This window comes from Caulobacter sp. FV2ye17ST (assembly GCF_058680955.1).
In genome coordinates this window covers 4,138,478-4,193,132 of the sequence record NZ_CM178727.1, presented here as the reverse complement: position 1 = coordinate 4,193,132, position 54,655 = coordinate 4,138,478, and the positions used below count along the sequence as shown (strand labels likewise).

The 54,655-nt window shown below is 67.4% G+C and carries 54 protein-coding genes and 1 pseudogene (1 of these 55 only partly in view); 31 read left to right on the top strand and 24 right to left on the bottom strand.

The window, feature by feature from the left end; all coding sequences use genetic code 11:
• Both ffh and ACW17V_RS20235 read right to left on the bottom strand, forming a co-directional pair.
• A protein-coding gene (ffh, locus tag ACW17V_RS20240) for a signal recognition particle protein (RefSeq protein WP_492106814.1) crosses the window boundary here: on the bottom strand, positions 1 to 1,329 show its 5' portion. It extends 195 nt beyond the left edge of the window; only the first 1,329 of its 1,524 coding nucleotides appear in the window; it begins with the start codon at positions 1,327 to 1,329; its stop codon lies beyond the left edge, outside the window.
• A gap of 418 nt (positions 1,330 to 1,747) precedes the next feature.
• Complete coding sequence (locus ACW17V_RS20235; RefSeq protein WP_492106813.1) at positions 1,748 to 2,254, bottom strand: DUF1993 domain-containing protein; 507 nt, start codon at positions 2,252 to 2,254, stop codon at positions 1,748 to 1,750.
• 120 nt (positions 2,255 to 2,374) lie between these two features.
• On the opposite strand from ACW17V_RS20235, the gene ACW17V_RS20230 reads away from it, so the two are divergent.
• Entirely contained in the window at positions 2,375 to 2,809 is a 435-nt protein-coding gene (locus tag ACW17V_RS20230) for a CBS domain-containing protein (protein WP_492106812.1), read from the top strand.
• Positions 2,810 to 2,880: 71 nt separating this feature from the next.
• On the opposite strand, the gene mdh is transcribed toward ACW17V_RS20230, so the two are convergent.
• Positions 2,881 to 3,843: a malate dehydrogenase gene (gene mdh, locus ACW17V_RS20225; protein WP_492106811.1), complete on the bottom strand. Its 963-nt coding sequence runs from the start codon at positions 3,841 to 3,843 to the stop codon at positions 2,881 to 2,883.
• A gap of 132 nt (positions 3,844 to 3,975) precedes the next feature.
• On the opposite strand from mdh, the gene ACW17V_RS20220 reads away from it, so the two are divergent.
• Together ACW17V_RS20220 and ACW17V_RS20215 are read left to right on the top strand one after the other, a co-directional pair.
• Positions 3,976 to 5,025, top strand: a complete 1,050-nt coding sequence (locus ACW17V_RS20220) for a MaoC family dehydratase (RefSeq protein ID WP_492106810.1) — start codon at positions 3,976 to 3,978, stop codon at positions 5,023 to 5,025.
• Positions 5,018 to 5,443 carry an HIT family protein gene (locus tag ACW17V_RS20215; protein WP_492106809.1) on the top strand — a complete coding sequence of 142 codons (426 nt, stop codon included), beginning with the start codon at positions 5,018 to 5,020 and terminating at the stop codon, positions 5,441 to 5,443. The genes ACW17V_RS20220 and ACW17V_RS20215 overlap by 8 nt, the downstream gene beginning before the upstream one ends.
• Here ACW17V_RS20215 and ACW17V_RS20210 read toward each other — a convergent pair.
• Positions 5,440 to 6,483: a hypothetical protein gene (locus ACW17V_RS20210; RefSeq protein WP_492106808.1), complete on the bottom strand. Its 1,044-nt coding sequence runs from the start codon at positions 6,481 to 6,483 to the stop codon at positions 5,440 to 5,442. The genes ACW17V_RS20215 and ACW17V_RS20210 overlap by 4 nt on opposite strands.
• An 11-nt stretch (positions 6,484 to 6,494) precedes the next feature.
• Positions 6,495 to 7,370, bottom strand: a complete 876-nt coding sequence (locus tag ACW17V_RS20205) for an HpcH/HpaI aldolase/citrate lyase family protein (protein WP_492106807.1) — start codon at positions 7,368 to 7,370, stop codon at positions 6,495 to 6,497.
• A gap of 126 nt (positions 7,371 to 7,496) precedes the next feature.
• Here ACW17V_RS20205 and ACW17V_RS20200 point away from each other — a divergent pair, with 126 nt between their 5' ends.
• Both ACW17V_RS20200 and ACW17V_RS20195 read left to right on the top strand, forming a co-directional pair.
• The gene (locus ACW17V_RS20200) at positions 7,497 to 7,877 is read left to right on the top strand and encodes a DUF2237 family protein (RefSeq protein WP_492106806.1); all 381 of its coding nucleotides are present in this window, start codon (positions 7,497 to 7,499) and stop codon (positions 7,875 to 7,877) included.
• Positions 7,878 to 8,402: 525 nt separating this feature from the next.
• Positions 8,403 to 8,539: pseudogene (locus ACW17V_RS20195) on the top strand (hypothetical protein); the annotation flags it as partial.
• Positions 8,540 to 9,350: 811 nt separating this feature from the next.
• On the opposite strand, the gene thpR reads toward ACW17V_RS20195, so the two are convergent.
• Both thpR and ACW17V_RS20185 read right to left on the bottom strand, forming a co-directional pair.
• Positions 9,351 to 9,887 carry an RNA 2',3'-cyclic phosphodiesterase gene (gene thpR / locus ACW17V_RS20190; RefSeq protein ID WP_492106805.1) on the bottom strand — a complete coding sequence of 179 codons (537 nt, stop codon included), beginning with the start codon at positions 9,885 to 9,887 and terminating at the stop codon, positions 9,351 to 9,353.
• A gap of 5 nt (positions 9,888 to 9,892) precedes the next feature.
• Positions 9,893 to 10,945, bottom strand: a complete 1,053-nt coding sequence (locus tag ACW17V_RS20185; RefSeq protein WP_492106804.1) for an aldo/keto reductase — start codon at positions 10,943 to 10,945, stop codon at positions 9,893 to 9,895.
• 148 nt (positions 10,946 to 11,093) lie between these two features.
• On the opposite strand from ACW17V_RS20185, the gene ACW17V_RS20180 reads away from it, so the two are divergent.
• Both ACW17V_RS20180 and ACW17V_RS20175 read left to right on the top strand, forming a co-directional pair.
• Positions 11,094 to 11,846 (top strand): Bax inhibitor-1/YccA family protein, encoded by a 753-nt coding sequence (locus ACW17V_RS20180; protein WP_492106803.1) that lies wholly within the window; start codon positions 11,094 to 11,096, stop codon positions 11,844 to 11,846.
• 127 nt (positions 11,847 to 11,973) lie between these two features.
• The gene (locus tag ACW17V_RS20175; RefSeq protein WP_492106802.1) at positions 11,974 to 12,351 is read left to right on the top strand and encodes a hypothetical protein; all 378 of its coding nucleotides are present in this window, start codon (positions 11,974 to 11,976) and stop codon (positions 12,349 to 12,351) included.
• A 3-nt stretch (positions 12,352 to 12,354) separates the two neighbouring features.
• Here the strand turns inward: ACW17V_RS20175 and ACW17V_RS20170 are convergent, their stop codons facing one another.
• The 3 genes from ACW17V_RS20170 to acnA all read right to left on the bottom strand — a co-directional run bounded on the left by ACW17V_RS20170 (position 12,355) and on the right by acnA (position 16,816).
• Complete coding sequence (locus ACW17V_RS20170) at positions 12,355 to 12,696, bottom strand: DUF2794 domain-containing protein (RefSeq protein WP_492106801.1); 342 nt, start codon at positions 12,694 to 12,696, stop codon at positions 12,355 to 12,357.
• Positions 12,697 to 13,259: 563 nt separating this feature from the next.
• Positions 13,260 to 13,985, bottom strand: a complete 726-nt coding sequence (locus tag ACW17V_RS20165; protein ID WP_492106800.1) for a DUF1223 domain-containing protein — start codon at positions 13,983 to 13,985, stop codon at positions 13,260 to 13,262.
• Positions 13,986 to 14,128: 143 nt separating this feature from the next.
• Entirely contained in the window at positions 14,129 to 16,816 is a 2,688-nt protein-coding gene (gene acnA / locus ACW17V_RS20160; RefSeq protein ID WP_492106799.1) for an aconitate hydratase AcnA, read from the bottom strand.
• 177 nt (positions 16,817 to 16,993) lie between these two features.
• On the opposite strand from acnA, the gene ccmA reads away from it, so the two are divergent.
• From ccmA to ACW17V_RS20125, 7 genes are all read left to right on the top strand, one after another.
• Positions 16,994 to 17,596 (top strand): heme ABC exporter ATP-binding protein CcmA, encoded by a 603-nt coding sequence (ccmA, locus tag ACW17V_RS20155; protein ID WP_492106798.1) that lies wholly within the window; start codon positions 16,994 to 16,996, stop codon positions 17,594 to 17,596.
• Complete coding sequence (gene ccmB / locus ACW17V_RS20150; RefSeq protein ID WP_492106797.1) at positions 17,593 to 18,258, top strand: heme exporter protein CcmB; 666 nt, start codon at positions 17,593 to 17,595, stop codon at positions 18,256 to 18,258. Before ccmA ends, ccmB begins: the two co-directional genes overlap by 4 nt.
• 254 nt (positions 18,259 to 18,512) lie before the next feature.
• Positions 18,513 to 19,145: a Spy/CpxP family protein refolding chaperone gene (locus ACW17V_RS20145; protein ID WP_492106796.1), complete on the top strand. Its 633-nt coding sequence runs from the start codon at positions 18,513 to 18,515 to the stop codon at positions 19,143 to 19,145.
• 52 nt (positions 19,146 to 19,197) lie between these two features.
• Entirely contained in the window at positions 19,198 to 19,935 is a 738-nt protein-coding gene (gene ccmC, locus ACW17V_RS20140; protein ID WP_492106795.1) for a heme ABC transporter permease CcmC, read from the top strand.
• Positions 19,936 to 19,950: 15 nt separating this feature from the next.
• A complete protein-coding gene (ccmD, locus tag ACW17V_RS20135) occupies positions 19,951 to 20,115 on the top strand; it encodes a heme exporter protein CcmD (protein WP_492106794.1) in 165 nt (54 codons plus the stop codon).
• Positions 20,112 to 20,627 carry a DsbE family thiol:disulfide interchange protein gene (locus tag ACW17V_RS20130; protein ID WP_492106793.1) on the top strand — a complete coding sequence of 172 codons (516 nt, stop codon included), beginning with the start codon at positions 20,112 to 20,114 and terminating at the stop codon, positions 20,625 to 20,627. The genes ccmD and ACW17V_RS20130 overlap by 4 nt, the downstream gene beginning before the upstream one ends.
• Positions 20,628 to 21,169: 542 nt before the next feature.
• Positions 21,170 to 21,445 carry a hypothetical protein gene (locus ACW17V_RS20125; protein ID WP_492106792.1) on the top strand — a complete coding sequence of 92 codons (276 nt, stop codon included), beginning with the start codon at positions 21,170 to 21,172 and terminating at the stop codon, positions 21,443 to 21,445.
• A 7-nt stretch (positions 21,446 to 21,452) separates the two neighbouring features.
• Here ACW17V_RS20125 and ACW17V_RS20120 read toward each other — a convergent pair whose 3' ends face one another.
• The 3 genes from ACW17V_RS20120 to ftsY form a co-directional block, all read right to left on the bottom strand.
• Complete coding sequence (locus tag ACW17V_RS20120) at positions 21,453 to 22,004, bottom strand: MarR family winged helix-turn-helix transcriptional regulator (RefSeq protein WP_492106791.1); 552 nt, start codon at positions 22,002 to 22,004, stop codon at positions 21,453 to 21,455.
• A gap of 91 nt (positions 22,005 to 22,095) precedes the next feature.
• Positions 22,096 to 22,701, bottom strand: coding sequence for an inner membrane-spanning protein YciB (locus tag ACW17V_RS20115; protein ID WP_492106790.1), 606 nt, complete (start codon positions 22,699 to 22,701; stop codon positions 22,096 to 22,098).
• Between the two features lie 3 nt (positions 22,702 to 22,704).
• The gene (gene ftsY / locus ACW17V_RS20110; protein ID WP_492106789.1) at positions 22,705 to 23,646 is read right to left on the bottom strand and encodes a signal recognition particle-docking protein FtsY; all 942 of its coding nucleotides are present in this window, start codon (positions 23,644 to 23,646) and stop codon (positions 22,705 to 22,707) included.
• Between the two features lie 91 nt (positions 23,647 to 23,737).
• On the opposite strand from ftsY, the gene ACW17V_RS20105 reads away from it, so the two are divergent.
• From ACW17V_RS20105 to ACW17V_RS20090, 4 genes are all read left to right on the top strand, one after another.
• Positions 23,738 to 24,394 carry a trimeric intracellular cation channel family protein gene (locus ACW17V_RS20105; protein ID WP_492106788.1) on the top strand — a complete coding sequence of 219 codons (657 nt, stop codon included), beginning with the start codon at positions 23,738 to 23,740 and terminating at the stop codon, positions 24,392 to 24,394.
• Positions 24,395 to 24,672: 278 nt separating this feature from the next.
• Entirely contained in the window at positions 24,673 to 25,131 is a 459-nt protein-coding gene (locus ACW17V_RS20100) for a tellurite resistance TerB family protein (protein ID WP_492106787.1), read from the top strand.
• Positions 25,128 to 25,313, top strand: coding sequence for a hypothetical protein (locus ACW17V_RS20095; RefSeq protein ID WP_492106786.1), 186 nt, complete (start codon positions 25,128 to 25,130; stop codon positions 25,311 to 25,313). The genes ACW17V_RS20100 and ACW17V_RS20095 overlap by 4 nt, the downstream gene beginning before the upstream one ends.
• A gap of 150 nt (positions 25,314 to 25,463) precedes the next feature.
• A complete protein-coding gene (locus tag ACW17V_RS20090) occupies positions 25,464 to 26,474 on the top strand; it encodes a TerC family protein (protein ID WP_492108842.1) in 1,011 nt (336 codons plus the stop codon).
• Between the two features lie 175 nt (positions 26,475 to 26,649).
• Here ACW17V_RS20090 and ACW17V_RS20085 read toward each other — a convergent pair whose 3' ends face one another.
• From ACW17V_RS20085 to dapF, 4 genes are read right to left on the bottom strand one after another with little or no spacing between them, the layout of a single operon-like run.
• A complete protein-coding gene (locus ACW17V_RS20085) occupies positions 26,650 to 27,096 on the bottom strand; it encodes a GFA family protein (RefSeq protein ID WP_492106785.1) in 447 nt (148 codons plus the stop codon).
• Complete coding sequence (gene mtaB, locus ACW17V_RS20080; protein WP_492106784.1) at positions 27,093 to 28,424, bottom strand: tRNA (N(6)-L-threonylcarbamoyladenosine(37)-C(2))-methylthiotransferase MtaB; 1,332 nt, start codon at positions 28,422 to 28,424, stop codon at positions 27,093 to 27,095. The genes ACW17V_RS20085 and mtaB overlap by 4 nt, the downstream gene beginning before the upstream one ends.
• A complete protein-coding gene (locus ACW17V_RS20075) occupies positions 28,421 to 29,332 on the bottom strand; it encodes an SDR family NAD(P)-dependent oxidoreductase (protein ID WP_492106783.1) in 912 nt (303 codons plus the stop codon). Before ACW17V_RS20075 ends, mtaB begins: the two co-directional genes overlap by 4 nt.
• Entirely contained in the window at positions 29,245 to 30,099 is an 855-nt protein-coding gene (dapF, locus tag ACW17V_RS20070) for a diaminopimelate epimerase (RefSeq protein WP_492106782.1), read from the bottom strand. Before dapF ends, ACW17V_RS20075 begins: the two co-directional genes overlap by 88 nt.
• 95 nt (positions 30,100 to 30,194) lie before the next feature.
• Between dapF and ACW17V_RS20065 the strand changes: the two genes are divergently transcribed.
• From ACW17V_RS20065 to ACW17V_RS20050, 4 genes are all read left to right on the top strand, one after another.
• Positions 30,195 to 30,983 carry a potassium channel family protein gene (locus ACW17V_RS20065; protein ID WP_492106781.1) on the top strand — a complete coding sequence of 263 codons (789 nt, stop codon included), beginning with the start codon at positions 30,195 to 30,197 and terminating at the stop codon, positions 30,981 to 30,983.
• Positions 30,984 to 31,036: 53 nt separating this feature from the next.
• Positions 31,037 to 33,178, top strand: coding sequence for a prolyl oligopeptidase family serine peptidase (locus ACW17V_RS20060; protein WP_492106780.1), 2,142 nt, complete (start codon positions 31,037 to 31,039; stop codon positions 33,176 to 33,178).
• Complete coding sequence (locus ACW17V_RS20055; RefSeq protein ID WP_492106779.1) at positions 33,179 to 35,320, top strand: prolyl oligopeptidase family serine peptidase; 2,142 nt, start codon at positions 33,179 to 33,181, stop codon at positions 35,318 to 35,320.
• 112 nt (positions 35,321 to 35,432) lie between these two features.
• Positions 35,433 to 36,527, top strand: a complete 1,095-nt coding sequence (locus ACW17V_RS20050) for a GNAT family N-acetyltransferase (protein WP_492106778.1) — start codon at positions 35,433 to 35,435, stop codon at positions 36,525 to 36,527.
• A gap of 181 nt (positions 36,528 to 36,708) precedes the next feature.
• Here the strand turns inward: ACW17V_RS20050 and ACW17V_RS20045 are convergent, their stop codons facing one another.
• The 3 genes from ACW17V_RS20045 to ACW17V_RS20035 all read right to left on the bottom strand — a co-directional run bounded on the left by ACW17V_RS20045 (position 36,709) and on the right by ACW17V_RS20035 (position 38,631).
• Positions 36,709 to 37,047 (bottom strand): DUF2218 domain-containing protein, encoded by a 339-nt coding sequence (locus ACW17V_RS20045; RefSeq protein ID WP_492106777.1) that lies wholly within the window; start codon positions 37,045 to 37,047, stop codon positions 36,709 to 36,711.
• Between the two features lie 11 nt (positions 37,048 to 37,058).
• Positions 37,059 to 37,631 carry a PadR family transcriptional regulator gene (locus ACW17V_RS20040; protein WP_492106776.1) on the bottom strand — a complete coding sequence of 191 codons (573 nt, stop codon included), beginning with the start codon at positions 37,629 to 37,631 and terminating at the stop codon, positions 37,059 to 37,061.
• Between the two features lie 103 nt (positions 37,632 to 37,734).
• Entirely contained in the window at positions 37,735 to 38,631 is an 897-nt protein-coding gene (locus ACW17V_RS20035) for a hydrogen peroxide-inducible genes activator (protein WP_492106775.1), read from the bottom strand.
• Between the two features lie 124 nt (positions 38,632 to 38,755).
• Here ACW17V_RS20035 and ahpC point away from each other — a divergent pair, with 124 nt between their 5' ends.
• The 3 genes from ahpC to creS all read left to right on the top strand — a co-directional run bounded on the left by ahpC (position 38,756) and on the right by creS (position 42,680).
• Entirely contained in the window at positions 38,756 to 39,319 is a 564-nt protein-coding gene (gene ahpC / locus ACW17V_RS20030) for an alkyl hydroperoxide reductase subunit C (RefSeq protein WP_492106774.1), read from the top strand.
• Between the two features lie 154 nt (positions 39,320 to 39,473).
• Entirely contained in the window at positions 39,474 to 41,063 is a 1,590-nt protein-coding gene (gene ahpF / locus ACW17V_RS20025) for an alkyl hydroperoxide reductase subunit F (RefSeq protein ID WP_492106773.1), read from the top strand.
• A gap of 240 nt (positions 41,064 to 41,303) precedes the next feature.
• Positions 41,304 to 42,680 (top strand): crescentin, encoded by a 1,377-nt coding sequence (gene creS / locus ACW17V_RS20020; RefSeq protein WP_492106772.1) that lies wholly within the window; start codon positions 41,304 to 41,306, stop codon positions 42,678 to 42,680.
• 76 nt (positions 42,681 to 42,756) lie between these two features.
• On the opposite strand, the gene ACW17V_RS20015 is transcribed toward creS, so the two are convergent.
• Positions 42,757 to 43,284, bottom strand: a complete 528-nt coding sequence (locus ACW17V_RS20015; RefSeq protein ID WP_492106771.1) for an SRPBCC family protein — start codon at positions 43,282 to 43,284, stop codon at positions 42,757 to 42,759.
• Between the two features lie 257 nt (positions 43,285 to 43,541).
• Here ACW17V_RS20015 and ACW17V_RS20010 point away from each other — a divergent pair, with 257 nt between their 5' ends.
• Positions 43,542 to 44,762, top strand: a complete 1,221-nt coding sequence (locus ACW17V_RS20010; protein ID WP_492106770.1) for an aminotransferase-like domain-containing protein — start codon at positions 43,542 to 43,544, stop codon at positions 44,760 to 44,762.
• On the opposite strand, the gene ACW17V_RS20005 is transcribed toward ACW17V_RS20010, so the two are convergent.
• On the bottom strand, positions 44,759 to 45,739 hold the full coding sequence (locus ACW17V_RS20005; RefSeq protein ID WP_492106769.1) for a TraB/GumN family protein: 981 nt from the start codon (positions 45,737 to 45,739) through the stop codon (positions 44,759 to 44,761). The two genes, ACW17V_RS20010 and ACW17V_RS20005, sit on opposite strands and share 4 nt — an antisense overlap.
• A 154-nt stretch (positions 45,740 to 45,893) precedes the next feature.
• Positions 45,894 to 48,020, bottom strand: a complete 2,127-nt coding sequence (locus ACW17V_RS20000; RefSeq protein ID WP_492106768.1) for a M3 family metallopeptidase — start codon at positions 48,018 to 48,020, stop codon at positions 45,894 to 45,896.
• Positions 48,021 to 48,156: 136 nt separating this feature from the next.
• Here ACW17V_RS20000 and ACW17V_RS19995 point away from each other — a divergent pair, with 136 nt between their 5' ends.
• From ACW17V_RS19995 to ACW17V_RS19980, 4 genes are all read left to right on the top strand, one after another.
• Positions 48,157 to 49,008 carry a glutamate racemase gene (locus ACW17V_RS19995; RefSeq protein WP_492106767.1) on the top strand — a complete coding sequence of 284 codons (852 nt, stop codon included), beginning with the start codon at positions 48,157 to 48,159 and terminating at the stop codon, positions 49,006 to 49,008.
• 106 nt (positions 49,009 to 49,114) lie between these two features.
• Complete coding sequence (locus tag ACW17V_RS19990) at positions 49,115 to 49,525, top strand: hypothetical protein (protein ID WP_492106766.1); 411 nt, start codon at positions 49,115 to 49,117, stop codon at positions 49,523 to 49,525.
• Between the two features lie 125 nt (positions 49,526 to 49,650).
• Positions 49,651 to 52,071 (top strand): FtsK/SpoIIIE family DNA translocase, encoded by a 2,421-nt coding sequence (locus ACW17V_RS19985; protein ID WP_492106765.1) that lies wholly within the window; start codon positions 49,651 to 49,653, stop codon positions 52,069 to 52,071.
• A gap of 67 nt (positions 52,072 to 52,138) precedes the next feature.
• The gene (locus ACW17V_RS19980; protein ID WP_492106764.1) at positions 52,139 to 52,372 is read left to right on the top strand and encodes a hypothetical protein; all 234 of its coding nucleotides are present in this window, start codon (positions 52,139 to 52,141) and stop codon (positions 52,370 to 52,372) included.
• 9 nt (positions 52,373 to 52,381) lie between these two features.
• On the opposite strand, the gene ACW17V_RS19975 is transcribed toward ACW17V_RS19980, so the two are convergent.
• A complete protein-coding gene (locus ACW17V_RS19975; RefSeq protein ID WP_492106763.1) occupies positions 52,382 to 52,978 on the bottom strand; it encodes an HAD-IA family hydrolase in 597 nt (198 codons plus the stop codon).
• 838 nt (positions 52,979 to 53,816) lie between these two features.
• On the opposite strand from ACW17V_RS19975, the gene ACW17V_RS19970 reads away from it, so the two are divergent.
• Positions 53,817 to 54,488: an outer-membrane lipoprotein carrier protein LolA gene (locus ACW17V_RS19970; RefSeq protein ID WP_492106762.1), complete on the top strand. Its 672-nt coding sequence runs from the start codon at positions 53,817 to 53,819 to the stop codon at positions 54,486 to 54,488.
• Positions 54,489 to 54,655 lie beyond the last annotated feature (167 nt).

The window sequence follows — 54,655 nt, the reverse complement described above, 5'->3', positions numbered from 1 at the left end:
GGCCATGCGAGCCAGGCTCTTGCCGCCGTCCTTGGACATGGCCTTGAACATGTCGGCCATCTGGCGGTGCTGCTTCAGCAGACGGTTGACCTCGGCCACGTCCACCCCGGCGCCGGCCGCGATGCGGCGCTTTCGCGAGGCGGCCAGGATGTCGGGCTTCTTGCGCTCCAGCTTGGTCATCGAGCTGATGATCGCCTGCTGGCGGCGGAAGATGCTGTCGTCGATGCCGCTCTCGGCGATCTGCTTCTTGACCTTCTGGACGCCCGGCAGCAAGCCCATGATGCCTTCCATGCCGCCCATCTTCTGCATCTGCGACAGCTGGGAAGACAGGTCGTTCAGGTCGAACTGGCCCTTGGCCAGTTTCTTGGCCATGCGCTCGGCTTCGGCATGGTCCAGATCGGCGGCGGCGCGCTCGACCAGGGCGACAACGTCGCCCTGACCCAGGATGCGGCCAGCCACGCGGCGGGCGTCGAACACGTCCAGCGCGTCGATCTTCTCGCCGGCGCCGAGGAACTTGATCGGCAGGCCCGTGACATGGCGCATCGACAGCGCCGCGCCGCCCCGGCCGTCGCCGTCGGCGCGGGTCAGGATCAGGCCGGTCAGGGGCAGGCGTTCGTGGAAGGCCTTGGCGGTGCGGACCGCGTCCTGGCCGGTCAGGCTGTCGGCGACCAGCAGGGTCTCGGTCGGCTGGGCGATGCGGGCGATTTCCGCCGCTTCGCTCATCATCGCCTCGTCCAGCGTGGTGCGGCCGGCGGTGTCAAGGATCAGAACGTCATAGCCGCCCAGCCTGGCCGCGCTCATCGCCCGTTTGGCGATATCGACGGCGCTCTGGCCGGCGATGATCGGCAGGCTCTCGACCTCGACCTGCTTGGCCAGCATGGCCAGCTGTTCCATGGCGGCCGGACGGCGGGTGTCGAGCGAGGCGACCAGCACCTTCTTGCGCTCGGTCTTGGACAGGCGCAGGGCCAGCTTGCCGGTCGTGGTGGTCTTGCCCGAGCCCTGCAGGCCGGTCATCAGGATCACCGACGGCGGGTTCAGGGCCAGGTTCAGGCCGGTGGGCTCTTCGCCGCCCAGCATGTCGACCAGACCGTCATAGACGATCTTGACCACCTGATCGGCCGGCTTGACCGAGCGGATGACCGCCTCGCCCGAGGCCAGTTCCTTGGCCTTGCTGATGAAGTCCTTGACCACCGGCAGGGCGACGTCGGCTTCCAGCAGGGCGACGCGGACCTCGCGCAGCGCCTCGTCGACGTCCTTTTCGGACAGCACGCCGCGACCGCCGAGGCGGTCGAATACGCCGGAGAGCCGCTCTGTAAGGCCGTCGAACATGGGTAGCCCTGGTTAAATACGGACCAAACGCAATCAGCCCCCGTGGACGATAACGTCGACGGGGGTCCTCACCGGCCTCGTCCAGATGGATCCCGCGCTAGCGGGCTGGGGTCGTGACGGTAGAGGCGCTGCTGATGAAGCGCCGGAAGGCGGGTCTTATGCTTGGACCCTGTGGAAAATGCAAGGAATTCGAGTCGATGCGCGCGCCGCACGCCACGGTACGTCCGGACTCGTCGCTCCTCGGAGTCATTCTGCGGTCTTGGAGCAAACCTTGGATGAGACAGTGAGTGGGAGATGGATCCGCAGTTATTGAGCGCCCTTGCGGTGCTTTTGACAGCGGCGGGCGGGGTCGTGACGGCTCTGGCCGCCTTGGTATGGGCGTTTCGGCGGCGGCCTTGAGGGCCGCCGCCGACCAGCTTCAGGCCGTCCCGAGATAGTCGCGCTTGCCGACCTCGACGCCGTTCTTGCGAAGGATCGCGTAGGCGGTGGTCAGGTGGAAGAAGAAGTTCGGCTGGGCCTGGGTCTGCAGATAAGCCAGGCCCTTGACCACGCTGGTCTCGCCGCGACGGGTCAGGGTGATGTCGCGGTCTTCGGCGCCCTCGAACTTGCCGGCGTCCAGGCCTTCGACATAGGCGATGGCGCGGTCGACGCGTGCGATCAGGTCGTCGAAGCCGGTCTCCACGTCGTCCCAGGCCGGAACCTCCTCGCCGGCCAGGCGCGCGGCGCAGCCCTTGGCGAAGTCGGTGGCGATCTGCACCTGGCGGATCAGCGGGAACATGTCCGGATACAGGCGGGCCTTCAGCAGGGCCTCAGGATCAAGCTTCTTGGCCTCGACATGGGCGGAGGCCTTGGTCAGTACGACCTTCAGACCCTTCAGGCCCTGGACGAAGACGGGGACGCTGGCCTGGTGGATGGAAAGGGACATGGAAGCTCCGCTTGAAGATGTGGCGCACAGATAGGGCGGACGCCTCCGAAGCGAAAGCGGGGAACGCGAGGTGATCGGCAAGGGTTTAGGGAGCTTGAGTTCAAACCACGAGGTTTCCCCATGAAAGTCAGCGACGCCATGACCGGTCAGGTCTCGACCGTCGCCCCCACCGATACGGTCCGCAAGGTGGCCCAGATGATGGCCCACGTCGAAACCGGCGCCGTGCCGATCGTTGATGACGGCAAGGTGGTGGGCTTGGTCACCGATCGCGATATCGTTCTGCGGGTGGTCGCCGAAGGCCGCAGCTTCGACTCGCCGATCTCCGAAGCCATGACCGAGGGCGAGGTCCACAGCGTCAAGGAAGACGACGTCCTGGCCGACGCCACCGCCAAGATGGCCAGTAACCAGATCCGCCGCCTGGTGGTGCTCAACGACGCCGGCGCCCTGACCGGCATTCTCTCGTTGGGCGACGTGGCCAAGGACTATGGCGCCAAGCAAGTGGGCAAGACGCTGGAAGATATCTCGGCCGAGCCGGCCGACGCCGCAGCGCACTAGACGTCAAGCGACCAAGAAAAAGGGCGGCCCCGCGAGGAGCCGCCCTTCGTCGTTTGGGATGTCTGTAAGGCCTAGACCAGCGACGGGTCGATGGCCTTGCAGGCTTCCATCAGGCCCTTCACCGAAGCGACCGAGGCGGCGAACATCGCCTTCTCTTCGTCATTGGTTTCGAACTCGACGATCTTTTCCGCGCCGCCGGCGCCGATGACGACCGGCACGCCGACATAGAGGCCGTCCAGGCCGTACTGGCCGGTCAGGAAGGTCGCGCACGGCAGGACGCGCTTCTTGTCCTTCAGATAGCTGGTGGCCATGGCGATGGCCGATTCAGCCGGAGCGTAGAAGGCCGAGCCGGTCTTCAGCAGGGCGACGATCTCGCCGCCGCCGCCGCGGGTGCGCTTGACGATGCCGTCGAGCTCTTCCTGGGTCATCCAGCCCTGCTTGACCAGTTCCGGCAGGGGCAGGCCGCCGACCGTCGAGTGACGGACCATCGGCACCATGTCGTCGCCGTGGCCGCCCAGGGTCCAGGCGTGGATGTCTTCGACCGACACGCCGGTCTTTTCGGCCAGGAAGTAGGCGAAGCGCGCGCTATCCAGGACGCCGGCCATGCCGATGACCTTTTCCTTGGGCAGGCCCGAGAACTGCTGCAGGGCCCAGACCATCGCGTCGAGCGGGTTGGTGATGCAGATGACGAAAGCGTTGGGGGCGTGCTGCTTGATGCCTTCGCCGACGGCCTTCATGACCTTCAGGTTGATGCCCAGCAGGTCGTCGCGGCTCATGCCCGGCTTGCGGGGCACGCCGGCGGTCACGATGCAGACGTCGGCGCCGGCGATGTCGGCATAGTCATTGGCGCCCTTCAGGACGATGTCCTTGCCGAACACGGCCGAGGCTTCGGCGATGTCCAGGGCCTTGCCCTGCGGCGTGCCTTCGCTGATGTCGAACAGGACGATGTCGCCAAGCTCTTCGCGAGCCGCGATGTGAGCCAGGGTGCCGCCGATCATGCCGGCGCCGATAAGGGCGATCTTCGCGCGAGCCATAGGGTCTCCGTCAGGACTGTGGATGGAAATTCTCGCGGCGGTCTACGCCCGGAGCGGCCAAGCCTCAAGCCCCCTTTCCCGTTTCGCTGCACTGCGGCAAGACTGTCTGAACAACGATAAGGATGCGCAGGGATGAGCAAGACCGACCCCGGGAACTATTTCGAGGACTTCAGGCTGGGCCAGGTGCTGGTCCACGCCACGCCGCGCACGGTGACGGCGGGCGATGTGGCGCTTTACACCGCCTTCTACGGTCCGCGCTTTTCGCTGTTTTCGTCGGACGAGGTGGCGCGGGCCAGCGGCCTGCCCGCCGCCCCGGTGGATCCGCTGATCGCCTTCCACATCGTGTTCGGCAAGACGGTGCCCGACATCAGCCTGAACGCCGTGGCTAATCTGGGCTATGCCGAGGGCCTGTTCCTGGCGCCGGTCTATCCGGGCGACACCCTGATGGCCGAGTCCGAGGTCATCGGGCTGAAGGAAAACTCCAACCGCAAGACCGGCGTCGTCTATGTGCGAACCACCGGGACCAACCAGCGCGGCGAGGCGGTTCTGAGCTATGTGCGCTGGGTGATGGTGCGCAAGCGCTCGGCCGAGGCAGAGGTCCCCGAGCAGGCGACGCCGAAGCTGGCCGAGGCGGTGGCGGCCAGGGACCTGATCATCCCCGCCACCCTGGACTTCTCGAAATACGACTACGCCCTGGGCGGCGCGCCGCACGCTTTCGAGGACTACGCGATCGGCGAGCGGATCGACCATGTCGACGGCATGGCCATCGAGGAGGCCGAGCACGCCATGGCCACCCGCCTGTGGCAGAACACCGCCAAGGTCCACTTCAACCAGTTCGAGCGCGCCAAGGACCCGTCGGGCCGGCGCCTCGTTTATGGCGGCGTGGTGATCTCGACGGCCAAGGCCCTGTCGTTCAATGGCCTGCAGAACGCCGGCCTGATCCTGGCGATCAATGGCGGCCGCCATGTCAGCCCCTATTTCGCCGGGGCCACGGTGTTCGCCTGGAGCGAGGTGCTGGACAAGGCCGACCTGGGCGGCGGCGTCGGGGCGCTGCGGCTGCGGCTGGTGGCGACCCGCGACCGGCCCTGCGATGACTTCCCGGGCAAGGACGAGGCGGGGGTCTATAACGAGCACGTCATCCTCGACTTCGACTATTGGGCGGCGGTTCCCAAACGTGGCTGAGTTCGCTCTGGACCCGGCCTTTGTCGCCACCTCGGAGGCGCTGGGCGACCTGCGTCTCTGCGAGGCCCGGCTGCAACTGGACGCCCGCTATCCGTGGATCGTGCTGATCCCGCGCCAGCCGGGTCTGCGCGAGATCGAGGACCTGTCGCCGGCCGACCGCATCGCCCTGATGGACGAGATCGTCCTGGCCGGCGACGCGGTTCGGGCCGTCGGCGCGGCGCTGGGCCTGACGGTCGACAAGCTGAACGTCGGCGCCCTGGGCAATGTCACGCCGCAACTCCACGTCCATGTCATCGGCCGCCGGATCGGCGATCCGGCCTGGCCGGGGCCGGTCTGGGGCCACAGTCCCGCCGAGGCCTTCGCGCCGACCGCCCTTGACGCGGCGGTCGCGGCGGCCCGCTCGGCGCTGAGCCTCTAACGCAGGTTCGGCTTCTTCTTGGCCGGGGCCTTCTTCTTGCTCGCCGCCGCCTTGCCCTTGCGGGCCGGGGTCGCCTTGGCCTTGGAGCCCTTCTTGCCCTTGGCCACGGCCTTGCCTTTCGCGCCGCTCTTCTTGGCCAGGGCGGCGCAGCGGGCCTTGGCGGCCTTGAGCGCCTTGCCGGTCTTGCCCTTGGTCGAGCAGGCCGGCGCCCTGGCCGGAGCCGCGCGCGCCGGAGCGGCGCGCGGCGCGCCCCAGATCACCGGGCCACGACCCTGGATCACATAGCCCGGCGGCAGGCTGGGCGGGGCCTCGCGCTCGGCGACCACCGGCTGGTTGGCGCCGGCGTCATAGAGGTTGCCGCTCCAGCGGGTCGAGCCCGTCGGGCTGAGGGTCAGCACCGCGGACTGGCCGCCCCGGGGACTGAACCGCACGACGAGTTCGGAGCCCGACCGCTCGACGCTCTCGATCAGTCCGGTCGAGCCGACGGCCCCGGCCCGGCGCACGTCGCGCCAGGCGCCTTCGACAGGCCCATAGCCCCCGGCCGGATCGACGATCTGCAGGGCGTAGAGGATCGATCCGTCGGGACCCGAAACCTTCCAGCCGCCGTCCAGCGGACCCTGCAGGCCCTGGGCGGCGACGATCGAGCCCTTGACCCGCAGTTCATAGATCCGCTCGGCCGGCACATAGCTGCCCTGCGGTACGGCATGGTCGCCGTCCGGCGGGAAGGACACCGACGGCGGTTCCGGCGTCGGGATCGGCAGGATAGTGGGCTTGTGATACGGCGCCGGCGCGGCCGGCTGGGCGTCTTCCTCGTCGGTGTTGCCGGTCTGGGTGATCAGGTCGCCCAGCGGATCAAGGACGACCGGAGCCTGCGGGTCCGCGGCCGGGTCCGGCGGCGTCTGCAGGGGATCCGTCGAGGCCACGGGGGCTGCGGGCGCCCCGGCCTGGGGCGCGGTGCCCTGGGGCGCGGTGGCGACCGGCGACTCCTGAGCCAGGACCGGACCGGCGACCAGAGCGACACACAGGAAGAGAGCCCGCATCAACAGAGATCCTAACCGGCCTTGGCGGCGATGGCGGCGGCGACCTGGACCAGACGCTCGGCCTGGGCCAGATGCAGGCGCTCGGCCATCTTGCCGTCGACCCGCAGGGCTCCCCTGCCCGCATTTTCGGGCGCCTTGAAGGCGGCGATCACCGCCTGGCTCCAGGCGATCTCGTCGGCGGAGGGCGAAAACACCCGGTTGCAGATCTCCAGATGCTTGGGGTGGATCAGGGTCTTGCCGTCGAAGCCGAAATCGACGCCCTGGACGCAGACCGCCTCCAGCGCGTCCAGATCCTCGATGTCGTTGTGCACCCCGTCCAGGATGGTCAGGCCGTGGGCCCGGGCGGCCGCGACCGACAGGGTCAGCAGCGGCAGGAACGGCGCGCGATCCGGCGTCTGGCGGGCCCGCATCTCCTTGGCGAAGTCGTTGACCCCCATCACGAAGGTCGACAGCCGGGTCGAGTGGCTGGCGGCGGCGATCTCCCACAGGTGGAAGGCAGCCTTGCCGGTCTCGATCATGGTCCACAGCCGTGTTGCTGGCGGCGCAGCATGCAGGGCGGCGTTGTAAACCCGCACATCGCCGGCATCGTTGATCTTGGGCACCAGCACCGCGTCGGGGCCGGCCTCGGCGGCGGCCGCGAGATCTTCGGCCCCCCAGGGGGTGTCCAGGCCATTGGTGCGGATCACCACCTCGCGAGCCCCAAAGCCGCCGGCCTTGACGGCCGCCACGGCCGCGTCGCGGGCGGCTTCCTTCATCTCGGGCGCCACGGCGTCCTCGAGATCGAGGATGATCACGTCCGCGTCCAGGGTGCGCGCCTTCTCGACCGCCTTGGCGTTCGAGGCGGGCATATAGAGAGCGCTGCGGCGCGGCCTGGCGACGGTGGACATGCAAAATTCCCTGCGGTCTTTTCTTATACAGCCTTCTTAATCACGCGCGGGCCACGGCAAAAGCAAAGACGTTCGACGCGCGCTAATCTTGGTCACGGATCGCGCGAAGCGGGATAGGATCGCCGCATGACCACGCGTTATGACGAGAACGCCCGCAATGTGCTGGGCGAGGAGCTGATCCCCTGTTCCGTGAACCCGGTGACGGGCTTTTACCGCAACGGCTGCTGCGAGACGGGTCCGCACGATCTGGGCCTCCATACGGTCTGCGCGGTGATGACCGACGAGTTCCTGGTGTTCTCCAAGGCCGCCGGCAACGACCTCTCCACCCCCCGACCGGAATTTGCCTTCCACGGCCTGAAGGCCGGCGACCGCTGGTGCCTGTGCGCCGGCCGCTGGAAGGATGCCCTCGACGCGGGCCTGGCCCCGCCGGTGGTGCTGGAGGCGTCGCACGAGGAGATGCTGGCGATTGTGCCGCTGGGTGTGCTGAAGGATCACGCGGCGGCTTAACGGACACGGCGTCTCGACCTCGCGCGGAAACCGCCGAGTTGATGGAAAGGGTCGCGGAGCGTCCGGACGACGTCCGGATGAGAGATAGAGATTACCGTTTCGACGAAGCCGTCCGCTCCGCGTCATCGTTGTCCGTCAGCGTCCCGTCAGGTGGCCCTGTTCAGGCCTTACCGGGAGCCGAGCCGCTCCGTTTCCGGAACCGCTCGGCGGTCGAGGCGGGCGAGCCAATCTAATGACTAATGAACACACCCGCTTGCCCTCATCCACGCCAACGGCGGGCGGGTCCGGCCAGCAACCAGATCCCCGGACGCGCTTCAGTATCCCCCTGAAGCCCAGCCCCGCTCGATCACCCCCCGCCGCCGCAATGGTCGCTGGCCTTGCGCCCTTCCCTCGCGACGAGGTGGGATGATTATGCGGGAGGTTTCAGCGCGTCTGATTGGCGCGATCAAGTTTCTTACAAGGCGTTGATTTCGTTGAGATCGACTTTCGAAAAAACGGGGATGCAGCACAGTCTATCCCCATACCCTCCCGTCATTCCCGCCCTTGTGGCGGGAACCCCTCTGTCCGCCGCAGGTGCGGGAGGGGCGAAGTGCGCGCGCACTTCGCTGGCGTCTCACGTGTCAGCTGAAGCAGGCGTTCCCGCCACAAGGGCGGGAATGACGGTGATCTATGGGGGTAGCCGCCCGCCCCCCTTCGCGCCGAAGGGAGCCATCCCTAGATCTCACGGCGAGACGATCGCTGGTCTGGAAAGGTCACTCCGCCGACACCGCCCTCCGGGCGGCCGCTCCGCGGCGGCGAAGCCGTCCTTGACTGACCTTTCCAGACCAGCACGCTGCAGCCTCCAGGAGATTTAAGGATGAGCGGGACGCGGGGCGTCCGCTTGTTGGCAATGAGCCAAAGACTGTTTTCGACCCGTTGCGGACATGCGACGCAAGAATGTTAGACTCCAACAATGAAGCTCTACCTAGTCTCACCAGCGATCCCTGCACACTCGGATAAAGCGTTCATTGATGCCCGCCTCAAGGCCTGTATCGAGCCAATCGCGGATCTCATCCTCAGCCACGTAGCAGCCGATCCCGCGCTCTTCGGCATGCGACACGCGAACGAGGTATCGAAATTTCCGCTGCCGGCTAACGAGCCTTACGGATACGCGGAGGTCGCTCGGATTCCAAACCAAGACGCTCTGCGCCGAGCTCTAATCGCGTGCGGTGATCCAGATAGTGGCGAGTGGATGCTGATACGGTCTTTGGTGACCTGCCGCGCCATTTTCTATGGCTACGATGGCCAGGCGTTCGTGTGTCTTCCGAGTGAATCGGAACCTATCGTTTCGTCTGACCAAGCGCTGATTAGCGTGGAAGAGTGCTCTCATCTGCTTACGGAAGCCGATTGGATGGATGGTCTCTCGGGCGACTGAAACGTCGTGAAACCACCCCGAACAGACAATCACCCTGTCCGCTTCTGGCCTCGCCCGGCTCAGCCCAGCGGATATTCCCGCTCCAGCCGATAGACCGAGCCCTCGCCGCCCAGCCAGCTGGAATAGAGCCCGAAGCGATCCACCCGGAACGGCGGCGAATGCAGCAGGTTGTTGGCCTGGACCCAGGCGCCGACCTCGGGCACGGCGGGGCGCTTGAGATAGGCCAGGGTGACATGCGGCGTGTAGAGCCGCGCTTCGGGCTTGAGGCCCACTTCGCGCGCCGCCCGCTCGTTGGCCTTGGCCAGTCCGCGCAGGTCGCGGCTTTCCGCGACCCCGGCCCAGACGGCGTGGATCTCGACGCCTTCGCCGAAATGGCCGACCCCGGCCAGCTCCAAATCAAAGGCCGGGGCCTCGATCGCCGCCAGGGCCTCGTCCAGTTCGGCGGCCACCGGCTCCTGCACATCGCCGATGAACTTCAGCGTGATGTGGAAGGCGTCCTGGGGCCGCCAGCGCGCGTGCTCGATGCCGTGCTGACGGGTCAGCAGGCCCTGGCCGATTTCGGGCGGCACGGCGATGGCGGTGAACAGGCGCAGCATGGGCGTCAGGGGCAGGGATTGGGCTGGGCGGCGTGGATGGCGTTGACGGCCTTTTCCAGCTCGTCGGTCCAGGTCAGGTCGAAGGCGTCGATGCCGATCTTCAGCTGGTCCATCGAGGTGGCGCCGATGATGGTCGAGGTGACGAACTGGCGCGTGTCGCAGAACTTCAGGGCCAGGGTCGCGGGATCAATGCCGAACTTACCGGCCAGATCAACATAGGCGCGGATCGCGGCTTCGGCCCCGGGGCCTTCATAGCGCTGCATGCGGTTATAGAGCGCCTTGCGCGAGCCCTCGGGCAGGGCCCCGTCCAGATATTTGCCGGTCAGGGCGCCCTGAGCCAGCGGCGAATAGGCCAGCAGGCCGACCTGCTCGCGCATCGCGATTTCGGCCAGGCCATATTCGAAGGTGCGGTTGGCCAGGTGATAGGCGTTCTGGATCGAGGCGATGCGCGGAAGGCCTCGACCTTCGCTTTCGGCCAGGAAGCGCATCACGCCCCACGGAAACTCGTTGGAGACGCCGATCGCGCGGATCGTCCCCTTCTTCACGTGGGCGTCCAGCGCCTCGAGGATGTCGCCGAAGGTCTCGTAGTCCTGCTCGTAGTCCTTGAAGGTCTGGCCGCCGAACACCCGCACCGGCCGGTCGGGCCAGTGCAGCTGGTAGAGATCCAGATAGTCGGTGTTGAGGCGCTTGAGGGAGTTCTCGACGGCCTCGTCAATCTGGGCCCGGGTGTGGCGGGTGGGGGCGCCGTCGGCCCGCATCCAGGTCAGGCCGCCGAAGGCGCTGCCGCGACCGGCGACCTTGGAGGCCAGGACGATCTCGTCGCGCTTGCCGGTCTTGGCCAGCCACGAGCCGATGTGGCGCTCGGTATTGCCCTGGGTCTTGGGATCAGGCGGGCTGGAATACATCTCGGCCGTGTCCCAGAAATTGACGCCGCGCTCTAGCGCGTAGTCCATCTGGGCGTGGGCCTCCTCTTCGCTGTTCTGCGAGCCCCAGGTCATGGTGCCCAGGCAGCAGCGCGACACCATCACGCCGGTCCGTCCCAGTTCCGAATAATCCATTCCGCCCCGTCCCTGCTCTTCTTGCGTTGGGACTATTTAAGCGGTCCGCCGCCGCTCACAACAGCCATCCCTTGCGCGAAGGCTCCAGGATGCCGATATTCGTCAGGCGTCCAAATTGGGCGTGATGCAATCAAAGGGTTTTCCCTCGATGAACGACCTCAACCGCGGCTATGCGCGCTCGATCCCGGCGGATCGCGCCGACATGTCGGTTGACGCCGGCCTGCGCAGCTTCATGCTCGGCGTCTACAACAAGGTGGCCCTGGGTCTCCTGCTGTCCGCCGGACTCGCCTATCTGACCAGCGCCTACCAGCCGGTGGCCAGCCTTCTGTATGTGCTGACCCCCGATGGCCGTCTGGCCGGGTTCACCATGGCCGGCACGATCATCCGCTTCGCCCCGCTGGCCATGATGCTGGTGGCGATGTTCGCCATGAAGAACCCCACCGCCAAGTCGTCCGGCGCGCTGTACTGGGCGCTGGTCGCCACGATCGGCGCGGGCGCGGGCGTGTGGCTGCTGGCCTATACCGGCGCCTCGGTGGCCTCGACCTTCCTGATCACCGCCATCGCCTTCGGCGGTCTCAGCCTGTTCGGCTACACCACCAAGAAGGACCTGACGGGTTTCGGCAGCTTCCTGATCATGGGCCTGATCGGCCTGGTTCTGGCGTCGCTGGCCCAGATGTTCCTGCGCCTGCCGGGCCTGAGCTTCATCATCAGCATCCTGGGCGTGTTCATCTTCGCGGGCCTGATCGCCTATGACACCCAGCGTCTGAAAACCGCTTATTACGAAATGGGCGGCGACCAGAACTCGATGGCGGTGGCCACCAACTACGGCGCGCTGAACCTCTATCTGAACTTCATCAACCTGTTCCAGTTCCTGCTCAGCATCTTCGGCTCGCGCCGCTAGATCCCGACCAGATCGGAATGATGAGCCCCGGCGGGAAACCGCCGGGGCTTTTTCGTGGGCTCTCGACGGCAACGGAGCAAAGGCCCATCCTGGGGGTGGGGACGACGAAGACCGCGTTGAGGATTTCATGACCCGCACCCTGACCTTTCTGGCCGGCCTTGTTCTGGGCGCCGCCGCGGGCGCCGCACACGCCGAGCCGATCAGCCTCAAGCCCTATGCGATCCCGGCCAAGGCCCCGATGATGTCGCTGGCGCGGGATGCGGCGATGCAAAGCTCCAGGCCGGATCTGTCCGTGCCGGTGCGCTACGCCAACGCCCCGGTGCGACTGCCGCGCGGGATCGCCAGGACCTCTGTGGAAAGCCGGATCGCCGGCGACGGCCCCGTGGCCTCGGCCGGGGTGCTGTGCGGTCTCAAGCCCAGCGCAGATTACAGCGGCATCGGCACGGCGCGGGGCTATGACAATGACGGCCGGTTCGTGGGCGCCAAGCTGGCCTTTTCGTTCTAGGCCTTAGTCCACCACCGAGAACTTGCCCTTCTCGAACACCTTCAGCACCTGGGCCAGTTCGTGGCCACGCTTGAGGATCATGCCGCCCTGGCCGATTACCGCCCAGGCGCCCTGCTTGCGGGCCAGGGCCGGGCGCTTCTCCACGCGATAGAGCGGGGCCTCGGCGGCGTGGCGGAAGATCGAGAACACCGCGCAGTCGGACAGGCCGGCGATGCCGTAGTCGCGCCATTCGCCGGCGGCGACCATGCGGCCATACAGGCGCATGAGCGTATCGAGCTCGCGCCGCTCGAAGAAGGTCACGCCACCGGGCGAGGGGGCGGACGGAAACTGCGGATCCAACGCCATCGGACGAATCCTAAACCCAGTCCGCCCGGTTTGGCGAGCGTGGCGTCGCGGTCACGCCCTGGGGAATTGCAACACGACGGTCACGCGACGCCGCGAAAGGACCTTATTTTGGACCTTCGGCCGCCTGTTTGGACCGCCAATTTATCAGTGTCGGCTGATCGGACATCTCACGGTCCTGGATCCTGAACAGCCCCCCAGCCCCCCTCGATCGCGGGCCGGTCGGCCGACAGAACGAACCATCCCCCTCCCCATGAGCCCGCGCGGTCCTTCCCCCACCGCGCGGGCTTTTTGCTGTCCGCGGGCCGCCGGGTCGGGAGGCTGTTGCGGGGGCCTAGGCCAAGCTTGACCACTGGCCATGAAACGACCTTGGTTTGGTCGTGGTCGCGCCCGCTTCGGACCGGATAAAGCAAGGGTCAGCCGACCGGCTTCGGGATCGGGGCCCTGAACAGCCCCCCCAGCCCTCTCCGGTTTCGAACCGGTTTGCTGACGAACAAGCCCTCTCCAAAAGAGCCCGCGCGATTGCCCCCTCGGTCGCGCGGGTTTTTGCTGTCTGGAGCTTAGCTCTAGCGCTCGGCGGTTTCGAGCACGCCGATGATGCGGCCGCCCTTGGCGCCCTGGACGATGACCACCGTCTGCAGATCGGCGTCGGTGGTCGCCGGCAGGCGATACAGCTTGGGACGGCCGGCCCATGGGCCCAGGCGAACCAGCTCGCGCACCACATTGCGGTGGACCAGGGTCTGGCCCTTGTTGTCGCCGCGCTTGACGGCGATCTCCTGCTCGCGCGGATCGAACCGCACCAGCCACACCTCGCCGCCGCCGCGTGGGGCGGGGCCCGAGCCGACCGCGACGCGGGTCTTGCCGACAAATTCCATGTCCGGCGGATTGGACGGCGCCTTGGCGGCGGTCTTGATCAGGTCTTCGACCGCCTCGGCCTTGGCGCCCGAGGCCTGGACGCGGCCGCCGACCACCATCTGGGGCGTGGGCACGTCGCGCAGGGCGAATTTCTTGACATAGGCCCGCTGGCGCTCGGCGAAGACCGGCTTGGCGAAAGTGTCCTTCCAGCCCAGATAGTCCCAGTAGTCGACCGAATAGGTCAGGGCCAGGACGTCGTCGCGCTGGGTCAGGTCGGCGGCGACCTGGTTGGCCTTGACGCACGAGGTGCAGCCCTGGGCCGTGAACAGCTCGACGACGACGGGCAGCTTGGCCACCGGAGGCTTGGCGCCCCAGGCGGATGTCGCGGCAAGGCCCGAGAGAGCCAGACAGAACAGGGAAAGGGCGGCCTTACGCATTGCGGGTCACTTAAGCCAAGATCGCGGGTCTAGGCCGTTCACGAGGCCGTGAAGGCCGAGTTCTTTTGCGAAAGTTCGCGCCAGAAACGAAAACGGCCCGCCGGATCGCTCCGGCGGGCCGCTTCCTGGATGTCAGCGCTGCGTTAGTCGGCCTTGGCCAGATTGCGCAGCACGTAGTTCAGCACGCCGCCGTTCTTGAAATATTCAAGCTCGGTCGGGGTGTCGATGCGGCAGCGGACCGGGAAGCGGGCGATGCGGCCGTCGGTCGGGCGATAGAGCTCGACGATCAGCTGCTTGCGCGGGGCCAGATCGGTGAGGCCGCGGATCGAGACGATCTCCTCGCCGGTCAGTTCCAGCTTCTGCCAGCCGTCCTGGATGAACTGCAGCGGCAGAACGCCCATGCCGACCAGGTTCGAACGGTGGATGCGCTCGAAGCTTTCGGTGATTACCGCGCGGACGCCCAGCAGCTTGGTGCCCTTGGCCGCCCAGTCACGCGACGAGCCAGTGCCGTATTCCTTGCCGGCGAAGACCACCGAGGGGCGACCCTCTTCCTGGTACTTCATGGCCGCGTCGTAGATCGACATCACCTGGCCCGACGGGAAGTGCTTGGTGACGCCCCCTTCGATGTCCGGGGTGATGCGGTTGCGGATGCGGATATTGGCGAAGGTGCCGCGCATCATGACCTGGTGGTTGCCGCGACGGGCGCCGTAACCGTTGAAGTCGATGGGCTGCACGCCGTTGTCGACCAGGTACTGGCCGGCCGGGCTGGAGGTCTTGATCGAACCGGCCGGGCTGATGTGGTCGGTGGTGATCGAGTCGCCGAACACGGCCAGCACGCGGGCTTCCACGATGTCGGTGACCGGAGTCGGGGTCATTGACATGTTGGGGAAGTAGGGCGGGTTCTGGACGTAGGTCGAGTCGCCTTCCCAGGCGTAGGTCTGGCCGCCCGTGATCTTGATGCCCTGCCAGTTCTTGTCGCCCTTGAAGACGTCGCCGTAACGGCTGGCGAACATCTTTTCGGTGACCGACTTGCGCTGCAGGACGGCGATGTCTTCGTTCGAAGGCCAGATGTCCTTCAGGAAGACGTCATTGCCCTTCTTGTCCTGGCCCAGCGGCTGGGTGGCCAGATCGATCTTCATCGAGCCGGCCAGGGCGTAGGCCACCACCAGGGGCGGCGAGGCCAGGTAGTTGGCGCGGACGTCGGGGTTCACCCGGCCTTCGAAGTTGCGGTTGCCCGACAGCACCGAGCAGGCGACCAGGTCATTGTCGCTGATCGTCTTGCTGATGGCTTCCGGCAGCGGGCCGGAGTTGCCGATGCAGGTGGTGCAGCCATAACCCACGAGGTTGAAGCCGAGCGCATCGAGGTGCTTGGTCAGACCGGCCTTGAGCAGATAGTCGGTGACCACCTGCGAGCCGGGGGCCAGCGAGGTCTTCACCCACGGCTTGACCTTCAGACCCTTGGCGACCGCGTTCTTGGCCAGCAGGCCGGCGGCGATCAGCACCGAGGGGTTGGAGGTGTTGGTGCACGAGGTGATGGCCGCGATGACCACGTCGCCGTGACCGACGTCGAAGTTTTCGCCTTCGACCGGGGCGCGCAGCTCGGGGTTTTCGGCCTTGCCGAATTCACCGGCCAGCGACTCGGCGAACTTGGACGCGGCGTCGGTCAGCAGAACCCGGTCTTGCGGGCGCTTGGGGCCGGCCAGCGACGGCAGGACGACCGACAGGTCCAGTTCCAGGGTGTCGGTGAAGCTCGGCTCGGGCGTGCCCGGCTCCCACCACAGACCCTGTTCCTTGGCGTAGGCTTCCACCAGGGCGACGCGGGCGGCGTCGCGGCCGGTGCCCTTGAGATAGGCGATGGTTGCGGCCGAGATCGGGAAGAAGCCGCAGGTCGCGCCATATTCCGGAGCCATGTTGGCGATGGTCGCCTGGTCTTCCAGGGTCAGGTTGGCCAGGGCGTCGCCGTAGAATTCGACGAACTTGCCGACCACGCCCTTCTTGCGCAGCATCTGGGTGACGGTGAGCACCAGGTCGGTGGCCGTCGCGCCTTCCGGCATGGCGCCGGTCAGCTTGAAGCCGATGACTTCCGGGATCAGCATCGGGATCGGCTGGCCCAGCATCGCGGCTTCAGCCTCGATGCCGCCCACGCCCCAACCCAGAACCGACAGACCGTTGACCATGGTGGTGTGGCTGTCGGTGCCGACGACGGTGTCGGGATAGGCGGTGGTTTCGCCGTCGACGTCGTTGGTCCAGACGGTCTGGGCCAGATATTCCAGGTTCACCTGGTGGCAGATACCGGTGCCGGGGGGCACGACGCGGAAGTTGTTGAACGCCGAGCTGCCCCAGCGCAGGAAGCGGTAGCGCTCGATATTGCGCTCGTATTCGCGGGCGACGTTGGCGTCATAGGCCTTGGCGTCGCCGAAGTTGTCGACCATCACCGAGTGATCGATGACCAGGTCGACGGGGTTGAGCGGGTTGATCTTGGCCGGGTCGGCGCCGAGGGCGACCATGGCGTCGCGCATGGCGGCCAGGTCGACCACGGCGGGAACGCCGGTGAAGTCCTGCATCAGCACGCGGGCGGGACGGAAGCTGATTTCGTGCTCGACGGCGCCCTTGTTCTGCAGCCATGCGGCCACGGCCTTCAGGTCGGGTTCGTCGACGGACACGCCGTCTTCGTTACGCAGCAGGTTCTCGAGAAGCACCTTCATCGACACCGGCAACGAAGAAACACCGGTCAGACCGGCTTCCTCAGCGGCGCGAAGGCTGTAATAGACGTAGGTCTTGCCACCGACGATCAGTTCGCGGCGGGCTTTAAGGCTGTCAACAGACGCCATTCGGGAGATCCCTTCTCTGTCCACGGCCGCCCGAAAACCACTCCCGGGATCGCGCGATCGAGGCGGACCCACAGCGTCCATCCCCGCGCCGCGTCCCCTGACAAGCTGGAGGGGGACGGCCGAGGGCTTCTTAGCGCCGCTAATGTTCAACGTCCATGCGCGGGACAAGGTCTTGGCATGTTGAGAACTGTTCTCATTAAAGATTTGGCCGTGTCTCGCGGCGAACGACGACTGTTTTCGGGCTTCAATCTGCGGATCGAGGCCGGCGAGGCCGTGGAGCTGACCGGTCGCAACGGAGCCGGCAAGACCAGCCTGCTGCGCGCCGTGGCCGGCCTGCTGCGGCCGGAAGCCGGCCAGATCGTCTTCGAGGATCACGAGCCGGAGACCGCCCGCGCCGAGCATCTGCACATGGTCGGCCACCAGGACGGCCTGAAATCCACCCGCACGGCCTGGGAAGAGCTGCGGTTCCAGACCCTGTGGTGCGGCGGCTCGCCGGCCACGGCCCGCCAGGCCGCCGAGCGGTTTGATCTGGTGCGGCTGCTCGACCTGGAGGTTCGGCGCCTGTCGGCCGGCCAGCGTCGTCGCCTGGCCCTGGCCCGGCTGGTCGCCAGCCCGCGCACCCTGTGGCTGCTGGACGAGCCGATGGCGCCGCTGGACTCGACCCATCGCCTGACCTTCGGGGCCCTGATGGCCGAGCATCTGGTCGGCGGCGGCATGATCCTGGCCGCCGTGCACGATCCCCTGCCGGTGGCCGCCCGGGTGGCCGAGGTGGGCGCATGACCGCCTTCCTGATCCTGCTGCGCCGCGAACTGGCCCTGGCCTGGGGCAAGGGCGGCGGGCCGCTGCTGGCCCTGGCCTTCTATGCCGGCGTCGTCACCCTGCTGCCGATGGCCGCCGGCCGCGCGCCCGAGAAGCTGGCCGCCGTGGCGCCGGGCATCGCCTGGCTGGCCCTGGCCTTGGCGGCCCTGCTGTCGCTGGAGCGCCTGTTCGAGCGTGATTTCGAGGACGGAGCCCTGGACCTGCTGGCGCTGGGTCCGGCCTCGCTGGAAGCCGTGGCCGTGGCCAAGTGCCTGGCCCAGTGGCTGGCCTCTGGCGCGCCCCTGGCCCTGGCGGCGCCGGTCGCGGCCCTGGCCCTGGGCGCCGATCCGAAGATCATTCCCCTGCTGGTGCTGTGCGGCCTGTTCGGCGGCCTGGCCTTCGCCTTCCTGGGCGGACTGGGCGCCAGTCTGGCCCTGGGCAGCCGGCGGGGCGGCCTGCTGGTGGCCGTTATCGTGCTGCCGCTCTATGTGCCGCCGGTGATCTTCGGGGCCGGCGCCCTGGACGCCCTGGCCGGCGGCCTGCCGTGGACGGGCGGCCTCTTTCTGATGCTCGCCTATTGCACGGCGGCGGTCGCCTTGAGCCCCCTGGCCATGGCGGCGGCGTGCCGCAACGCGCTGGACTGAGTTTCCTACAATCCGCTCTCCCCGGCAAAGGCCGGGGCCCAGATTCAGCCTGAGCGTCTGGGGAGGGTGCGCCCGCGGTCGGAGTCAGGACCACCGACCTCTCTGGGTTCGATCTGGGCCCCGGCCTTCGCCGGGGAGAGCGGATCAAATGGGCTGGCGTCAATCCTGTAACATTGTTCATCCAACCTGACATTTTCGCGCCACAAGCCGATGGCCAAGCTCTCGCCAGATCTGGTTCCGAGGGAGAAACCATCATGCAGAAGTCCACGCGACGCCTGGCCCTGGCCGCCACCGCCGTTCTCGCCATCACCGCCGCCGCCGGGGCCGCCATGGCCCAGATGCCGCCCCCGCCTCCGCCTCCCCCCGCGTTGCCGCCGCTTCCGCCGCTGCCGCCCTTACCGCCTGCGCCGCCCCTGTCGTTCCTGGACGTCATGATGATGAGCGGCCAGGACATGGCGATGATGCATCACGGCAAGCCCGCCGATCCGGAAGCCCATGCCAAGCACCTGCGCGACGTGCTGCAGCTGCGTCCCGACCAGGACGGCGCCCTGAAGGCCTATATCGAGGCCACCGCGCCACAGAAGATGGCCGAGGGTCTGAAGTGGAAGAGCAAGGACGACAGTGACGACAAGCCGCTGACCACGCCCGAGCGCCTCGACCGGCAGGCCGCGCACATGACGAAAATGGCCGAGACCTTCCAGAAGCGCGCCTCGGCGACCAAGGCCTTCTATGCGGCGCTGTCGCCCAGCCAGCAGAAGGCCTTCGACGCCTTGGCTCCGCATGGCCCGCGCATGATGGTCAAGCACCTCGACATCCGCCACGACGGTCCGCCGATGGGCGAGCGCAAGGAAGAGCGCAAGATCATCATGAAGCACAAGGCCGGCTGATAAGGGTCGATACGCATTGCGGGCGTTCATCGGGAGCTCTAATCAGCAATCCATGGACGCCCGACACCCGTTTGATTTCCTGACCAACCCCGAGCGGTTCATGGCCTTCTCGCGGTGGGCCGCGCCGATGTTCGGGGCCCTCGCCGCCGCGCTGGCCGTGGTTGGCCTCTACCTGACCTTCTCGGTCCCCGAGGACTACCAGCAGGGCGACACGGTGCGGATGATGTTCATCCACGTGCCCGCCGCCATCATGAGCATGATGGTCTATCTGTTCCTCGGCGTTTCCAGCCTTCTGGCCCTGGTCTTCCGCCACGCCCTGGCCGACGCCGCCGCCCGCGCCTGCGCGCCGCTGGGCGCGGTGTTCACGGCCCTGGCCCTGGTCACCGGCTCGCTGTGGGGCAAGCCGATGTGGGGGACCTGGTGGCAGTGGGACGCCCGCATGACCTCGGTGCTGGTGCTGTTCCTGTTCTATCTGGGCTATCTGGCCCTGCGCGGCGCGCTGGAGGACGAGCAGAAGGCCGCTCGCGCCGCCGCCATCCTGGCCCTGGTCGGGCTGATCAACCTGCCGGTGGTCAAGTTCTCGGTCGACTGGTGGAACACCCTGCACCAGGGAACCTCGACCCTGTTCGCCAAGCCGGAAGACCGGCTTCCGGCGGTGTATCTGTGGCCCTGGGCCCTGATGACCCTCGCCTATCTGTCGGCCTTCGGGTCGCTGTGGCTGGTGCGGATCCGGGCCCTGGTCTGGCGGCGCAAGGCTCGCGCCCTGGCCTTGCGGATGGCTGAAAATTAGAGGCGGGGAGCTGAGATGGATTTCGACGCCGGAAAATACGCGATCTATCTGTGGCCGGCCTTCGGGATCACGGTCGTGGCCTTCGCCTGGATGATCCTCGACAGCCTGGCCCAGTCCCGCCGGTGGAAAGCCGAGCTGGAGCGCCTGCAGGACGAAGCGGCCAAGGCGGCGCAGGCGTGAAGCGCTGGCTGGCCTTCACGCCGCTGATCGTGCTGGCGGCCCTGGCGCTGCTGTTCGCCGGCTACGCCCTCAAGCGCGATCCCAAGGTCTCGCCCCACGCCATGGTCGGCAAGCCGATGCCCGTCCTGACCCTGCCCGAGCTGTCCAGCGGACAGCCGACCGCCCTCAAGGACGTCACACAGGGCGGCCCCGTGCTGGTCAATTTCTTCGCCTCCTGGTGCGCGCCCTGCGAGATCGAGCATCCGCAGCTGATGGCGCTGAACGCCCAGGGCGTGAAGGTGATCGGCGTCGCCTACAAGGACGCCCCGCCCAACACCCAGGCCTTCCTGACCCGCCTGGGCGACCCCTTCGCCGCCCGGCTGGTGGATCGCAGCGGCGCCGCGGGCCTGGAGTTCGGCGTCACCGGCGTGCCCGAGACCTATCTGGTCGGCTCGGACGGCATGATCCTGGCCAAGCACACCGGCCCCCTGACGCCCGATGCGGCCGAGGACCTGCTGGCGAAGGCGCGCTAGTTTGGCGCTTCGCAGCGTCTGAACCTGTACTCAGATCCATCGGCCCAGGTTCCGGCGATCTCATTTCGCGAAAGAACTCGCAGCTGTTGGCTATGCTGCTCAGGCGGCTTCAAGTCGATCACAGGTTCGCCCGGCTCTCCTCGCCACTTCGTTGTCAGAACGAGGCGAGAGTCTTCTAGGCGCCACCGCCCGCCCACGTCGTAGGCCCGGTAGGATCCGTCCTGTTGGAGACTAAGGCCTCCATCGCTCTCGCAATCCACGCCTTCTGCGGCCCAATGGCCGACCACAAGCTTCGCGCTCAAACCTTGCGTCGCCGTGCTCGCCGGAGCGTTCGAGACCAGGGATTCACATCCCAAAAGTCCCACGACAGCGACCGACATGAGCAGATACGGGTTCATTGGCTCAGCATAACGCGAGCTGGTCCTCGTGGAAGCCCGGGACCCAGGGGAGAACACCTGCGCTGACACGTCGCGGCGCTTTCGCGTTAACCCGACGTTGACCATGCTCGCAGACTTTCAGTTAACCATGTTAGACTTCGAGTCATGAGCACCATCCGTCCCGCCGGCTGGCCTTCGGCCCCCGCCAGACCCGCCTCGACGCCCGCGTCGGGCGGGGCCGCGACGCGTTCGGCCTTCTTCCAGGCGGCGCTCGGCGATGCGGCCCCCACGCGCCCGGCCCAGGCCGCCGCTTCGGTGCAGATGCAGGCGCAAGCCCAGGCCCAGCCGCAGCGCCAGGCGCCGGCTCGCCCGTTCACGCAGCCGGACGCCCAGCCGCAGAAGGTCCTGCGCCCGGGCTCGCTGCTGAATATCGTGGTTTAAAAGGGTCTCAGGCCGCCTTCTTGGCGGCCTTGTCCTTCTTGGGCTTCTTGTCTTTTTTCGGCTTGTCGGCCTTGGCCTTCTTGGCCTTGGGCTCGCTCTCGACCGACGGATGCAGGTCGGCGCCGGCCATGTCGGCCAGCAGGTCCAGGAAGCCCTCGCGCTTGCCGGGCTTCAGCAGGGCCAGGATCCGCGCGTCGGCCATGGTGACCATCGGCGCGACCTCTTCCAGCATGGCCCGGCCCGAGGGCGACAGGCGAACGCTGTTGGCGCGGGCGTCCTGGTCGGAGCGCTGGCGCTCCAGGTGGCCCTTGGCGATCATCCGGGCGACCATGTCGGCCAGGGTCGAGCGGTCGATGCCGGTGGCCTTGACCAGGGCCGTCTGGGTGACGCCCTCGTTCTGGGCCACGGCCGACAGCACCGCGAACTGGCGCTGGGTGACCCCGGCCGCGCCGCACTCCTCGGCGTAGATGTCGAGCGCCAGCTGCAGCACCCGGTGCAGCAGATGGCTGGGCGACCGCTCCAGCAGACCGCCGCTCTTCTCAACCTTGGTCTTGGCCATGACTTCGCCTTCGTCCGATCAGCCGACGGACAAGCACTATCATCGTTACACGTCGATTTGACGACAGGTGATCCGTGAACGGCGGAACCGCCTAGAAACCCGCGTCCGGGGGCTCGGGCGCCGACGGCTCGTCGCCCTTGGCCATGTGCTTCATCATGAACGGCACCTGGGTCAGGGAGAAGATGATCGCCAGCGGCAGCAGGGCGACGCGGAACTTCACCCAGTTGTCGGTGTCCTGGGTCAGGCGGACGATTTCGTTGAGGATCGCGGCCGAGGCGAAATAGGCGCCGTAGCGCAGGGTCAGGGTGCGCCAGGCCGCGTCGGGCAGCTGCATGGCCTCGCCCATCAGCGCCTTCAGCGGCGCGCGGTTCATCAGCACCCCACCGATCATCGCCGCCGCCAGGGCGCCATTGACCACCGTGACCTTGATCTTGACGAACACGTCGCTGTGGAAGATCAGGCCCAGCACCCCGAAGATCAGGGCCATGACGCCGGAAAACAGCGGCAGCAGCGCCACGCGGCGCTCGACCACATAGCCCAGCACCAGGGCCGCCGCCGAGGCGGCGACCAGCACCCAGGTGGCGGTCTGGAAATTCTTGGTGGTGAAATAGGCGACGGCGAAGGCGATCGGCGCGCCGTAGTCGACGGCGGTGCGCACCCAGGCGGCGTGCTTCTTCTTGGTCTGCTGTTCGTCCACGGCCTAGTCCTCCAGCCCGACCAGCGAACGCGAGAACGCGCGGGCGTCGAAGGGTTGCAGATCCTCGACCCCCTCGCCCACGCCGATCAGCTTGATCGGACTGTCGCTGGCCCGGGCCACCGGCACCAGCACCCCGCCGCGCGCGGTGCCGTCCAGCTTGGTCATGACAATCCCGGAGACGCCCACCTGGTTGCCGAAGATCTTTTCCTGGGCCAGGGCGTTGCGGCCGACCGTGGCGTCCAGCACCAGCAGGGTCTCGTGGGGATAGTCGGGATCGACCTTCTTCACCACGCGGATGACCTTCAGCAGCTCATCCATCAGGCCCTGCTTGTTCTGCAGCCGGCCGGCGGTGTCGATCAGCACCACGTCATAGTGCTCGGCCTTGGCGCGCTCGACGGCCTCATAGGCAAGAGCCGCGGCGTCGGAGCCCGTGGGCTTGGACATGAAGTCGGCGCCCGCCCGGTCGGCCCAGACCTTCAACTGCTCGACGGCGGCGGCGCGGAAGGTGTCGCCGGCGGCGATCAGGACGCGGGCGCCCTTCTCGGTCAGGTCGGAGGCGATCTTGCCCAGGGTGGTGGTCTTGCCCGAGCCGTTGACGCCGATGAACAGCACCACATAGGGACGCGGTCCGCCCAGCGGGTCGAAGCGGCCCTCGCGGTCGGCCAGCTCGGCGGCGACCAGTTCGGCCAGGGCTTCCTTGACCTCGATGTCGGTCGACGACTTGCCAAACCGCGCCTTGCCGAAGGCGTCGGCAATGCGGGCAGCGATCTGCGGGCCCAGATCGGCCTCGATCAGCATTTCTTCCAGGGCGTCCAGCTGCTCCTGGTCGAGCGGTTTCCGGGTGAAGACCCCGGTGACCTGCTCGGTCATCGCCTGGGAAGACCGGGTCAGGCCAGACGCGAGGCGCTGGAACCAGCCTTGTTTCTGCTCGGGCTTGTCGTTCATCAGCGCTCCTTTAGGGGAACGGGCGAAAGTGTAAATCAGATATTACCGGGCGATGGTTTCCGCCGCCGACCCGGCCGTGGCATGAACGGTCATGGACCCGCTTCCCGACCCGACCATAGACCCCCTGGCGACCGCCCTGTTCTGGCTGGACTACGCCGCCGCGGCCGTGTTCGGGGCCACCGGGGCGCTGGCGGCGGCGCGGCGCAAGCACGACATCATCACCTTCGGTTTCTTCGCGGCCATCACCGGGGTCGGCGGCGGCACCCTGCGCGACCTGCTGATCGGCGCGCCGGTGTTCTGGGTGCAGAGGCCCGGCTACATCCTGGCCTGCCTGGCCGCCGCCACGGTGGTCTGGTCGCTGGGCAAGCGCGGCTGGCGGTTCCGGGCCCTGCTGTGGCTGGACGCCCTGGGCATGGCCGCCTTCTGCGTGGTCGGCGCCGCCAAGGCCCTGAGCCTGGGGGTGCACCCCTTCACCGCCGTGGTCATGGGCGTGCTGACCACCGCCTTCGGCGGGGTGATCCGCGACGTGCTGGCCGAGGAGCCCAACCTGCTGCTGCGCCGCGAGATCTACATCACCGCCGCCCTGCTGGGCGCCTCGGTGTTCACCGTGCTGGATCTGGTGGGCGTGGGGTTCTGGCCAGCTGGACTGGCGGGTTTCGCCTCGGCCTTCGGCCTGCGGGCGGCGGCGATCAAGCTGGGCTGGAGCCTGCCGGGGTTCGCGGGCGGCGAGGACCGGCCGGCCGCCTGAGCGCCGCTCTCCCGGGATGGGTCGGGTTCAAGATAAGAGAAACTCATCTTATCCATGCGAAAGATCAATTCCCGACCCCCTTGCGCGCGCTGCCCGTCCATATGATCTTGATAAAGCGGGCCGGGCCCCTCTGACGATCCTCGCACCTGAAGGCTGCGATCGTGATGTCGGACCGCATCGGGTGCGCTCGATGCCGGGTCCAGTGGGTGTGTCCCCCCCCCCTAGAACCCAGCAAGCCCGACATCGGGCGCGCCCTCCCATCAGAGGAGTGCACACAGATGTCTTTGAACCCCATCCACGCCGCCCAAGCGCGCATCGCCGAGACCTGGACGCCGGCCCAGCTGGACCAGCTGGACGCCCTGGTGGCCGCCTGCGCCCTGGTCGCCCAGGCCGACGGCTGGGTCACGCCCGACGAGCGCGGCCGCATGCTGGAGCGCATGCGCGGACTGGCCGCCCTGGCGGCGTTCGGGATTGACGACGCCCTGGAAGTCTTCGAGGCCCTGGACCGGCGCTTCGAGCAGGATCCGGAAGTCGCCCGTTTCGAGGCCGAGATGGCCATTCGCCGCCTGCGCGGTCGTGATGACGTCGCTCGGGTGATCGTCAATTCCGCCTGCGCCGTGGCGACGGCCGACGGCGGCCTCGACGCCGAAGAGCGCGACGTCCTGCTGCGGATCTGCGCCCTGCTGGCGCTCAATCCGATCCAGTTTGACCTGATCACAGCGGGAGGTCGGCGATGAGAGTCGGCGCCCATGGCCCCCCGATGACCTGGGTCTCGCTGCAACTGGCCCAGCAGACCCTGGTGCAGGCGGCGTCCCACGCCAGCCAGCCGACCGCCAAGCCGGTCACGGAGCCTGACCGGGTCGAGCGCGCCCCGGCCCCGCGCCCCCTGAACCGGGGCCTGCTGGACATTCGCGTCTAGACCCAGATCCGCCCGAGATCGCCCGGACGCCTCACAGGGACGCCCTGTGGGGCCGAAAGGCTGACCGCCGCCGGGTGATTCCACCGCATTTCCTTCGAACCCGCCCGCCCCGACCAGCCTCGGCGCTCCGGTCGCGACGGGCTTTTGGACCTGAACAAGACCATGGACTTTCTGACCCTGCCGGTGATCGGCAAACCGCTCTGGATGTGGGCGGGCTTCATGCTGGCGGTGGTGGCCCTGCTCGCCTTCGACCTGGGTGTCCTGCACCGCAAGACCCGCGAGATCGGCGTGCGCGAAAGCCTGCTCATGTCGCTGGTCTATATCAGCCTCGGCCTGGGCTTCGGCGGCCTGGTCTGGATGCAGCTGGGCGCGACCGCCGGGGTCGAATATCTGACCGGCTTCGTGATCGAGAAGAGCCTGGCCATCGACAACGTCTTCGTCATCGCCCTGATCTTCGGCTTCTTCGCCATACCCCCGGCCCTGCAGCACCGGGTGCTGTTCTGGGGCGTGCTGGGCGTGATCGTGCTGCGGGCCATCATGATCGGCGTCGGCGCGGCCCTGGTCAGCCAGTTCGGCTGGGTGCTGTATATCTTCGCCGCCTTCCTGATCCTGACCGGCGTGAAGATGCTGTTTGCGGGCGACAAGCCCCTGGACCTGACCAACAACCCCGCCCTGAAATGGCTGCGTCGCGTCATGCCGATCAGCGACACGCTGGAAGGCGACCGCTTCTTCGTTCAGGGCGTCGACTCGCGCACCGGCAAGGCCGCCCGCCTGGCCACCCCGCTGTTTCTGGCCCTGGTGCTGGTCGAGCTGGCTGATCTGGTCTTCGCCGTCGACTCGGTGCCGGCGATCTTCGCCATCACCACCGATCCCTACATCGTCTACACCTCCAACATCATGGCGATCCTGGGCCTGCGGGCGCTGTACTTCGCCCTGGCGGCGGTGCTGCACCGCTTCGCCTATCTCAAGCAGGCCCTGGCCGTGCTGCTGGTGTTCATCGGCGGCAAGATCTTCATCGCCGACGCCCTGGGCTGGGAGAAATTCCCCGCCGCCCTGTCGCTGTCGATCACCTTCGCCATCCTGGCCGCCGGCGTCGCCTGGTCGCTGTGGAAGACCCGCAAGGCGCCCGACCTTTCGGGGGCGCCCGGAGCAAGCGCTTAAGCGCCCGCCGGTCCATCGGATGATCTGAAGCAGAACCGGGTCGGACTTTGTCCGGCCCGGTTTTTCATGGCTGTGACGGGGGACGTGGACCCTACAGAAGGCCTGCGGGAATCCTTTTGCCCTGAGGTTGAAGGTCGCGACGACGAATCCCCCTTTGGGAACAAGTGGCCTCCCTTCAGGTATCGTGGTCAGGGTGCTGGCGCGACGCCACTGCACCGCCCGGCCCCATCGGCGGTCGCACCGGCATCTGCGCCAGATGATCCATCCAGGTCGGCCGACCCTCGACGGCCAGCTGAACCACCGGCTCGACCGCTGACGGGTCGTCGAAAGCGAAAACCGCCAGGTCGAACTTGTCGGCGCTCCATTCAAAGGTCAGGGGCGTGCCGCAGGCGGCGCAGAAGCCGCGCTTGATCTGATCCGAACTCTGGAAATGGGTCGGGGCGCCGCGCGTCCAGGTCAGATCCGCGACCTCCACTGTCACCAGCGCCCCGAACGGGCCGGCGAAGGCCTTCTGGCACATGCGACAATGGCAGATCGAGGCGCGGCCCACCCCTTGCCCATTGGGGTGGCCGTCGACGCGGAAGCGGACGGCGCCGCACTGGCAGCCGCCGCTCAGGCTCACGGCGCCAGCTCGGCGATCACCCGCGCGCCGTCATGGCCGGTAACGCGGAAGGCCAGGATCTGGCCTGACGACGCTTCGCCCGCGAAGGTGATCTCGGTGAAGTCCTCGGCCCGGGCCACGCCGTCGCGCTCGACCAGGCCCGACAGCACGCGGCCGACCTGGCGCTGCAGGTGGCGTTCCAGACCCGCCTGCCCCGCTTCGCGCAGACGGCGGGCGCGGTCCTTGATCACCGGACCCTTGACCGGCGGCATGCGGGCGGCGGGCGTGCCGGGGCGGGCGCTGTAGGGGAAGACGTGCAGGAAGGCCAAACCCGCCTCCTCGACCAGCTTTAGGGTGTTTTCAAACGCCTCTTCGCTCTCGGTCGGGAAGCCGGCGATCAGGTCGGCGCCGAAGGCGGTGTCGGGGCGCACGCGGCGCACCTCGGACACCAGTTTCAGGGCGTCGGCGCGATTGTGCCGGCGCTTCATGCGCTTGAGGATCATGTCGTCGCCGGCCTGCAGGCTCAGATGCAGATAGGGCATCAGGCGCGGCTCGGTTTCCAGCAGCTTGAAGAGGTCCGGATCGATCTCGGCGGCGTCGATCGACGACAGGCGCAGGCGGGGCAGGTCAGGAACCAGCTTCAGGATTCGGCCAACCAGCTGTCCCAGGGTCGGCTGGCCCGGCAGGTCGGTACCCCAGGAGGTGACGTCGACCCCGGTCAGCACGACCTCGTTATAACCCTCGGCGGCCAGGCGGCGGACCTGCTCGACCACTTCACCGGCCGGGGCCGAGCGCGAATTGCCGCGTCCGAACGGGATGATGCAGAAGGTGCAGCGGTGGTCGCAGCCGTTCTGGACCTCGACATAGGCCCGGGCGCGGTCCTTCAGGCCGGCGATCAGGTGACCGGCGGTCTCCTTGATCGACATGATGTCATTGACCCGCACGCGGGTGGATGTGTCGAGCAGGGCCCCCGGCGCGGCCTTTTCGGCATTGCCGAGCACCAGGTCGACTTCCGGCATGGCGGCGAAGGCGGCCGGGTCGATCTGGGCGGCGCAGCCGGTGACGATCAGCCGGGCGTCGGGCCGCTCGCGCCGGGCCTTGCGGATCGCCTGCCGGGCCTGGCGCACGGCCTCGCCCGTCACGGCGCAGGTGTTGAACACCACCGCGTCCGACAGGCCGTCGGCGCTGGCGCGGGCCCGGATGGCCTCGGACTCATAGGCGTTCAACCGGCAGCCGAAGGTGACGACGTCAACGCCGTCCGGACCGGACGAGACCACCGCAGGTCCGCCTTCCTCGCCAACAGCGGGCTTGGGCGTCGGCGGGCGCGAGATGACGGTGTAGGTCGTCACGACTTTTCCATGAACGCCGCGAAGGCGTCCTTCCAGTCGTCGTGCCAGCGCGACAGGGCCGGGCGGTTTTCGATGATGTCGCCCATGGCCCAGGCCATGCGCTTCTCGTCGACGGCGCGGGTGACGTCGTTGTCGGGGCACAGGATGTAGAAGTCGCCGGCCTCGATGCGGGCCAGCATGAAGTGCACGACCTGTTCGGGCGTCCAGGCCGCGTCGGGCTTGCCGCCCGGGCCGCGCTTGGTCATGCCGGTGAAGGTGTAGCCGGGGATCAGCAGGTGGGCGGTGACCTGACAGTCTTCGGTCTGGCGCAGGGTGTGGGCCAGACCCTCGGTCAGGGCCTTCACCGCCGCCTTGGAGACATTGTAGGCCGTGTCGCCCGGCGGCTGGGTGATGCCCTGCTTGCTGCCGGTGTTGATGATCAGGCCGGGACGACCCGACAGGGCCATCTCTTCGCCGAACACCTGCACGCCGTTGATCACGCCCCACAGATTGACGTCGAGAATGCGCGACCAGGCGTCGTCGCCGGCGAAGGCGTCGCCGCCGCCGCCGACCCCGGCATTGTTCATCAGCACATCGACCGCGCCGAACTTTTCGATCGCGACGGCCTTCAGGGCCTCGACCGCCGCGCGGTCGGCGACGTCGGTGGGCACGGCGATCGCGCCGATGGCCTCGGCTTCCTGCTTAAGCTTGCGGCCGGTGACGTCGGCCACGACCACGTTGAGGCCCAGCTCGCGGAAGATCCTGGCGGCGGCCAAGCCGATGCCATCGGCGGCGCCGGTGATGACGGCCGTCTTGCCGGCCTCGAGCGCGGGGTGGAGGCTCATGCGGCGACCTTTTCCGGCAGCTTGCCGGTATATTCCAGGGTGATCGGGCCGGTCATGATCACGTGGCCGTCGGCCTCGCGCCATTCGATGACCAGGCTGCCGCTCTCGAATTCGACGGTGGCGATCCGGTCGGTCAGGCCCCGGCGCACGGCGGCCACCTGGGCGGCGCAGGCGCCGGTGCCGCAGGCGGCGGTGAGGCCCGCGCCGCGTTCCCAGACCTTCAGATTGATGTGGTCCCGCGCCGCGATGTGGGCAAAGCCGACGTTTACGCCCTGCGGAAACAGCGGGTGATGCTCGACCAGCGAGCCGGTCCCGGTGGCGAATTCGTCGGTCACAGGCGCATCGACGAAGAACACCACATGCGGATTGCCCATTGAGACGCAGACCGGCGTGTGGACCAGCGGCGCGTCGATGGGGCCGACCTGCAGCTCGACCCGCTCGGTGTTCATCTCTTCGGACAGGGGAATCTGGGTCCAGTCCAGGCCCGGCTGGCCCATATCGACCGTGACCCGCCTGTCGCCGGCCATCTGGCCCGACAGGCGCCCGGCCACGGTGTCGAAAGCCACGCTATCCTTGCCCGACGATTGCATCAGCAGCCAGGCCACGCAGCGCGTGCCGTTGCCGCAGGCGCCGGTGACCTCCCCGTCGGAATTCCAGAACCGCACATAGGCCGCGGCGCCCTGCGCGCGCGGCGGGTCGATGGCGATCACCTGGTCGCAGCCAATCCCGCCCTCACCGCGTTTGGCGATGGCGCGGATGTCCTCCGCCGTCGGGTTGAAGGCTTGGGAGGCGGTCTCGATCACGACGAAGTCGTTGCCGAGGCCGTTCATCTTGAGGAAGGTGCGGCTCATGGTGGGGGCTATATAGTGGAAAACCGTCGCCAAGTCAGAGCCCGGCGCACGCCGCGATCATTTGACCACCAGAGTGTGACCAGGAAGGCCGACGCTTGAAGACCAATGACCACGAGGGTTTCCGCCTGAGGGCCCGGCTTCGCGCGCTCTATCACGGGGCCTCGCCCACGGCGGTGAAGTTCCGTTACGCGATCATCATCGTCGATCTGCTGATCATCGCCTTCTTCATCGCCGCCCCGACCATGCGCGATCACGGCCTGACCTTCTATGTGCTGGACTATGCCGTGGCGACCTTCCTGGCGCTGGACATGGCCGGCCGCGCCATCGCCCATGGCGACCTGAAGGCCTGGCTGAAGAAGCCGATCGTCTGGGTGGACCTGTTCGTGCTGGCCACCCTGCTGTTCCCGGCCTGGCTGCTGAATCTCGGCTTCCTGCGGGTGGTGCGGCTGTGGACCCTGATCCACAGCGAGTTCTTCTGGCGCACCGTGGGCCAGCGCTATGACGACACCCGCGTCGAGCAGATCGCCAAGGCGGCCGCCTCGCTGCTGACCTTCGTGTTCGTGATCACGGGCTTTGTCTATTCCAGCTTCGTGGGTCGCTACGAGGGCGTCAGCGGCTATGTCGATGCGCTGTATTTCACCGTCACCAGCCTGACCACCACCGGCTATGGCGACATCACCCTGCCGGGCGTGTGGGGCAAGCTGCTGTCGATCTTCACCATGCTGGGCGGGGTGTCGCTGTTCATCGGCCTGATCCAGTCGATCCTGCGGCCGCACAAGGTGACCTATCAGTGCCATGACTGCGGGCTGCGCCGGCACGATCCGGACGCGGTGCACTGCAAGGCGTGTGGGAAGATGCTGAACATTCCCGACGACGGGGTCTGACTTCGCCGGAGAAGCTCTGGCGCAGGGAGATTTTTCCGATACCGTCCCGGCCCATGATGTTGCTTCGCACCTGTTCCGCCGGGGCCCTGGCCCTCGCCCTGCTCTCCTCCGGCGCCGCGCTGGCCGCCCAGCAGAGTGATCCCCACCTGGCGCTGGAGGCGGTGGAAAGCCCCGACAGCCTGGCCTGGGTGAACGCGGAAAACGCCAAGACCCTGCCGGTGCTGTCGGGCGATCCGCGCTATGCGGGCCTGCAGGCCGAGGCGCTGACGATCCTGTCGGCCAAGGACCGCATCGCGGCGCCCAACTTCATCGGCCAGAGCGTCTTCAACTTCTGGCAGGACGCGAACCACGTGCGCGGGATCTGGCGGCGCACGACCCTGGCCTCCTACAAGACCGCCGCGCCGGTCTGGGAGACGGTGCTGGACATTGACGCCCTGGCCAAGGCCGAGGGCAAGAACTGGATCTGGAAGGGCGCCGACTGCCGCCCGAAAACCCATGACCGCTGCCTGGTGAACCTGTCCAACGGCGGCAAGGACGCCGTCGAAGTCCGCGAGTTCGATTTGACGACCAAGGCCTTCGTTGAGGGGGGCTTCCTGCTGCCGGAGGGCAAGCAGGGCGCCGAGTGGCTGGACGCCGACACCCTGATCCTGACCCGCGACTGGGGTCCGGGCACGACCACCGACAGCGGCTATGGCATGGTCATCAAGACCCTGAAGCGCGGTCAGGCCCTGGCCGATGCCGTCGAAGTGTTCCGGGGCCAGAAGAGCGACGTCTCGGCCCGCCCCAACGTTCTGCGCGACGCGGCCGGCAACCGGGTGGTGCTGCTGACCCGCGCCACCGACTTCTTCCACGACGAGACCTATCTATGGGACGGCCAGACCACCCGCCTGCTGCCGATCCCGCAGAAGGTCGGGGTGCGCGGGCTGATCAACGGCAAGCTGGTCCTGAAGATCGAGGAGCCTTGGACCATCGACGCGGACGCGATGGCGAAGAGCTTTCCCGCGGGCTCGCTCGTCGCCGTGTCGCAAGGGTTCCTGACCAAGGCGAGCGACGGGGAGATCGAAATCGGCAACGACTGCGATCCCTGCCAGCTGTTGGCCCCCGGCCCGCGCCAGTCGATCGATCAGGTGGCCGTGACCGACCACCGCGTCGTCGCCGTGGTCTATGACAATGTCCGGGGCAGCCTGGTCAGCCTGCAGCATCGCGGCGAGTTCGGCGTGACGTCCCAGACCCTGCCAGTGATCGCCAACGGCTCGGTATCGCTGGGCTCGCATTCGGACGAGGGCGACCAGATCTTCTACAGCGTAGAGGGTTTCACCACCCCGACCCAGCTGAAGCTGGCCGACGCCGCCACCGGCGCCTCCGCGACGGTCAAATCCCTGCCCGCCCAGTTCGACGCCAGCAATCTGGAGGTCGAGCAGAAGGTCGCCACCAGCAAGGACGGGACCAGGGTTCCCTATTTCCTGATCCATCCCAAGGGCCACAAGCACGACGGCTCCAACCCCACGCTGCTGCACGCCTATGGCGGCTTCAACCTGTCGAAACTGCCGGTCTATGACCCGCTGATCGGCAAGCTGTGGCTGGAGAAGGGCGGCAGCTATGCGGTCGCCAATATCCGCGGCGGCGGCGAGTTTGGCCCCGCCTGGCATGACGCGGCCCTCAAGGCCAACCGCCAGAGGGCCTTTGACGACTACTACGCCGTGGCCGAGGACATGATCGGCAAGAAGATCACCTCGCCCCGCCATCTGGGCGCCTATGGCCGGTCGAACGGCGGCCTGCTGATGGGCGTGGCCCTGACCCAGCGGCCCGACCTGTGGAACGCGGTGGTGGTGGAAAGCCCGCTGCTGGACATGATCCGCTACACCGTGCTGCCGGCCGGCGCCTCGTGGATCGGCGAATATGGCGACCCGGACATCCCCGCCGAGCGCGCCTTCATCGAGGCCTATTCGCCCTATCAGAACCTGAAGGCGGGCGTGAAATACCCGCTGGCCTATATCACCACCTCGACCAAGGACGACCGCGTCCATCCCGGCCACGCCCGCAAGTTCGCGGCGCGGCTGGACGACCTGAAGGTGGACCACCTCTATTTCGAGAACACCGACGGCGGCCACGCCAATGGCGCGGACCCCAAGTCGAACGCCCGTCGCTGGGCGCTGCACTACACCTACCTGTCACGTCAGCTGATGGATCACTAAGTGCGTAGCCTTGTCCTTGCCCTGTTAGCGTCCACGAGCCTGATGACCGCCTCCCACGCCGCCGAACCCACGCCTGCCGCCTCGACAGAAGCGCGCACGCCGCTAAGCGAGCTGGGCAGGGATGATCCCTATCTGTGGATGGAGGAGATCGAGGGTCAGCGGGCCATGGACTGGGCGAAAGCCCAGAACGGCAAGACCCTGCCGGTGCTGCAGGGCGATCCCCGCTATGCCGACCTGGAGGCCAAGGCCCTGGCGATCCTCAACGCCAAGGATCGCGTGCCGGGCGTGTCGTTCGCCGGCGACGGGTCCCTGCGCAACTTCTGGCAGGACGCGACCCATGTGCGCGGCCTGTGGCGCAAGACCACCCTGGACAGCTACCGCACCGCAGAGCCGGTCTGGGAGACCATCCTCGATATCGACGCCCTGTCGAAGGCCGAGACCGCCAATTGGGTGTTCAAGGGCGCCTCATGCCTGCCGCCGGAAGAGACCCGCTGCCTGATCACCCTGTCGGACGGCGGCAAGGACGCCGTGACGGTTCGCGAGTTCGACACGACGACCAAAAGCTTCGTGGCGGGCGGTTTCGAACTTCCCGAGGGCAAGCAGAACTATAGCTGGCTGGACCGGGACACCCTGCTGGTCGCCCGCGAGTGGGAGCCTGGCCAGGTCACCCAGTCGGGCTATGCCTATGTGCTGAAGACGGTGAAACGCGGCCAGCCGCTAGCGGCGGCGCAGGAGGTCTATCGCGGCGCCGAGACCGACGTGTCGGTCAGCCCCTTCGTGCTGCGCGACGCCGATGGCGTCACCCAGGCGGTGATCGCCTATCGCGGCGTGACCTTCTTCGAGAGCGAAAAGCACCTGCTGACGGACGCCGGCCCGGTGAAGCTGGACCTGCCCCTGAAGAGCTCGATCCAGGCCTATGTCGCCGGCCAGATGGTTGTGCTGATGGAGCAGGACTGGCCGGAAAAGGGCTTCAGGACCGGCGATCTGATCAGCTTCGACCTCGCCGCCCTGAAAGCCGCCCCGACCACGACCAAGGCCATGCTGGTGCTGCGGCCCACGGCCCGGCAATCGGTCGAGAGCGTGACCACCACCCGCACCAAGCTGGTCGTGGCCCTGCTGGACAACGTCAAGGGCGCGGCCCGGGTGCTGACCCACGGCGCCAAGGGCTGGACGTCGCAGGACCTGGCCCTGCCGGCCAATTCCTCGATCGGCCTGGGCTCCAGCGCCGAAAAGGACGAGCGCCTGTTCGTCACCGTCACCGGCTATCTGACCCCCTCGACCTTCTGGCTGGCCGACGCCGGCTCGCTGAAGCTGGAACAGGTCAAGGCCTCGCCCGCCCGCTTCGACGCCTCGACCCACGTGGTCGAACAGTTCGAGGCTGCGAGCACCGACGGGACGAAGATCCCCTACTTCGTCGTGCGGCCCAAGGGCGTGAAGTACGACGGCTCCAACCCCACCCTGCTCTACGCCTATGGCGGCTTCCAGGCGTCGATGACGCCGGGCTATTCGGGCGTGATGGGCAAGCTGTGGCTGGAGCGCGGCGGCACATACGTGGTCGCCAATATCCGCGGCGGCGGCGAGTTTGGGCCCGCCTGGCACTCGGCCGGCCTCAAGGAGAACCGCCAAAAGGTCTATGACGACTTCTTCGCCGTCAGCCAGGACCTGATCGACCGCAAGATCACCTCGCCGCGCCGGCTGGGGATCATGGGCGGCAGCAATGGCGGCCTGCTGATGGGCGTGGCCCTGACCCAGCGGCCCGAGCTCTACAACGCCATCGTCGTGCAGGTGCCGCTGTTCGACATGATCCGCTACAGTCAGATCGGGGCCGGCGCCTCGTGGGTGGGCGAGTATGGCGACCCGGCCATACCGTCGGAGCGGGCCGTGATTGAGCGGTATGACCCCTATTCGAACCTCAAGGCCGGCCAGAAATATCCGGAAGTCTTCATCGAGACCTCGACCAAGGACGACCGCGTCCACCCCGCCCACGCCCGCAAGGCGGCGGCGCGTCTGGAAGAGCTGGGCTATCCGGTCCTCTATTACGAGAACATCGACGGCGGGCACGCGGGCGCCGCCAACCTGGCCGAAACCGCGCGCCGGCAGGCGCTGGAATATGTGTATCTGTCGCGCAAGCTGATGGATTGATTCAGCAAAACGCCGTTACTCAAAACGGGGTTTCGTCAACACTAGCGAAAGCTATCTGGGTCAGACTCTCGGCCGACCAGACGGGTCGTGAGTCGCCCAGAGCCTACCGTCCTTGAAGATTGAAGTCGTTCCCGCGCTGGAGCTGAGCCCCACAGACATCGACCGCTGGTCGGGCCTGCAGGTGGGGCAGGCGCGCCTGGACTCGCCCTTCCTGTCGCCGCGCTGGACCCAGGCCGTGGCCCGGGCGCGCGAGGCGACCGGCAAGAAGGCCGGCGAGATCAAGGTCGCCATTCTGCGCGCCGACGACGGCCAGGCGATCGGCTTCCTGCCGGCCCGGGTTCGCGCCGATGTCGGCATGCCGGTCGGGGCCCCGATGTGCGACTATCAGGCCCTGGTCTCGGCGCCGGGTGTCGCAGTGGATCCGCGCCAGCTGCTGACCGCCCTGCGCGTCCACCGCCTGGACTTCTGCCACATGCAGGCCGACGACGAGACCCTGGCCCGTCACGGCCGCGGCCAGACCGACTCCTGGATCGTCGAGGCGCCGGACGGTTACGCCGGCTATGAGGCCGGGCGCAGGGCCGCCGGTTCGGGCGTGCTCAAGGATATCGACAAGAAGCGCCGCAAGGCCGAGCGCGAGGTCGGCCCGGCCGTCTTCACCGCGATGTCGGACTCGCGCGCCGATTACGACCAGTTGATCGCCTGGAAGCGCGGCCAGCTGATCGCCACCGGCCAGACCGACTATTTCCGGACGCCCTGGGTGACCAGCCTGGTGGAGGCCCTGTTCACGACCCGCGACACGGCGTTCGGCGGCGGGCTCTACACCCTGCATCTGGGCGGCAAACTGGCCGCCGTGCACCTGCACCTGCGCGGCGCCCACACCATCCATGGCTGGCTGATCGCCCACAATCCGCAGTTCGAGCGCTATTCGCCGGGCCTGATGCTGTTTCAGGACATCCTGAGAAGCATGGACGGCACGCCCTACGACCGCCTCGACCTGGGGGCTGGCGACTACCGCTTCAAGCGCGAGCTGTCCAACGCCCGCCAGACCGTGGTGTTCGGCTTCCTGGGCTCACCCTCCCCCGCCACCTTCGTGCGCCAGGCCGCCTATGGCGTGCGCCACATGGCCGAGTCCCTGCCGCTGGGCCGAATGTCGGAACTGCCCGGCAAGGCGATGCGCCGGCTGGACCTGCTGCGCGGGCTGCACTGAGTTCGATTGCTGATTTTTGAATCCGCTCTCCCCGGCGAAAGCCGGGGCCCAGATTCAGCCTGAGCGTCTGGGGATGACGCGCCTTCCGACCTAGCCAAACCGACAACCGCTCTGGGTTCGATCTGGACCCCGGCTTTCGCCGGGGAGAGCGGAAGAGGACGCCGGGGCGTTCACAAACCCTTCAACCCTGCCCCAACCCCACCCGCATCGCCGGCGGATCGATCCGCCCGGCTTCCCAGGCGCGGGTCCAGGCCAGCTTCTCCACGCCTTCACGGAACGCGAAGCGCAGCAGGTGCTCGGCGACCACGTCCTCCAGCCGGGCCAGGCCTTCGAGGCCGGCGGTCTCGACCGTGATGTCGAGACCCGTCGCGTCGGCCAGCATCCGGCAGTCCCCGATCGGCAGGGGAATGCGGGCGCTGGTCTCGTCGAAGGTGACCGCGAACTTGTGGCTCCAGTGCTTGGCCAGCTGGGTCATGTAGCGGGCGGCCTTGTCGGTGGTCAGGCGGGCATGGCTCTGCATCAGGGTCTCCATCAGACGCGCTCGATGACGCCGGCCGCGTCGTCCAGGGCCTTGGCGATCTGCTCGACCTGCTCGGCCGACAACTGGCCGGCCGTGAGCCTCAGGCGCAGGGCGGTCTTGAGGTTTTCCCGGGCCCGCAGGATCTGCGGCGAGAAGGCGGCGCTGCGGGCGGCGGCCTCGGCCATGCGCTCGAACAGGCTCTTCACCGGCTGGGCGTTGGCTTCGAGGAAGGCTTCGCCCTCGGGGGTGATGGTGTGCAGCTTCTTGCCGCCGCCGGCTTCGGTGACGGTGATGTAGCCCAGCTCTTCCAGCAGGGTCAGGGTCGGATAGACCACGCCCGGACTGGGGGTATAGGCGCCGCCGGCCGCGGTTTCGATGGCCTTGATCAGCTCATAGCCGTGGCTGGGCTGCTGGGCGATCAGCTTGAGGACCACGAAGCGCAGGTCGCCGTGGTCGAAGAACCGGCCCATGCGGCCGCCTCGACCCGGACCGCGTCCGTGATGGTCATGGCCGTGAAAGCCGAAGGGGTGGCGGCTGTGGTGGCGGCCATCGCGGCCGCCGTGATGATGGTGTCGTCCAAACATGTCGTTTCGATCCTGTTTCGTTATATCGAAACGATAGATATATCGGATTGGTCGAAAGACAAGAGCCTATTTAGATATATCTGATTATTTCGCTTTCGATCGCTCAGACAGCCTGCAGCGTTTCGGCCAGCAGGCGACCCTCGGCCGCGCGAGTGGAGCCCGCCCGCCAGGCCACCACGATCTCGCGGCTGGAATGGGCGTGGTCCAGCGGTCGCACGGTGACGGCGGCGTTGTCGGTCAGGCCCGCCTGCACCGCCATGGCCGGCAGGAACGAGATGCCCAGGCCCGAGCCGATCATCTGCACCAGGGTCGGCAGCGAGGTGGCGGCGAAGCTCTCCTCGTCGCCAAAACCCTTGGGGGCCTCCAGCCCACAGGCGGCCAGGGCGTGGTCGCGCAGGCAGTGGCCGTCTTCCAGCAGGATCAGGTCATCGCCGGCCAGGCTGTCGGGATCGACCCGGACCGAGGCGGTCATCGGGTGGTTGGCGGGCGCGGCGGCCAGCAGTTCGTCGTCCTCGACATGGGCCCAGTCCAGGCCGGACATGTCATAGGGCAGGGCGATCAGGGCCGCGTCCAGGGCGCCGGCCTTGAGGCTGGCGATCAGGCGCTGGGTCAGGTCCTCGCGCAGGAACAGCCGCAGCTTGGGAAAGCGGTCGCGCAGCAGGGGCAGGGCGCGCGGCAGCAGATAGGGAGCCACGGTCGGGATCACACCCAGCCGGAAGCGGCCCGCCAGCGGCAGGCCCGCGCCCCGCGCCGCCTGCACCAAGTCCTCGGTGCGGGTCAGGATGTCCTGGGCCCGGCGCACGGCCTCCTGGCCGGCGGCGGTGAGGATCACGCCCGAGCGCGCCCGGTCGACCACCGCCGCGCCCAAGATCTTTTCCAGTTCCTGGATGCCGGCCGACAGGGTCGGCTGGGTGACATGGGCGCTCTCGGCGGCGCGGCTGAACGAGCCGTGTTCGGAGAGGAGCTTGAGATATTGCAGCTGGCGCAGGGTGGGGAGCATGGATCCGATATAGGCCTATTGGCTCCATTCGCATAGAGCCAGCCTATCCACCGGAATGATTTAATCGATTGGACCTATCGTTTGACCCCGGGTACATAGGCTCCACCATTTACGGGAGCACTCCATGGCCTTGATCAACACCACCATCAAACCCTTCACCGCCCAGGCCTTCAAGGCCGGCAAGTTCATCGAGGTCAGCGACGCCGACCTGAAGGGCAAGTGGTCCGTCGTGTTCTTCTACCCCGCCGACTTCACCTTCGTCTGCCCGACCGAGCTGGAAGACCTGGCCGACAACTATCCCGAGCTGCAGAAGATGGGCGTGGAAGTCTATTCGGTCTCGACCGACACCCACTTCTCGCACAAGGCCTGGCACGACAGCTCGCCGGCCATCGGCAAGATCCAGTACACCATGATCGGCGACCCGTCGGGCCTGGTGACCAACAACTTCGAAGTCATGCGCGAAGGCGTTGGCCTGGCCGACCGCGGCACCTTCCTGGTCGACCCGCAAGGCGTGATCCAGTTCATGGAAATCACCGCCGAGGGCATCGGCCGTAACGCCACCGAGCTGCTGCGCAAGATCAAGGCCGCCCAGTACGTCGCCTCGCACCCGGGCGAAGTCTGCCCGGCCAAGTGGGAAGAAGGCGAGAAGACCCTCGCGCCTTCGCTCGACCTCGTCGGCAAGATCTAAAGCCTGAAGCCTACCTGCTGGCCCGCAAGGGTTGGTGATACGGCGCCGTCGTCCGCTGACCGTCTCCCCACGGAGCCGGCGGCGGCGCCACCTTCCCAAAATTTCGCGCGTTTCCTGAACACAGGACAATTGCGCCTCGCATTCGGAGCCCGCCATGTTGGACGAAGGTCTGAAGACCCAGCTGAAAGCCTATCTGCAGAACCTGCGCCAGCCGATCGAACTGGTCGCCTCGCTGGGCGACGACGCGGGCTCGAAGGAGATGCTGGCGCTGCTCGAGGACGTGGCCGGGACCTCTGACAAGGTCAGCCTGAACCTGGCCGGAAACGATGCGCGCAAGCCGTCGTTCGCCATCACCCGCGCGGCGGGCGACGCATCCGTCCGCTTCGCCGGCCTGCCGCTGGGCCACGAGTTCACCTCGCTGGTGCTGGCCCTGCTGCACGTGGGCGGCCATCCGCCCAAGGTCGACGCCGAGGTGCTGGACCAGGCCCGCGCCCTGGAGGGCCCGTTCCACTTCGAGACCTATTTCTCGCAGAGCTGCCAGAACTGCCCGGACGTGGTCCAGGCGCTCAACACCATGGCCGCCCTGAACCCCAACATCACCCACGTCGCCATCGACGGCGCGCTGTTCAAGGAAGAGGTCGAGCAGCGCCAGGTCATGGCCGTGCCGACCATCCTGCTGAACGGCCAGCCCTTCGGCCAGGGCCGCATGGACCTGGAACAGATCCTGGCCAAGCTGGACACCGGCGCCGTCGCCCGCGCGGCCGAGAAGATCAAGACCAAGGACGCCTTCGACGTTCTGGTGATCGGCGGCGGCCCCGCCGGCGCCGCAGCGGCCATCTATGCCGCCCGCAAGGGCATCCGCACCGGCGTGGCGGCCGAGCGCTTCGGCGGCCAGGTGCTGGACACCATGGCCATCGAGAACTTCATCTCGGTCTCGCACACCGAAGGCCCCCGGCTGGTCTCGGGCCTGGAACAGCACGTCAAGGACTACGACGTCGACATCATGAACCTGCAGAAGGCCGTCGGTCTGGTTCCGGCCAAGACCCCGGGCGGTCTGATCGAGATCAAGCTCGAAAACGGCGCCAGCCTGAAGTCGCGCAGCGTCATCCTGTCGACCGGCGCCCGCTGGCGGAACGTCAATGTGCCCGGCGAGACCGAGTACAAGAACCGGGGCGTGGCCTATTGCCCGCACTGCGACGGCCCCCTCTACAAGGGCAAGCGCGTGGCGGTGATCGGCGGCGGCAACAGCGGCGTCGAGGCGGCCATCGACCTCGCCGGCATCGTCGCCCACGTCACCCTGATCGAGTTCGACAGCCAGCTGCGGGCCGACGCGGTGCTGCAGCGCAAGCTGGCCAGCCTGCCCAATGTCGCCATCGTCACCTCGGCCATGACCACCGAGATCCATGGCGACGGCGCCAAGGTCAACGGCCTGACCTACAAGGACCGCAACAGCGACGTGACCCATCGCGTCGATCTGGAAGGCGTGTTCGTGCAGATCGGCCTGGTGCCCAACACCGAATGGCTGAAGGACAGCGGCGTCGCCCTCTCCAATCGCGGCGAGATCGAAGTGGATTATCGCGGCGAAACCTCGATCCCCGGCGTGTTCGGGGCGGGGGACGCCACCACCACGCCCTACAAGCAGATCATCATCGCCATGGGCGAGGGGTCCAAGGCCTCGCTGTCGGCCTTTGACTATCTTATCCGCCTGGATCCGGCCCAGCCGTCTGAGCAGGCGGCCGCCTAAAACGCCGTCTCCGGACGATCCCCGAGCCGTCGCGCCTGACCTTGCCGGTCGGCGCGGGGGCTTTCGCGTGGCGGGCGAACCGGTGCGCGAAGATCTCATGGGGGGTGCGACGCCAGCGCCCTCGACATTCGGCTTGACCTTCGACTATTTTGTTAACCTCTGGGCAAGGGATTCGGGGCTCGGCGGCGATCATGCCGTCGGCGCTCGCGGGGCCTTGGGTTGATCAAGGGGATGGGCGAGATGAGGCTTCTGTCGAAGAACACGCGTGACACGAAGACCGTCAAGCCGGCGATGCTGGTCGAAGACGTCGGCCGGCCGGAATTCTCCGAGCGCCTGATCGAATCCACCCAGGCGATCGGCGTCCGCTACGAAACCATCCATGGCGGTCTGGACAGCATCAGCCGCGTCGTCGAGCACCTGCGGGCCATCGAGCCCCTGCTGGCCGAGATCCGCCAGCCAGTCGCCGAAGAGTTCGAAGCCCGCCGCGCCGAGCACGCCGAACTGATCGCCCTGCGCACGAATTACGAACAGGCCCTGCGCCAGGTGGCCCTGGCCCAGACCGAGGAGCGCGAGCTCACCGCCAGGCTGGCCGCGACCCAGACCGCGCTGGGCGAATCCGACGCCCGCATCCAGGCCCAGGACTCCACCCTCGAGGACAACGCCCTTGAGATCGATCGCCTGCGCAACGGCCTGCTGCAGTCGGACCTCAAGGTCGGCAATCTCGACGCCTCGCTGCGCGACGCCACCGCCCGCATCGAACATCTGGTCCAGGACGTCGACACCCTGCGCACCCAGAGCCAGGACATCGACACCCGCCGCGGCGAGGCCGAGGCCTCGCTGGCCCGCGCCAACCAGGAAAACGCCCTCCTCGTCGAGGAAGTCGCCACCCTGAAGAAGCGCATTGACCAGGCCGGTATCGACATCGCCCGCCTGTCGCGCATCGAAACCGATCTGGAAGCCCAGATCGCCGCCGAACGCGCGCGCATCCAGGCCGCCGAAAACGCCTTGGCCGTGCACCAGGCCGACAGCGGCCGCACCATTCGTGGTCTGGAAAGCCAGGTCGAGGCCGGTCGCGCCGAGATCTCGGCCCTGCAGACCCGTCTGGAAACCGCCAGCGGCCGCGCCGACAAGCTGGAAGAAATGAACGGCCAGATCTCGCAGCGCCTGGCCGAGTCCAGCGCCCAGCAGCAGGCCGTCGAACGCCGCGCCGGCGATCTGAACGTCGCGCTGGAACGCGCCCTGGACCGCATCCGCTCGCTGGAAGACGAGGGCGAAGGCCTGCGTCAGCGTCACGCGGGCGTCGACACCGCCCGCGCCGCCGCCATCGAACGCGCCGACCAGCTGGCCAAGGCCGCCGTCGCCCACGACAAGACCCTGCAACGGGCCGAGGAGCGCGCCAACCAGCTGCGCGTCCGCCTGGAAGCCATGCAGGAAGCCCAGGACACCGCGCGTCGCCAGCACGAAGAAAAGCTCGGCGAACTGCAGGCCCAGATCGAACGCCTCACCTCCGAAGCCGCCCTGTCCGAAGGCGCCCTGGAAGCGGCCCGCCGCGACCGTTCGCGCCTGCAGATGGCCCTGCTGGGCGCCACCGAGGGCGATCTGGCCGAAGCCGGCTAAACCTTTCCCCCGACCCCAAAGTCCGGAAAAGGGCGGCCCTCGTGGCCGCCCTTTTTTGTTGCGGCGAGGTTTTACGTCAGCCGGGCTTGCCGGTTTCCACCTGGCGCTTCAGCCGCGCGACCTGCTGACCGATCACGCCATCAACCGGCGCGGCGATCGCGTTGAGACCGCCCTTCATGTAGCCGCCGACGTCATAGGTGACGGTCAGGGTGGTCTTGCCGTCCTTCTCCGCCAGGCCGAAGGTCATATGGCCGGCCGCGCCGCTGCTTTGCAGCGGGCCCAGGCCCCCGAACAGGGTCAGCTTCTGGCCCGGCGCGGCATAGACGGTGCTCATGTGCAGCACCGATCCGCCGCCCGGCAGGCGCTCGCAGAAACAACCGCCCGAAGCCGCCGCCAGCGACAGGTTCGCCGCCGAACCCGACCAGGTATGCGCCGGGTCCCACCAGGTGGCCGGCTGGACGAGCGAGGCCCAGACCCTGGCGGCCGGGGCGGCGATCTCGGCGACCTGCCGGACCTGAAAGCCGCCCGGCGTGGCGTCAGTGACCTCGGCGCGCGCCGCCGTGGCGGCCAGGGCCAGGGCGGCGACGGAAATCCAGAGCTTCATGCGGCTATCCCCTGATGACCCCGCCAGCGTTCCCGCCCTGCGAGGTCAACGTCAAGCTTCAGCGGTTCCCTTCGCGGAATGATCGCGCTAGGCTTGGCCCATGAACACGACCCAGAGCGGTCGTCGGGGCTTTGGGCTCCGTCGCTCGCAGGACCTTATCCGCTCCGTATGAAGCTCCTGACCTGATCGGGCGAGACGCCGCGCGTGCGGCTCATGGACGGCCAAGCCGTCAGCGAAATCTACGGAAATTCAACGACATGGCGACCACCACTCCCGACTGGGCCACGCGTTTCAGCGAGCGCATGACCCGCGTCCGCGCCAGCGAGATCCGCGAACTTCTGAAGCTGCTGGACCAGCCCGACATCCTGTCGTTCGCCGGCGGCATCCCCAATCCGGGCCTGTTTCCCACCGAGGCGATCCAGGCCGGCTATGACGCCATCCTGGCTGATCCGAAACTGGCGGCCCAGGCGCTGCAATATTCGGTCAGCGAGGGCTATCTGCCCCTGCGCGAATGGATCGCCGAACGCATGACCCGCGACGGCATGCCGTGCGGGCCCGACAACATCATGCTGACCGCCGGCTCGCAGCAGGCCCTGGACCTGCTGGGCAAGCTGTTCCTGACCCGAGGCGACACGGTGATGGTGGCCCGGCCCACCTATCTGGGCGCGCTGCAGGCCTTCAACGGCTATGAGCCGACCTATCTGGATCTGCCGGAAGGCGGCCTGGTCGACGGGCTGGACGCCGCGACGCGCGAACGGGCGACCGGATGCCTAGGCTATTTCGTCCCCGACTTCGCCAATCCCACCGGCCAGAGCCTGACCCTGGCCGAGCGCCAGACCCTGCTGGACCTGGCCGGCGATCTGGACATGACCCTGATCGAGGACGCCGCCTATCGCGAGCTGCGGTTCAGCGGCGAGGCGCTGCCGACCCTGCTGTCGCTCGACATCGCCCGCTCCGGCGGGATCGAAGCGGCGCGCACCCTGTTCTGCGGCACCTTCTCCAAGACCCTGTCGCCGGCCCTGCGCATTGGCTGGGTGTGCGCGCCGCGCGCGGTGATCGAGAAGCTGGTCCTGCTGAAACAGGGCGCTGACCTGCACGTCTCGACCATCAACCAGATGGTCGCCCACCGCGCCGTGGTCGAGGGCTATGACCAGCATCTGGGCATGCTGCGCGCGGCCTACGGGTCCAACGCCCGCACCATCCTGAGCGCGCTGGAACGCCACATGCCGGCCGGCGTCAGCTGGTCGCGGCCGCAGGGCGGCATGTTCGTCTGGGTCTGGCTGCCCGAAGGGATGGACGGCAAGGTCATGCTGGAACGGGCCCTGGCCGAAGAGCGCGTCGCCTTCGTGCCCGGCGAGCCGTTCTTCGCCGAGGTTCCGACGGCCAACGCCCTGCGGCTCAGCTATTCGCTGCCGACGGACGCCCAGATCGAGGACGGCGTGGCGCGGCTGGCGCGGCTGATTTCGCGGATGAGCTAATCCGGCGGCGAGGTCACCGTCGCCCCGCTCGCCTTCAGCCGGTCCAGCACCCCATTGGCCGGCAGCAGAAAGGCCAGATCGACCACCGCCACCGTGACGCCCGGCCGGTTCAACGCGCTCGACAACGCCGAAGCCGACTGGCCGATCTGCTGCTCCAGCAGTTTGGCTCCGCCGGGCGATCGCAACAGGCAGCGCTGGGCGGCGCTGGCCGAATAGCGGGCGCGGACACTGGCCAGATCGCCCCGCGCCCAGTCCGAGCCGATGGTGGTGGGCCGGCCGCCTTCATATTCCAGCTCGTCGAGGGCGTCGCGCAGGCAGGCCAGCTGGGCGTCCTTCGACAGCTTGCCGGCGGCGTTGACCACCGCGCTCATCCGGTACTGGCCCATCGGCTTGATCCGAACCTTGCGGGCCTTGGCCATGCGCTCGATCGTGCTGACCGGCTTGGCCTCGGACAGCCCGGCCGCCTGGCGAAAGTCCGACAGCAGCAGGAAGCCCGCGATGGCCGGGGTCCAGCTCTTGTACTCGCCGGGGCCCTTTTTCGCCCGGGTGCGGCCCGAGATGAAACGCGCTTTCAGGTCCAGCGGCAGCTCGTCCTCCAGCCTGTCACCCAGGCCCTGACGCAGGCCCGCACCGCCCTTCAGGATAAAACCGGCGATCTGGGCCGGACCGACCGAGGCCTTGGGCGGCGCCAGCAGGAGATCGGCCTGATCCAGCGCCCGTTCCAGGCGCGGGCTTTTCCAGGCCATTTGATGGGGCAGGGGGGCGGCCGCGCCGACAACATAGAGCTTGGCGCCGCCCTTCTCGACCAGCCAGATCGCCGGCCCGGGGGCGCGGGCCACCACCAGCAGTTCCTCGACCACCGCGCTGCCGGGACCGTCGGGGGCAGGGCCCAGGTCGACGGTCTGGGCGTGGGCGGTCGTCGTTAAGAGCAGGGCGGCGGTCGCAAGCGCGACGAAAGGCGGTTTTACGGACGTCATGTCGTCTCTTTAAACCTTGTCATCCCGGCCGCACCCCGGCGAAGGCCGGGGGAGAGCCGGGACCCAGGGCCAACGCGTTGCGGCTGCCCCTGGGTCCCGGATAGCCTCTGCGAGGCTTCCGGGATGACAAGCTTTTTGGAAGTGCGAGCGGCGCCTAGGCCCCCGGCGGAACCGGGAAGCCACGATCGCGCATCAGGGCGCCGATCTTCACGTCGCGGCCGCGGAAGGCCTTGAACTGATCCACCGGATCGACCGAATTGCCCTTCGACATGATCGTGGCGATCAGACGCTGACCGGTCGGCTTGTCGTAGAAGCCGCCGGGCGCCTCCTTGAAGGCCTCGGCGACGTCGGCGGTCAGGGTGTCGGCCCACAGATAGCTGTAATAGCCGGCCGAATAGCCGTCGCCCGAGAACACGTGACCGAACTGCGGCGTGCGGTGGCGCATGACGATCTCCTTGGGCATGCCCAGCTTCGTCAGCTCTTCGCGCTCGAACTTGTCCGGATCGATGTCGACGTCGCCGGCCAGGTGCAGCTTCATATCGATCAGGGCGCTGGCCAGATATTCGGTGGTGTCGAAGCCCTGGTTGAAGGTGCCCGCCGCCTTGATCTTGTCGACCAGGGCCTGGGGGATCGGCTCGCCGGTCTTGTAGTGGACGCAGAACTTGCTCAGCACCTGCGGGGTCGGCAGCCAGTGCTCATTCAGCTGGCTGGGGAACTCCACATAGTCGCGCGCCACGTTGGTGCCCGACACGGTCGGATAGGTGGCGTTGGCGTTGAGGCCGTGGATGGCGTGGCCAAATTCGTGGAACAGGGTGGTGGCGTCGTCCCACGAGATCAGCACCGGCTCGCCGGGCGCGCCCTTGATGAAGTTGGAGTTGTTGGACACGATCGTGGTGATCTCGCCCTTGAACCGCTCCTGGGTGCGATAGGCGTTCATCCAGGCGCCCGAGCGCTTGCCCTCGCGGGCATAGGGATCGAAGTACCACAGGCCCACATGCTTGCCGGCGCGGGTCACCTCATAGACGGTGATGTCTTCGTGATAGACGGGAAGGCCTTCGACCTTCTTGTACTGGAAGCCATAGACCTCGCCCGAGGCCCAGAACATCGCCTCGCGCAGCTTGTCCAGCTGCATGTACGGCTTCACCTCGTTCATATCGAGGTCGTACTTGGCCTTGCGGACCTTCTCGGCATAGTAGCGGTAGTCCCAGGGCTCGATCTTGAAGCCGCCGCCTTCCTGGTCGACGATGGCCTGCATGGCCGCCACGTCGATGGCCACCTGGGCGATGGCCGGCTTCCACACCGCCTCCATCAGGCCCATGGCGCTTTCCGGCGTCTTGGCCATGGCGTTTTCCAGGCGCCAGTGGGCGTGGGTCTTGTAGCCCAGCAGCTTGGCGCGCTCGACGCGCAGCTTCAGGATCTTGGCGATCAGGGCGTTGTTGTCGGTGGCGCCGCCGTTGTCGCCGCGATTGACGAAGGCCTTCCAGACCTTCTCGCGGGTGGCGCGCACCGGCGAATAGGTCAGGTAGGGGTCCACGCTGGAGCGGGTGTTGACGATGATGTGCTTGCCCGCCAGCTTGCGCTGGGCGGCGCTGGAGGCGGCGTTGGCCTTCAGCGACTCCGGCAGGCCGACCAGATCGGCGTCGGTCAGCTCGATATAGGTGTTCTCATCGGCCAGCAGGTTCTGGCTGAACTTGGTGAAATAGCCGGCCATCTCGGTGTTGATCGCCGCGACCCGGGCCTTGGCGGCCGGATCCAGCTTGGCGCCGGCGCGCACGAAGTTGGTGTAGTAGATCCACAGCACGCGCTGCTGCTCGGAGGTCAGCTTGGCCTTGTCCGGCGAATTGTAGACCGCCTCGATGCGTTTGAAGAGCGCGGCGTTCTGGGTGATCTTGTCGCCCAGGGCGGTCAGCTTGGTGTCGAGCTCTTCCTCGACGACCTGGAACTCGGGCGAGCTCAGATTGCCGCCCCAGATGCCGTAGTAGCAATAGAAGTCCGACAGGCCCCGGCCGCTGTCTTCCAGGGCGGCGATGGTGTTTTCAAAGGTCGGCGGCGCGGGGTTGGCGGCGATGGCGTCCACCTCGGCCAGGTTCTTGGCCATGGCCACCTCGGCGGCCGGCTTGAAGTCGGCGACCTTGACCTTGTCGAAGGCCGGCACGCCGCCATAGGGGCCCGTCCACTTGGCGAGCAGGGGATTGCTGTCGGCGGCCATGGCGAAACTCGGATTCAGGGTCGCGGCGACGCCGGTGGCGGCGGCTGATGCGAGGAAGGTGCGACGTTGCACGGATCATCTCCGGTGAAAGTGTTGGGCCGACCCTAGGACAGCCCCGGGCCTGCGTCACATGACAGGGCTGTAACCTTTAACTCGGGCCGTAAAGCGGCGCGTGGACGAACGGCGCGGCCGAGGTTAAACCACGCTCATGTCCATCGGCGTCTTTGACTCAGGGGTTGGCGGTCTTTCCGTCCACCGCGCTCTCGTGCAACGCCTCCCGCAGGCGGATTTCACCTATCTGGCCGATCAGGCCAACGCGCCCTATGGCGTGCGCACCGGCGAGGAGATCGTGGATCTCACCCGCGCCGGCTGCGAGCGGCTGTTCGACACCGGCGCCAGTCTGGTCGTCCTGGCCTGCAACACCGCCTCGGCCATCGCCCTGCGCCGCCTGCAGCAGACCTGGCTGCCGGGCTATCGCAAGCAGCTGGGCCGGCCGGTCAATGTGCTGGGCATCATCGTGCCGACCATCGAGGCCGCCACCGGCCTGCCCTGGGAGCACGAGGCCGAACGGCGCGGCGACAAGGTCGAGCAGCTGGACGTGCTGGGCGTGTTCTCCACCCCCGCCACGGCCCGCTCGCGCGTCTACGAGATCGAGATCGACAAGCGCAAACAGGACCTGGCGGTGTTTTCCCAGCCCTGCGGCGACCTTGTCCCGATGATCGAGGCCGACGCCGGCGCCGTCGAACTGGCCAAGGCCGTCGAGGCCCACGTCCAGGCCCTGAAGACCCGCATCGGCCGCCATCCGGACCGGGTGGTGCTGGGCTGCACCCACTACGAGATCATCGCCGACATCTTCCGCGCCGCCCTGCCGGCCGGCACGCCGCTGATCCAGCAGCCGGCCGCCACGGCCGACGCGCTGGAGCTCTATCTGCAGCGTCATCCCGAGCTGGATCCCGGAACCGGCGGGTCGCGAACCTTCCTGACCACCGGAACCCCGGGCCCGCAGAACGGCCTGGTCGAAGCGTTCTGGGGTGGCCCGCTGCGGCTTGAGGCGGCTTAGGGACCTTCGCGGCTGAACCTCGGACCGGCTGGGGTGTTCAGCCGGAATGAAAAATTTCGGACTTCTCCCCTCAGCCCTCATCGGCGCCGTCGCGAGCGCCCGCTCGATGACGCCCATGGCCACCCTGGCGACAGCGCGCCTGGCGGGCGGTCGCACGCCGGGTCGCCTGGTCTTGCTGGATCACCCGCTGTTCAAGTTCGGCGCCCTGGCGATGGGCGTGGGCGAGCTGTTCGGCGACAAGATGAAGTCTGCGCCTGACCGCACGGTCTTTCTGGGCTTGCTGGCCCGTGTGATGAGCGCCGGCATCGCGGGCGCGGCGCTGGCGCCGCGCGGCCGGGAAAAGGCCGGGGCCGCGATCGCGGTCGCCACGGCCGTGCCCCTGGCCTACCTGACCCTGGCCGGTCGCAAGCGCGCCATGGCCGAGATCGGGCAGACGCGAAGCGGCCTGATCGAGGACGGCCTGGTGGTGTTTGCCAGCGTCTGCGTGGTGGCCCTCGCCATGGGTGACCGCCGATAGGCGATCGATCGCCACCGCGACATTCTGAATCCGCCACAAACGAACGCCGTAAACGCCCCTTAACCCTCTTCAGGCACAACATCGCGGTTCGATAGTCTCGGACCTGCGTGTTTTCGGAGAGTTTCATGGCGCGAGCGGCGCGGCGTACGGCGGTGGAGCTGTTGTGGGATGCCATCCGCTACGGCTGGGCCCAGCCCTGGTCGGCGCGGTTCCGCGGCGGTCTGGTCACCGTCGTGGGCGCCGGCCTGCTGCTGGCGGTCGCCACCTATAACGCCGCCGATCCCAGCCTGAACGCCGCCACCGGCCAAAGCCCGACCAACGCCCTGGGCGGAGCCGGCGCCGCCGTCGCCGACATCATGATGCAGTCGCTGGGCCTGTCGGGCTGGGGCGCGGCCCTGCTGATGCTGGTGTTCGGCGTCACCCGCGTGTCGCAGGCCGATCCCGCCGCCGAGCGGCGCGATCTGCGCCTGCGCGCCGGGGTCGGAACCCTGGGCCTGCTGGCCCTGGCCGGCCTGCTGTCGGCCCCGCGTCCGCCGGCCGCCTGGCCGCTGGAAAAGGGCCTGGGCGGCTTCTGGGGCGACGGCCTGCTGCACCTGATCGCCGGCATTTTCAATTTCGCCCGCGTTCCCGGCGCCACCCTGATCGCCGCCATCCTGCTGGCCATCGGCGCCGCCATCGCGCTGGGCTACGCCATCGGCTTCCGCCGTTTTGATCCCGAGGCCATCGCCCACGCCGTCGGCGGCGCCCTGCAGCCGCGCGAACGGGCCGAGCCCGAACCCGTCGCCGCGCCGCCGCCCAAGCGGGCTCGCAAGGCCGCAGCCGAGACCCCGATCCCGCCGCGCCGTCCGGCCCGTCCGGAAGTCGAACCGCCCGAGCAGGCTTACACGCCGCCTGCGCCGCCGGTCATCGCCGACGAAGACGACGACTTCCCGGACTCCGCGCACAACCGTCCGCTGGCCATCGCCAAGCCCAAGACCCTGCCCAAGGACAGCGGCCGCGAGCAGCGCGAGCAGCAGAAGGCGTTCAATTTCACCGACGATGGCGGCTTCCAGCTGCCGGAGCTGGCCATGCTGGCCAAGGCCAAGCCGCGCTCGTCCGACGTCGACGCCGCCGCCCTGCGCCAGAACGCCCGCCTGCTGGAAAGCGTGCTGGCCGAGTTCGGCGTCAAGGGCCAGATCGACCAGATCCGCCCCGGCCCCGTGGTCACCATGTACGAGCTGGTGCCGGCTCCGGGCGTCAAGACCGCCCGCGTCGTGGCCCTGGCCGACGACATCGCCCGCTCGATGAGCGTGATCTCGTGCCGCGTGGCCGTGGCCCAGGGCCGCAACGCCATCGGCATCGAGATGCCCAACTCCAAGCGCGAGACCGTCTATCTGCGCGACCTGCTGTCCAGCAACGACTACGACAAGTCGACCTCGATCCTGCCCATGGCCCTGGGCGAGACCATCGGCGGCGAGCCCTATATCGCCGACCTGGCCAAGATGCCCCACCTGCTGATCGCCGGCACCACCGGCTCGGGCAAGTCGGTCGGGGTCAACGCGATCATCCTGTCGATCCTCTACAAGCTTCCGCCCGAGAAGTGCCGCTTCATCATGATCGACCCCAAGATGCTGGAACTCAGCGTCTATGACGGCATCCCGCACCTGCTGGCGCCGGTCGTGACCGATCCCAAGAAGGCCATCGTCGCCCTGAAATGGACCGTGCGCGAAATGGAGGACCGCTATCGGCGGATGTCCAAGATCGGCGTGCGCAACATCGGCGGCTATAACGAGAAGGCCAACGAGGCCCTCGACAAGGGCGAGCACTTCGAGCGCACCGTGCAGACGGGCTTCGACGACGCCGGTCGCCCGATCTACGAGACCGAGCAGATCCGCCCCGAGGCCATGCCCTATCTGGTGGTGGTCATCGACGAGGTCGCCGACCTGATGATGGTGGCCGGCAAGGACATCGAAGGCGCCGTCCAGCGCCTGGCCCAGATGGCCCGCGCCGCCGGCATCCACCTGATCATGGCCACCCAGCGCCCGTCGGTCGACGTGATCACCGGCACCATCAAGGCCAACTTCCCCACCCGGATCAGCTTCCAGGTGACCAGCAAGATCGACGCCCGCACCATCCTGGGCGAGCAGGGCGCCGAGCAACTGCTGGGCCAGGGCGACATGCTCTACATGGCCGGCGGCGGGCGGGTCACCCGCCTGCACGGCCCGTTCGTCAGCGACGGCGAGGTCGAGGCCGTGGCCAAGTTCCTGCGCGACCAGGGCACGCCCAACTATCTGGAAGAAGTCACCGCCGGCGGCGACGAGGAACAGGAAGAGGCCATCGAGGGCGCCTTCGGCGGCGAGGGCGGGGCCAACGATCTCTACGATCACGCCGTGGCCGTGGTCACCCGCGACCGCAAGGCCTCGACCAGCTACATCCAGCGCCGCCTGCAGATCGGCTACAACCGGGCCGCATCCTTAATGGAGCGGATGGAGAAGGAAGGCGTGGTCGGCGCGGCCAACCACGCGGGCAAGCGCGAGATCCTGGCCCCGCCGCCGCCGGGCCTCTAGCCACGGATCGTTATGGCTCCGCTTGCGTTTGACAGCTTCTGATCAAGCCTCAAGCGGAGTTTCGACCATGATCCCCCTGCGCACGCCGTTCCTCGCCCTGACCCTGACGATCACGATGGCGGGCCTGGGCGCCTGCGACCGCGACGCCGGCCGCAAGCAGGAGACGGTCGGCAAGATCGAGTCCGGCGTCGGCACGGTGATCGGCGACAAGGACCTGAAGAAGCAGGGCAAGACGGATCAGGTCGTCGGCAATGTGAAGCAGGGCGAGCTGAAGGACGCGGTCAAGGACGCGAAGAAGTAGGCGCGACGCTCAAACGAGCCCGAGTGTTCCGAGCGTGGACGTCAGCTCGCCAAAGCCCTTGGTGAGGTGCGCCTCCATGCCCGCCTTTCGCGCCGCCTCAACATTGCTCGGCGAGTCATCGAAAAAGCAAATCGCGCCCGGCTCGACATCCAGTTCGGAGATCACGAAGTCGAAGACGTCGGGGTCAGGCTTTACCAGACCACAGATGTGGGACGAAAAGGCGCGATCCGCGTACCCGAGGATTGTCGAAAATCCAGCCCAGTGCAGGGCGTTGGAATTGCTGAGATAGACGACCTGATGCCTGCGCCGCAGCGCGGTCAGAAGGTCGGCGGCGCCGGGATAGAAGCCCTTGGGCCACGCGGCCACCCGCTGCAGGAAGGCGTCGGGCGTTAGCGTCAGGTTCCACTCGCTCACGAACCGTGCGGAGAACGTCACGGCGTCAATCTGACCCCTCTCGAACTGCCGCACCGCCGGAGAGCTGAGCCAGAGGTCGTGCAGGTCGTTCCTGGGGAGATGATCGGGAACAAGGCTTGGCAGGTCGTCGAGATGGGTGTTCTCGACCAGAACGCCGCCAAGATCGAACAGCAGGGTTGCGAAGCGGGGCATGTCGATCCTCCGGGACGCGTTGCCGTCCCCTGGGACGGAGCCATCCTTACATCTCACGGCGAGACGATCGCAGGGCGGATCAGGTCACTCAAGGCCGACGCTTCGCGTCGCCGCGAAGCGGCCGGTCGCAGACCGGGCCTTGACTGACCTGATCCGCCCTGCACGCTGCAGCCTCCAAGAGATTTAAGGATCGCACCGACCGCGAGGGTCGGCTTGGAAACCGTTGCGGATATCGATCCGGCCAGTCACAGTCAGCGCGAGCTTCTCGAGATCCAATCGGTATGCGTGCGCGCCGTATTCTACTGGCTGTGGGTTGGATTGCAGCCTCGCCTTTGATCGTGGCTACCGCCTTACTGCCTCTCATTGCAGTAGCGGTGATCGTGCTTGAAATTTGGGTTGGATCCAGCACCACCGTTTTCGAACGATCTCAATCGCCAAACGGGCGCTATGAGGCGCGCATCGAGTTTAGCGACTGTGGCGCAGCCTGTTCATTTAGCCGGGACGTAGTTGTTCGGCGTATCGGCGTTCCCTTCTCGGAGTGCACCGCCTTCACCGTCCACGGTGAGTGGCCCCTATCCCTCCGGTGGCGGGACAACACTCACCTGGTGATTGGCGATCCGGCTCCTTCGACTGAGCGTAGATCCCAATCTGAAAGTTGCGGACCTATAGATATCAAGGTCGAACCCAAGCGCTGAAGGCTGGCAACCCACAGCCCAGCTTCCGCGTTCCCCACAGCCCCAACCTGAACGGCCCTTCATCCCACCGCCGTCAAATGGCCTCGGAGCGGTCTTTCGCTCGTCACCGCGTCAGGGCAAAGGTTCACGTTCAAGGAGACCGCATGACCGACACCCCGACCACCCGCCGCGCCCTGATCGCCGCCGCCGGCGCCGGCCTGGCCGCCGCCACGTTCGGCGCGCCGGTGTTCGCCCAGTCCGGCGCCCCCAAGGCCGCCGTCCTGACCGCCGAGCAGAAGGCGCTGGTCGACAAGGCCACCGGCTACATCCAGGGGCTGGGCTCGGCCAAGGGCCGCTTCATCCAGACCGACCAGCGCGGCACGGTCACGCAGGGCGCGCTCTATCTGCAGCGCCCCGGCAAGGCGCGGTTCGCCTATGAGGGCCCGTCCGGCCTGCTGGTCGTCAGCAACGGCAATAACGTCAACATCTTCGACAGCCGCCTGAAGACCTTCGAGAGCTATCCGCTGAGCCGCACGCCGCTGGCCCTGCTGCTGGCCCGCGAGGTCCGGCTGGATCGCGGCGTGGTGATCACCGACGTCCGCCGGCTGGCCGACGGCTTCACCATCGTGGCGCAGGACGCCAAGCGTCAGACCCTGGGCCGTATCAGCCTGGACTTCAGCGACGGCCCGGTCTCTCTGATCGGCTGGACGGTCAGCGACGTGAAGGGCGGTCAGATCCGCGTGCGCCTGGTCGATTTCGAAAAGACCGGCGACCTGGATCCCAAGCTGTTCGTGCTCACCGACCCCCGTCCGCGACGCGCCGGCGCCAAGTCCTGAATGTGACATTCACACAACAGGCAAGAATCAACAGCTTTGCCCCTTGACTATTAATTCAGCAGTGGCATATTTAACACGCATGGCGATGAGGGCCCGACCCCCTCCTCGCAAACCGTGCCGGATCCTATCCCCTCCCGGCGGCGGCATGAGAGACCCGACTTTCGCCC

What these genes read in the sequence shown, in the direction of transcription:
- ACW17V_RS20235 (WP_492106813.1), bottom strand. Translation starts at nt 2,254, where the DNA reads ATGTCCCTTTCCATCCACCAGGCCAGCGTCCCCGTCTTCGTCCAGGGC.
- ACW17V_RS20230 (WP_492106812.1), top strand. Translation starts at nt 2,375, where the DNA reads ATGAAAGTCAGCGACGCCATGACCGGTCAGGTCTCGACCGTCGCCCCC.
- mdh (WP_492106811.1), bottom strand. Translation starts at nt 3,843, where the DNA reads ATGGCTCGCGCGAAGATCGCCCTTATCGGCGCCGGCATGATCGGCGGC.
- ACW17V_RS20220 (WP_492106810.1), top strand. Translation starts at nt 3,976, where the DNA reads ATGAGCAAGACCGACCCCGGGAACTATTTCGAGGACTTCAGGCTGGGC.
- ACW17V_RS20210 (WP_492106808.1), bottom strand. Translation starts at nt 6,483, where the DNA reads ATGCGGGCTCTCTTCCTGTGTGTCGCTCTGGTCGCCGGTCCGGTCCTG.
- ACW17V_RS20205 (WP_492106807.1), bottom strand. Translation starts at nt 7,370, where the DNA reads ATGTCCACCGTCGCCAGGCCGCGCCGCAGCGCTCTCTATATGCCCGCC.
- ACW17V_RS20200 (WP_492106806.1), top strand. Translation starts at nt 7,497, where the DNA reads ATGACCACGCGTTATGACGAGAACGCCCGCAATGTGCTGGGCGAGGAG.
- thpR (WP_492106805.1), bottom strand. Translation starts at nt 9,887, where the DNA reads ATGCTGCGCCTGTTCACCGCCATCGCCGTGCCGCCCGAAATCGGCCAG.
- ACW17V_RS20185 (WP_492106804.1), bottom strand. Translation starts at nt 10,945, where the DNA reads ATGGATTATTCGGAACTGGGACGGACCGGCGTGATGGTGTCGCGCTGC.
- ACW17V_RS20180 (WP_492106803.1), top strand. Translation starts at nt 11,094, where the DNA reads ATGAACGACCTCAACCGCGGCTATGCGCGCTCGATCCCGGCGGATCGC.
- ACW17V_RS20175 (WP_492106802.1), top strand. Translation starts at nt 11,974, where the DNA reads ATGACCCGCACCCTGACCTTTCTGGCCGGCCTTGTTCTGGGCGCCGCC.
- ACW17V_RS20170 (WP_492106801.1), bottom strand. Translation starts at nt 12,696, where the DNA reads ATGGCGTTGGATCCGCAGTTTCCGTCCGCCCCCTCGCCCGGTGGCGTG.
- ACW17V_RS20165 (WP_492106800.1), bottom strand. Translation starts at nt 13,985, where the DNA reads ATGCGTAAGGCCGCCCTTTCCCTGTTCTGTCTGGCTCTCTCGGGCCTT.
- acnA (WP_492106799.1), bottom strand. Translation starts at nt 16,816, where the DNA reads ATGGCGTCTGTTGACAGCCTTAAAGCCCGCCGCGAACTGATCGTCGGT.
- ccmA (WP_492106798.1), top strand. Translation starts at nt 16,994, where the DNA reads ATGTTGAGAACTGTTCTCATTAAAGATTTGGCCGTGTCTCGCGGCGAA.
- ccmB (WP_492106797.1), top strand. Translation starts at nt 17,593, where the DNA reads ATGACCGCCTTCCTGATCCTGCTGCGCCGCGAACTGGCCCTGGCCTGG.
- ACW17V_RS20145 (WP_492106796.1), top strand. Translation starts at nt 18,513, where the DNA reads ATGCAGAAGTCCACGCGACGCCTGGCCCTGGCCGCCACCGCCGTTCTC.
- ccmC (WP_492106795.1), top strand. Translation starts at nt 19,198, where the DNA reads ATGGACGCCCGACACCCGTTTGATTTCCTGACCAACCCCGAGCGGTTC.
- ccmD (WP_492106794.1), top strand. Translation starts at nt 19,951, where the DNA reads ATGGATTTCGACGCCGGAAAATACGCGATCTATCTGTGGCCGGCCTTC.
- ACW17V_RS20125 (WP_492106792.1), top strand. Translation starts at nt 21,170, where the DNA reads ATGAGCACCATCCGTCCCGCCGGCTGGCCTTCGGCCCCCGCCAGACCC.
- ACW17V_RS20120 (WP_492106791.1), bottom strand. Translation starts at nt 22,004, where the DNA reads ATGGCCAAGACCAAGGTTGAGAAGAGCGGCGGTCTGCTGGAGCGGTCG.
- ftsY (WP_492106789.1), bottom strand. Translation starts at nt 23,646, where the DNA reads ATGAACGACAAGCCCGAGCAGAAACAAGGCTGGTTCCAGCGCCTCGCG.
- ACW17V_RS20105 (WP_492106788.1), top strand. Translation starts at nt 23,738, where the DNA reads ATGGACCCGCTTCCCGACCCGACCATAGACCCCCTGGCGACCGCCCTG.
- ACW17V_RS20100 (WP_492106787.1), top strand. Translation starts at nt 24,673, where the DNA reads ATGTCTTTGAACCCCATCCACGCCGCCCAAGCGCGCATCGCCGAGACC.
- ACW17V_RS20095 (WP_492106786.1), top strand. Translation starts at nt 25,128, where the DNA reads ATGAGAGTCGGCGCCCATGGCCCCCCGATGACCTGGGTCTCGCTGCAA.
- ACW17V_RS20075 (WP_492106783.1), bottom strand. Translation starts at nt 29,332, where the DNA reads ATGGCGCGAGGCCGACGGCCACGTGATCATGACCGGCCCGATCACCCT.
- dapF (WP_492106782.1), bottom strand. Translation starts at nt 30,099, where the DNA reads ATGAGCCGCACCTTCCTCAAGATGAACGGCCTCGGCAACGACTTCGTC.
- ACW17V_RS20060 (WP_492106780.1), top strand. Translation starts at nt 31,037, where the DNA reads ATGATGTTGCTTCGCACCTGTTCCGCCGGGGCCCTGGCCCTCGCCCTG.
- ACW17V_RS20045 (WP_492106777.1), bottom strand. Translation starts at nt 37,047, where the DNA reads ATGCAGAGCCATGCCCGCCTGACCACCGACAAGGCCGCCCGCTACATG.
- ACW17V_RS20040 (WP_492106776.1), bottom strand. Translation starts at nt 37,631, where the DNA reads ATGTTTGGACGACACCATCATCACGGCGGCCGCGATGGCCGCCACCAC.
- ACW17V_RS20035 (WP_492106775.1), bottom strand. Translation starts at nt 38,631, where the DNA reads ATGCTCCCCACCCTGCGCCAGCTGCAATATCTCAAGCTCCTCTCCGAA.
- ahpC (WP_492106774.1), top strand. Translation starts at nt 38,756, where the DNA reads ATGGCCTTGATCAACACCACCATCAAACCCTTCACCGCCCAGGCCTTC.
- ahpF (WP_492106773.1), top strand. Translation starts at nt 39,474, where the DNA reads ATGTTGGACGAAGGTCTGAAGACCCAGCTGAAAGCCTATCTGCAGAAC.
- creS (WP_492106772.1), top strand. Translation starts at nt 41,304, where the DNA reads ATGAGGCTTCTGTCGAAGAACACGCGTGACACGAAGACCGTCAAGCCG.
- ACW17V_RS20015 (WP_492106771.1), bottom strand. Translation starts at nt 43,284, where the DNA reads ATGAAGCTCTGGATTTCCGTCGCCGCCCTGGCCCTGGCCGCCACGGCG.
- ACW17V_RS20010 (WP_492106770.1), top strand. Translation starts at nt 43,542, where the DNA reads ATGGCGACCACCACTCCCGACTGGGCCACGCGTTTCAGCGAGCGCATG.
- ACW17V_RS20005 (WP_492106769.1), bottom strand. Translation starts at nt 45,739, where the DNA reads ATGACGTCCGTAAAACCGCCTTTCGTCGCGCTTGCGACCGCCGCCCTG.
- ACW17V_RS19995 (WP_492106767.1), top strand. Translation starts at nt 48,157, where the DNA reads ATGTCCATCGGCGTCTTTGACTCAGGGGTTGGCGGTCTTTCCGTCCAC.
- ACW17V_RS19990 (WP_492106766.1), top strand. Translation starts at nt 49,115, where the DNA reads ATGACGCCCATGGCCACCCTGGCGACAGCGCGCCTGGCGGGCGGTCGC.
- ACW17V_RS19985 (WP_492106765.1), top strand. Translation starts at nt 49,651, where the DNA reads ATGGCGCGAGCGGCGCGGCGTACGGCGGTGGAGCTGTTGTGGGATGCC.
- ACW17V_RS19980 (WP_492106764.1), top strand. Translation starts at nt 52,139, where the DNA reads ATGATCCCCCTGCGCACGCCGTTCCTCGCCCTGACCCTGACGATCACG.
- ACW17V_RS19975 (WP_492106763.1), bottom strand. Translation starts at nt 52,978, where the DNA reads ATGCCCCGCTTCGCAACCCTGCTGTTCGATCTTGGCGGCGTTCTGGTC.
- ACW17V_RS19970 (WP_492106762.1), top strand. Translation starts at nt 53,817, where the DNA reads ATGACCGACACCCCGACCACCCGCCGCGCCCTGATCGCCGCCGCCGGC.